52 protein-coding genes and 1 riboswitch (2 of these 53 cut by a window edge) are annotated in these 56,363 nt (G+C 73.9%); of the genes, 20 read left to right on the top strand and 32 right to left on the bottom strand.

Annotated features, from left to right (window positions below):
- Positions 1-351: the beginning of a phosphotransferase family protein gene (locus tag APR03_RS03915; RefSeq protein WP_253832997.1), read on the bottom strand. Its footprint begins 462 nt before the window's first position; the window shows 351 of its 813 coding nt (coding positions 1-351); the start codon lies at positions 349-351; the stop codon falls past the left edge of the window.
- 7 nt (positions 352-358) lie between these two features.
- Positions 359-913, bottom strand: coding sequence for a hypothetical protein (locus APR03_RS03910; protein ID WP_253832995.1), 555 nt, complete (start codon positions 911-913; stop codon positions 359-361).
- 210 nt (positions 914-1,123) lie between these two features.
- On the opposite strand from APR03_RS03910, the gene APR03_RS03905 reads away from it, so the two are divergent.
- The 3 genes from APR03_RS03905 to APR03_RS03895 all read left to right on the top strand — a co-directional run bounded on the left by APR03_RS03905 (position 1,124) and on the right by APR03_RS03895 (position 4,310).
- A complete protein-coding gene (locus tag APR03_RS03905; protein WP_253832993.1) occupies positions 1,124-2,236 on the top strand; it encodes a sensor histidine kinase in 1,113 nt (370 codons plus the stop codon).
- Positions 2,233-2,883, top strand: coding sequence for a response regulator (locus APR03_RS03900; protein WP_253832991.1), 651 nt, complete (start codon positions 2,233-2,235; stop codon positions 2,881-2,883). Before APR03_RS03905 ends, APR03_RS03900 begins: the two co-directional genes overlap by 4 nt.
- A gap of 86 nt (positions 2,884-2,969) precedes the next feature.
- Positions 2,970-4,310: a T6SS immunity protein Tdi1 domain-containing protein gene (locus APR03_RS03895; RefSeq protein WP_253832989.1), complete on the top strand. Its 1,341-nt coding sequence runs from the start codon at positions 2,970-2,972 to the stop codon at positions 4,308-4,310.
- On the opposite strand, the gene APR03_RS03890 is transcribed toward APR03_RS03895, so the two are convergent.
- The gene (locus APR03_RS03890) at positions 4,276-4,917 is read right to left on the bottom strand and encodes a DUF222 domain-containing protein (protein ID WP_253832987.1); all 642 of its coding nucleotides are present in this window, start codon (positions 4,915-4,917) and stop codon (positions 4,276-4,278) included. The genes APR03_RS03895 and APR03_RS03890 overlap by 35 nt on opposite strands.
- A 99-nt stretch (positions 4,918-5,016) precedes the next feature.
- Between APR03_RS03890 and APR03_RS25155 the strand changes: the two genes are divergently transcribed.
- Entirely contained in the window at positions 5,017-5,889 is an 873-nt protein-coding gene (locus APR03_RS25155) for a DUF2599 domain-containing protein (protein WP_253832985.1), read from the top strand.
- 262 nt (positions 5,890-6,151) lie between these two features.
- A complete protein-coding gene (locus APR03_RS03880; RefSeq protein ID WP_253832984.1) occupies positions 6,152-6,463 on the top strand; it encodes a hypothetical protein in 312 nt (103 codons plus the stop codon).
- 9 nt (positions 6,464-6,472) lie between these two features.
- Here the strand turns inward: APR03_RS03880 and APR03_RS03875 are convergent, their stop codons facing one another.
- Positions 6,473-8,587, bottom strand: coding sequence for an acyl-CoA dehydrogenase family protein (locus APR03_RS03875; protein ID WP_253832982.1), 2,115 nt, complete (start codon positions 8,585-8,587; stop codon positions 6,473-6,475).
- Between the two features lie 69 nt (positions 8,588-8,656).
- Positions 8,657-9,391 carry a TetR/AcrR family transcriptional regulator gene (locus tag APR03_RS03870; RefSeq protein ID WP_253832980.1) on the bottom strand — a complete coding sequence of 245 codons (735 nt, stop codon included), beginning with the start codon at positions 9,389-9,391 and terminating at the stop codon, positions 8,657-8,659.
- Between the two features lie 140 nt (positions 9,392-9,531).
- Here APR03_RS03870 and APR03_RS03865 point away from each other — a divergent pair, with 140 nt between their 5' ends.
- From APR03_RS03865 to APR03_RS03855, 3 genes are read left to right on the top strand one after another with little or no spacing between them, the layout of a single operon-like run.
- Positions 9,532-10,866, top strand: coding sequence for an acetyl-CoA C-acetyltransferase (locus APR03_RS03865; protein WP_253832978.1), 1,335 nt, complete (start codon positions 9,532-9,534; stop codon positions 10,864-10,866).
- Between the two features lie 48 nt (positions 10,867-10,914).
- Positions 10,915-12,258: a 3-oxoacyl-ACP reductase gene (locus APR03_RS03860; protein WP_253832976.1), complete on the top strand. Its 1,344-nt coding sequence runs from the start codon at positions 10,915-10,917 to the stop codon at positions 12,256-12,258.
- Positions 12,255-13,181 carry a MaoC family dehydratase gene (locus APR03_RS03855; protein WP_253832974.1) on the top strand — a complete coding sequence of 309 codons (927 nt, stop codon included), beginning with the start codon at positions 12,255-12,257 and terminating at the stop codon, positions 13,179-13,181. Before APR03_RS03860 ends, APR03_RS03855 begins: the two co-directional genes overlap by 4 nt.
- A 59-nt stretch (positions 13,182-13,240) precedes the next feature.
- On the opposite strand, the gene APR03_RS03850 is transcribed toward APR03_RS03855, so the two are convergent.
- A complete protein-coding gene (locus tag APR03_RS03850) occupies positions 13,241-14,107 on the bottom strand; it encodes an alpha/beta hydrolase family protein (RefSeq protein WP_253832972.1) in 867 nt (288 codons plus the stop codon).
- Positions 14,108-14,174: 67 nt separating this feature from the next.
- Here APR03_RS03850 and APR03_RS03845 point away from each other — a divergent pair, with 67 nt between their 5' ends.
- Both APR03_RS03845 and APR03_RS03840 read left to right on the top strand, forming a co-directional pair.
- Positions 14,175-15,176, top strand: a complete 1,002-nt coding sequence (locus tag APR03_RS03845) for a helix-turn-helix domain-containing protein (protein WP_253832970.1) — start codon at positions 14,175-14,177, stop codon at positions 15,174-15,176.
- A 52-nt stretch (positions 15,177-15,228) separates the two neighbouring features.
- Positions 15,229-16,122, top strand: a complete 894-nt coding sequence (locus APR03_RS03840; RefSeq protein ID WP_253832968.1) for an LLM class flavin-dependent oxidoreductase — start codon at positions 15,229-15,231, stop codon at positions 16,120-16,122.
- Between the two features lie 63 nt (positions 16,123-16,185).
- On the opposite strand, the gene APR03_RS03835 is transcribed toward APR03_RS03840, so the two are convergent.
- On the bottom strand, positions 16,186-16,989 hold the full coding sequence (locus APR03_RS03835) for a mechanosensitive ion channel family protein (protein ID WP_253832966.1): 804 nt from the start codon (positions 16,987-16,989) through the stop codon (positions 16,186-16,188).
- Positions 16,990-17,167: 178 nt separating this feature from the next.
- On the opposite strand from APR03_RS03835, the gene APR03_RS03830 reads away from it, so the two are divergent.
- Together APR03_RS03830 and APR03_RS03825 are read left to right on the top strand one after the other, a co-directional pair.
- Positions 17,168-18,646, top strand: coding sequence for an amidase (locus tag APR03_RS03830; RefSeq protein WP_253832964.1), 1,479 nt, complete (start codon positions 17,168-17,170; stop codon positions 18,644-18,646).
- A 108-nt stretch (positions 18,647-18,754) separates the two neighbouring features.
- Positions 18,755-19,357 (top strand): hypothetical protein, encoded by a 603-nt coding sequence (locus APR03_RS03825; protein WP_253832962.1) that lies wholly within the window; start codon positions 18,755-18,757, stop codon positions 19,355-19,357.
- 15 nt (positions 19,358-19,372) lie between these two features.
- On the opposite strand, the gene APR03_RS03820 is transcribed toward APR03_RS03825, so the two are convergent.
- The 3 genes from APR03_RS03820 to APR03_RS03810 form a co-directional block, all read right to left on the bottom strand.
- On the bottom strand, positions 19,373-20,803 hold the full coding sequence (locus APR03_RS03820) for an aminotransferase class V-fold PLP-dependent enzyme (RefSeq protein ID WP_253832959.1): 1,431 nt from the start codon (positions 20,801-20,803) through the stop codon (positions 19,373-19,375).
- Between the two features lie 31 nt (positions 20,804-20,834).
- Positions 20,835-20,949: riboswitch (SAM riboswitch) on the bottom strand.
- A gap of 99 nt (positions 20,950-21,048) precedes the next feature.
- Positions 21,049-21,804: a phosphotransferase enzyme family protein gene (locus APR03_RS03815; protein ID WP_253832957.1), complete on the bottom strand. Its 756-nt coding sequence runs from the start codon at positions 21,802-21,804 to the stop codon at positions 21,049-21,051.
- A complete protein-coding gene (locus tag APR03_RS03810; RefSeq protein WP_253832955.1) occupies positions 21,801-23,072 on the bottom strand; it encodes an ATP-binding protein in 1,272 nt (423 codons plus the stop codon). Before APR03_RS03810 ends, APR03_RS03815 begins: the two co-directional genes overlap by 4 nt.
- 253 nt (positions 23,073-23,325) lie before the next feature.
- Between APR03_RS03810 and APR03_RS03805 the strand changes: the two genes are divergently transcribed.
- Positions 23,326-23,793, top strand: a complete 468-nt coding sequence (locus APR03_RS03805) for a rhodanese-like domain-containing protein (protein ID WP_253832954.1) — start codon at positions 23,326-23,328, stop codon at positions 23,791-23,793.
- Positions 23,794-23,849: 56 nt separating this feature from the next.
- A complete protein-coding gene (locus APR03_RS03800; RefSeq protein ID WP_275977114.1) occupies positions 23,850-25,058 on the top strand; it encodes an O-succinylhomoserine sulfhydrylase in 1,209 nt (402 codons plus the stop codon).
- Here APR03_RS03800 and APR03_RS03795 read toward each other — a convergent pair.
- Positions 25,048-27,510, bottom strand: a complete 2,463-nt coding sequence (locus APR03_RS03795) for a glycoside hydrolase family 3 protein (protein WP_253832950.1) — start codon at positions 27,508-27,510, stop codon at positions 25,048-25,050. The genes APR03_RS03800 and APR03_RS03795 overlap by 11 nt on opposite strands.
- Before the next feature lie 151 nt (positions 27,511-27,661).
- Between APR03_RS03795 and APR03_RS03790 the strand changes: the two genes are divergently transcribed.
- A complete protein-coding gene (locus APR03_RS03790; protein WP_253833450.1) occupies positions 27,662-28,456 on the top strand; it encodes an MBL fold metallo-hydrolase in 795 nt (264 codons plus the stop codon).
- A 19-nt stretch (positions 28,457-28,475) separates the two neighbouring features.
- Here the strand turns inward: APR03_RS03790 and APR03_RS03785 are convergent, their stop codons facing one another.
- The 6 genes from APR03_RS03785 to APR03_RS03760 all read right to left on the bottom strand — a co-directional run bounded on the left by APR03_RS03785 (position 28,476) and on the right by APR03_RS03760 (position 33,903).
- The gene (locus APR03_RS03785; protein WP_253832948.1) at positions 28,476-29,618 is read right to left on the bottom strand and encodes a GNAT family N-acetyltransferase; all 1,143 of its coding nucleotides are present in this window, start codon (positions 29,616-29,618) and stop codon (positions 28,476-28,478) included.
- Positions 29,619-29,645: 27 nt separating this feature from the next.
- Positions 29,646-30,386 (bottom strand): phosphoribosylformylglycinamidine synthase subunit PurQ, encoded by a 741-nt coding sequence (gene purQ / locus APR03_RS03780; RefSeq protein WP_253832946.1) that lies wholly within the window; start codon positions 30,384-30,386, stop codon positions 29,646-29,648.
- The gene (gene purS, locus APR03_RS03775) at positions 30,386-30,658 is read right to left on the bottom strand and encodes a phosphoribosylformylglycinamidine synthase subunit PurS (RefSeq protein ID WP_253832944.1); all 273 of its coding nucleotides are present in this window, start codon (positions 30,656-30,658) and stop codon (positions 30,386-30,388) included. The genes purQ and purS overlap by 1 nt, the downstream gene beginning before the upstream one ends.
- A gap of 88 nt (positions 30,659-30,746) precedes the next feature.
- Complete coding sequence (gene purD, locus APR03_RS03770; RefSeq protein ID WP_253832941.1) at positions 30,747-32,036, bottom strand: phosphoribosylamine--glycine ligase; 1,290 nt, start codon at positions 32,034-32,036, stop codon at positions 30,747-30,749.
- A gap of 56 nt (positions 32,037-32,092) precedes the next feature.
- Positions 32,093-33,385, bottom strand: coding sequence for an adenylosuccinate synthase (locus APR03_RS03765; RefSeq protein WP_253832939.1), 1,293 nt, complete (start codon positions 33,383-33,385; stop codon positions 32,093-32,095).
- 74 nt (positions 33,386-33,459) lie between these two features.
- Positions 33,460-33,903, bottom strand: coding sequence for a DUF3151 domain-containing protein (locus tag APR03_RS03760; protein WP_253832937.1), 444 nt, complete (start codon positions 33,901-33,903; stop codon positions 33,460-33,462).
- Positions 33,904-34,034: 131 nt separating this feature from the next.
- Between APR03_RS03760 and APR03_RS03755 the strand changes: the two genes are divergently transcribed.
- A complete protein-coding gene (locus APR03_RS03755; RefSeq protein ID WP_253832936.1) occupies positions 34,035-34,439 on the top strand; it encodes an STAS domain-containing protein in 405 nt (134 codons plus the stop codon).
- Positions 34,440-34,635: 196 nt separating this feature from the next.
- On the opposite strand, the gene APR03_RS03750 is transcribed toward APR03_RS03755, so the two are convergent.
- Entirely contained in the window at positions 34,636-36,849 is a 2,214-nt protein-coding gene (locus tag APR03_RS03750) for a SpoIIE family protein phosphatase (RefSeq protein ID WP_253833448.1), read from the bottom strand.
- A 438-nt stretch (positions 36,850-37,287) separates the two neighbouring features.
- On the opposite strand from APR03_RS03750, the gene APR03_RS03745 reads away from it, so the two are divergent.
- Positions 37,288-37,767: an STAS domain-containing protein gene (locus APR03_RS03745; protein WP_253832935.1), complete on the top strand. Its 480-nt coding sequence runs from the start codon at positions 37,288-37,290 to the stop codon at positions 37,765-37,767.
- A 106-nt stretch (positions 37,768-37,873) separates the two neighbouring features.
- Here APR03_RS03745 and fbaA read toward each other — a convergent pair whose 3' ends face one another.
- The 3 genes from fbaA to APR03_RS03730 all read right to left on the bottom strand — a co-directional run bounded on the left by fbaA (position 37,874) and on the right by APR03_RS03730 (position 40,463).
- Positions 37,874-38,893, bottom strand: a complete 1,020-nt coding sequence (gene fbaA / locus APR03_RS03740) for a class II fructose-bisphosphate aldolase (RefSeq protein ID WP_253832934.1) — start codon at positions 38,891-38,893, stop codon at positions 37,874-37,876.
- Between the two features lie 159 nt (positions 38,894-39,052).
- Positions 39,053-39,715, bottom strand: a complete 663-nt coding sequence (locus APR03_RS03735) for a hypothetical protein (protein WP_253832933.1) — start codon at positions 39,713-39,715, stop codon at positions 39,053-39,055.
- Between the two features lie 88 nt (positions 39,716-39,803).
- Positions 39,804-40,463 carry a TrmH family RNA methyltransferase gene (locus tag APR03_RS03730; RefSeq protein ID WP_372494753.1) on the bottom strand — a complete coding sequence of 220 codons (660 nt, stop codon included), beginning with the start codon at positions 40,461-40,463 and terminating at the stop codon, positions 39,804-39,806.
- A 33-nt stretch (positions 40,464-40,496) separates the two neighbouring features.
- Here APR03_RS03730 and APR03_RS03725 point away from each other — a divergent pair, with 33 nt between their 5' ends.
- Positions 40,497-41,270 (top strand): HAD-IIA family hydrolase, encoded by a 774-nt coding sequence (locus APR03_RS03725; protein ID WP_253832931.1) that lies wholly within the window; start codon positions 40,497-40,499, stop codon positions 41,268-41,270.
- Positions 41,271-41,282: 12 nt separating this feature from the next.
- On the opposite strand, the gene APR03_RS03720 is transcribed toward APR03_RS03725, so the two are convergent.
- The 6 genes from APR03_RS03720 to APR03_RS03695 form a co-directional block, all read right to left on the bottom strand.
- Positions 41,283-42,011, bottom strand: a complete 729-nt coding sequence (locus APR03_RS03720) for a type III secretion system chaperone family protein (protein ID WP_253832930.1) — start codon at positions 42,009-42,011, stop codon at positions 41,283-41,285.
- 91 nt (positions 42,012-42,102) lie between these two features.
- On the bottom strand, positions 42,103-42,678 hold the full coding sequence (pyrE, locus tag APR03_RS03715; protein WP_253832928.1) for an orotate phosphoribosyltransferase: 576 nt from the start codon (positions 42,676-42,678) through the stop codon (positions 42,103-42,105).
- 39 nt (positions 42,679-42,717) lie between these two features.
- Positions 42,718-43,497 carry an SDR family NAD(P)-dependent oxidoreductase gene (locus APR03_RS03710; RefSeq protein WP_253832926.1) on the bottom strand — a complete coding sequence of 260 codons (780 nt, stop codon included), beginning with the start codon at positions 43,495-43,497 and terminating at the stop codon, positions 42,718-42,720.
- 23 nt (positions 43,498-43,520) lie between these two features.
- On the bottom strand, positions 43,521-45,032 hold the full coding sequence (locus APR03_RS03705) for a tripartite tricarboxylate transporter permease (RefSeq protein ID WP_253832924.1): 1,512 nt from the start codon (positions 45,030-45,032) through the stop codon (positions 43,521-43,523).
- Complete coding sequence (locus APR03_RS03700) at positions 45,025-45,564, bottom strand: tripartite tricarboxylate transporter TctB family protein (protein ID WP_253832922.1); 540 nt, start codon at positions 45,562-45,564, stop codon at positions 45,025-45,027. Before APR03_RS03700 ends, APR03_RS03705 begins: the two co-directional genes overlap by 8 nt.
- Positions 45,561-46,562 carry a Bug family tripartite tricarboxylate transporter substrate binding protein gene (locus APR03_RS03695; RefSeq protein ID WP_253832920.1) on the bottom strand — a complete coding sequence of 334 codons (1,002 nt, stop codon included), beginning with the start codon at positions 46,560-46,562 and terminating at the stop codon, positions 45,561-45,563. The genes APR03_RS03700 and APR03_RS03695 overlap by 4 nt, the downstream gene beginning before the upstream one ends.
- Before the next feature lie 180 nt (positions 46,563-46,742).
- Here APR03_RS03695 and APR03_RS03690 point away from each other — a divergent pair, with 180 nt between their 5' ends.
- Together APR03_RS03690 and APR03_RS03685 are read left to right on the top strand one after the other, a co-directional pair.
- Positions 46,743-48,125 (top strand): sensor histidine kinase, encoded by a 1,383-nt coding sequence (locus APR03_RS03690; RefSeq protein ID WP_253832918.1) that lies wholly within the window; start codon positions 46,743-46,745, stop codon positions 48,123-48,125.
- Positions 48,122-48,835, top strand: a complete 714-nt coding sequence (locus APR03_RS03685; protein WP_308216433.1) for a response regulator — start codon at positions 48,122-48,124, stop codon at positions 48,833-48,835. The genes APR03_RS03690 and APR03_RS03685 overlap by 4 nt, the downstream gene beginning before the upstream one ends.
- A gap of 97 nt (positions 48,836-48,932) precedes the next feature.
- Here APR03_RS03685 and APR03_RS03680 read toward each other — a convergent pair whose 3' ends face one another.
- The 5 genes from APR03_RS03680 to APR03_RS03655 form a co-directional block, all read right to left on the bottom strand.
- On the bottom strand, positions 48,933-49,361 hold the full coding sequence (locus APR03_RS03680; protein WP_253832916.1) for a rhodanese-like domain-containing protein: 429 nt from the start codon (positions 49,359-49,361) through the stop codon (positions 48,933-48,935).
- Between the two features lie 77 nt (positions 49,362-49,438).
- Positions 49,439-50,185 carry an alpha/beta hydrolase family protein gene (locus APR03_RS03675; RefSeq protein ID WP_253832914.1) on the bottom strand — a complete coding sequence of 249 codons (747 nt, stop codon included), beginning with the start codon at positions 50,183-50,185 and terminating at the stop codon, positions 49,439-49,441.
- 134 nt (positions 50,186-50,319) lie between these two features.
- Positions 50,320-53,664 (bottom strand): S8 family serine peptidase, encoded by a 3,345-nt coding sequence (locus APR03_RS03670; RefSeq protein WP_253832912.1) that lies wholly within the window; start codon positions 53,662-53,664, stop codon positions 50,320-50,322.
- Positions 53,665-53,762: 98 nt separating this feature from the next.
- Positions 53,763-56,321 (bottom strand): dipeptide ABC transporter ATP-binding protein, encoded by a 2,559-nt coding sequence (locus APR03_RS25150; RefSeq protein WP_308216432.1) that lies wholly within the window; start codon positions 56,319-56,321, stop codon positions 53,763-53,765.
- Positions 56,318-56,363, bottom strand: partial view of an ABC transporter permease gene (locus APR03_RS03655; protein WP_253832911.1) — the 3' portion only. 902 nt of this gene lie beyond the right edge of the window; only the last 46 of its 948 coding nucleotides appear in the window; its start codon lies off the right edge, out of view; the stop codon is at positions 56,318-56,320. The genes APR03_RS25150 and APR03_RS03655 overlap by 4 nt, the downstream gene beginning before the upstream one ends.

Below are 56,363 nucleotides of genomic sequence, written 5' to 3'. Positions count from 1 at the left end.
GTCGTGCAGCCTGCGGGCCGCCGCCCCCGCGGCCGCCCACGCCGCGGACGACGCGGCGGACGGCTCGCCGAGCCGGCCGAGCGCCGTGCCGCGCACGGCCGCCAGCGCCAGCACCGGCGGCGTGCGCCACAGGATCTCGGGGGTGGGCACGGGCACCCGGGCCATCGCCCGCACCTCGACGTCGGTGCGCGCCTGGTCGCCGTCGACCTTCAGGTACACGTCGCCCACCCGCAGCGTCGCGCAGGCCCGGTGGGCCACGACGACCTCGACGTCCGTCGTCCCGGCAGCGGCCCCGGCCGCCGTCCCGTCTGCCGTCCCGTCAACGAACCCGTCAGCGATCCCGTCTGTCATCGCGTCATCATCGGCGCGCCGGTACCGGCACCGCACGGCTTTTCCCGCGCGCCGTCCCGGCCGGCGCGGCCCGGCCCGGGCGCACCCGGCCCCACGGCTTGTACACCGAGAGCACCGTGGCCACCGCGAGCGCCGTGAGCGACACCGCCGGCGGGTACGCGAGGAACGAGACGTCGGCGGCGGGCACCTGCCCGGCCTCGACGGCGGTGCCGGCCGCGCCGACGTCGGCCATGCCGGGCCGGAGCAGCACCACGATCAGCGTGCACAGCACCAGGGTCGTGACGAGCTTGACCGCGACCCACCAGTAGCGCACCAGCCCCCACCTGGTCGCGAGCCCGAGCAGCACGCCCGTGGCCAGGCAGACGAGCGCCGCGGTCAGCATGGGGGGCACCACGAACGCGGCGAGCGCGCGCAGCGCGAGGCCGCGGACGGCGTCCGGCCCGTCGCCGAGCGCCAGGGCCGCCAGCACGGCGACGAGCACGTCGATGCCGATCCACGCGCCCGCCGACACGACGTGCACGGTCAGGACGGCCTTCCGCAGGGGCGGGGGCAGGTTCGCCATGGTGGGTCCCTTCTCCCGGCGCCACGGTCCGGCGCCTCGTGCTCTCCAGCGTCGCGGGGGCGGCCCGCCCGGGGATCGGCCGGGCGGCGGCTCCGTGCGTGCGTCGCCGGACGTCGGCGGCCGGCTCCGGCCTGCGCAGCGGTGCGTACTCCGCCCTACGGCACGCAGGGGGTGACGGGCGGTGCGCCGTCGGCCAGAGTGGAGCCGGAGGTGAGGGAGATCGCGAAGCTGCGCCTGGTCGACGTCGGCGTGACCGCCGTGCTGACCGCACTCGTGCTGCTGACGCTGCCGTTCCTGGACGGGTCCACGGCGGTGGACCCGCGGGGGTACGCCCTCGCGGCCGCGGCCGCGCTGGGCACGCTGGTGCGCACCCGCCGGCCGGTGGCCGCCCTGGTCGTGGTGGTGGCCGCCACGGCGGCCTACCTGCTGCTCGCCTACCCGTACGGGCCGGTCATGCTGTGCCTCGCGGTGGCCGTGTACTCCCTGGCCCGACGGCGTCCGCTGCGCCCGGCCCTGTTGTACGCGACGGCGACCCTCGGGCTGCTGGTACCGCACGTGTTCACGCACCCCGACGGCGTCGGCATGCCCGGGGGCCTGGTCGTGGCGAGCGCCTTCGTCGCGGTGCCGTTCAGTGCCGGCGTCGCGCGCCGGGTCTGGCACGAAGCGCGGGAGGCGGAGCGGCGTGCGGAGCGGCAGCAGGCCCGCGACGACGAGCGGCTGCAGCTCGCGCACGAGGTGCACGACGTGGTGGGCCACGGGCTGTCCGCCATCCAGATGCAGGCGGACATCGCGCTCCACCTGGGCCGGCCGGACGACGCGACGGCCGCGCTGGAGGCCATCTCGCGGGCTGCGGACGAGGGTCTGACCGAGCTGCGGACGACGCTCGCGGCGATCCGGCCGGGCGCCACGTCGGGTAGCGCGTCGGGCCCTGCCCGTGCGCCGACCGCCGGTCTGGCCAACCTGCCGGTGCTGGTGGAGCGGGTGCGCTCGGCGGGCGTCGCGGTGGACCTCACGGTGCGCGGCACACCCCGGCACCTGCCGGACGCCGTCGACCTCGCCGCCTACCGCGTGCTCCAGGAGTGCCTGACGAACGTGGTGCGGCACGGTTCGGGGGCCGCGGCCGTCGTCGAGGTGGCGTACGAGCCGGACCGCGTGCGGCTGGCCGTGCGCAACCCCCGCGCGGCGGACGAGGCGGTCGTGGCAGGCTTCGGCATCACGGGGATGCGGCGCCGTGCCGAGTCCCTGGGCGGGCACCTGGAGGCAGGTCCCGCCGACGAGTCCTTCGAGGTGCGGGCGGTGCTGCCCGCCGGAGGTGGCGCATGATCTCGGTGCTGCTCGTGGACGACCAGGACCTGGTGCGGATGGGCCTGCGGGCCCTCATCGCCGGCGAGGAGACGATGCGGGTGGCCGGCGAGGCCGCCGACGGTCTCGCCGCCGTGGCCGAGGCGCGCCGGCTGCGGCCGGACGTGGTGCTCATGGACGTCCGCATGCCCGGGATCGACGGGGTCGAGGCCACGCGCCGGATCGCCGCGGACCCGGACCTGGCGGCGACCCGGGTGGTGGTGCTCACGACGTTCGAGCACGACGAGTACGTCGTGGACGGGCTGCGCGCCGGGGCCAGCGGATTCCTGCTGAAGAACACCCCGCCGGCCGACCTCCTGACCGCGATCCGCACGGTGCACGACGGCGGTGCGCTGCTCGCACCGTCGGCCACACGGACCCTGATCCGAGAGTTCACCGCGGCGTCGCCCCGGCCCCTCGACCCGCATCCGCGGATCGGCGACCTGACGGACCGCGAGCGCGAGGTGGTGGGCCTCGTGGCACAGGGCATGAGCAACCAGGAGATCGCCGAGCACCTGGTGCTCAGCCCCGCGACAGCCCGGACCCACGTGTCGCGGGCGATGATCAAGCTGTCGGCCCGGGACCGCGCCCAGCTGGTCGTGTTCGCCTACCGGTCGGGCCTCGCCTGAGCCGCCTCGGACCTCCTGGGAACTCGCGTAACAAAGATGTCACCGGGGGGTTCCCGGCGTTTACCCGAAAGTGGTTTCATTCGGACATGAAGCTGCTCCGAACTTTTCCGAAGGATGCCTTCGAGTTCGGGCTCGCCTCATGGCAGTGGCTGGGGCTTCGCGAGCAGACTCCACGCTTCGCGACCTGTTTCGGCGACATCTTCCTCGAGTCGCTGGACGGATGGTGGTTCCTGGACACCGTCGAAGGCACGCTCGAGCTCCGCTGGACCTCTGCCGTGACCATGTACGCCGAGCTGGAGTCACCGGAGGGCCGCGCCACCTATCTCATGGACGACCTGGTCCGGGAGGCGCGCGGCCGCGGTCTGCACCTCGGCGAGGAGGACGTCTACACGTTCAACCCGCACCCGGCGCTGGGCGGCGAGCTGGGCGTCGACAGCCTCGTCGCCATGCGGTTCGAGCTCGCGGTGAACTGGGTGGGGCAGATGCACGACCAGGTGCTCCACGGCTCGGGCGAGATCGACCTGCCCCCGCTGCCCGACGGCGGGCGCGGCGGCACCCCGGCCGGGGCGGCCTGGGACTCGGCCTGGTCGCACGACGAGACGTTCGACGTGCCGTTCGAGCAGTACCTCGCCACCACGACGTTCGCGGCGGTGGCGCGGCCCCGGCACGGCGGGGGACGGCACGTGCCCGCGGCGCAGAATCATGTACCGGTTCCCGAGGCGCCCGCCGCCCTGCCGGGAGGCGCCGCCTGGCCGGAACAGACGCAGCCCTGGGCGAGCGGCCCGGTGCCCACGGCGGGGACCCCCGGGCGGTACGACCCCCCGTACGACCCGGCTCCCCCGGCGGGCTCGTACGAGTCCGCCACGGGTGGTGCGCCGTACGTGGAGCAGGGCTGGCACGCGGGCGAGGCCGCCCCTGCCTACGACCCGGGGACCGGCCACGGCTACGAGCCCGCCACCGACGGCTCCGGCCCGTGGCCGACCGCACCGGCCGACGGCGGCCGCTCGGGCTGGAGCCCGGGCGCCCTCGCATCCGGCGCCCACGACCACCTCCCCGGCGTCGGTTCGCCCGGCGCCGGCTGGGCCGAACCGGCGGACCCGTGGTCCGGACCCGTCCCGACCGACCCCGGCCCGCCGAGCTCCGCGTGGCCGGAACCGGCCCGCACCCAACCCGCCCGCACCCACCCCAGCCGCGCCGAACCCAGCCGGAGCGACTCAGCCGGACCCGAACCCGGCTGGTCCGACGCTGGCTGGTCCGAACCCGCGTGGTCCGAACCCGCATGGTCCGAACCTGCCCGGCCCGCGCCCGGATGGAGCGACGGCGGTTGGGGCGCCCAGGCACCGGCCGTCGCCGCGGGCGGCGGCGCACCGCAGGCCGCGGCCGGCGACCCGTTCACCGCGTGGGACGACCTGTGGGGGAAGCGCTGACCCGCTGACGCCTGGTGCGTGCGGCCGCGACGACCCGCGGCTCCGCCCGGTTCTCGGGCCGGAGCCTGCGCTCGCGCTCGGTCAGCGCCACCAGGCTCAGCTCGCCGGGCGTGGTGGTCCGCGCGTGCTTGAGCAGCCGAGTCTCCAGCGCCACGCGGTTGGCCCGGCGCAGACCGTCGGTGTAGCCGAGGATCGTCTGCGCGTGGGCGTGGCTGATGTGCCCCCCGCGCAGGGCCGCCAGCGTGCGCGGGTGCTCGTGCACCAGCGCGCGGGACTCCTCGATGAGCGCGACGGCCGAGCCCTCCGGGACGCGCAGCGCCCGGGCGAGCTGCTCCACGAGCTCGGGTGCCAGCCCTGCCACGTCGTCCGCCTCCGGTTCCGGCGCGCCGAACTGCTCGGGCCGGTCCGCCACCCACTCCCGCACCGACTCCATCAGCACGGCGCGCGAGGCGGCGAGGGAGGCCAGCAGCGCATCGACCGCCGCCACGGCGTCGACCGCCTCCGTGAGGTTCGCGAACCCCGACCCGCGCGGTGCCACGGCACCGCGCGCAGACCGGTCCGGCACGTCGGCCAGACCCCGAGTCACCAGCACCTTGTTCGAACGCATGTTCTAAACATAGGGGGTGCCACCCGTACGCGCCACCCGCACACGGAACCTGCACGGCTTTCGGTGCACCGGCCCGCGGCACTGCCGCACAATGGGTGCGTGCCGTTCCGACCAGCCGCAGCCCGGCCCCTCGCCGCGTGCGCCGCGCTGGCCGTCCTCCTGACCGTCAGCGGCTGCGACCTGGTCGAGGAGGTGCGTCGTGAGCGCGAGGCCGCCGCGACCCCATCCGCACCGCCGGCAGCGCAGCAGTCGTCGGCACCCGGCGCCACGGCGCCCGCGGCCGACGGCCCCCGGGCCGAACGACACACCACGACCCTGACGACGGGAGGCGCCTCGCTGGAGATCGCCGCACCCGCGGCCGCCGTCGTCACCGCCGACGGCGCGGCGGGCCTGCAGACCGTGACCCTCGACCTCGCGCCGGGCGACGTCGCCGACCTCACGCTGACGTCGCCGGGCGCGCTCGACGTCGACAGCGACGGCAGCGTCACCGTGCTCGACGGCGCGGGAACGCCCGTCGCGGCGTTCGCGCCGCCCGCCGCGCCGCCGGGCACCGCGGCCACGGCCCCACGCCTCGAGGTCACCGACGTCGACGCGACGCACGCCCGCCTGGAGGTCGACGACCGGGTCCGGCCGGGTCAGGGGAACGGCGGCGGGTCGGGCACCGGGCCCGTGCGGTACACGGTCGCCGTCGGCGACCAGGCGATCGAGGGGATGTCCTGGGGCAACCAGGAGGGCGGCCGGTCGCTCGCCCTCGACCCGGCCGACTGGGCCCGCGTCGCGGGCGAGGCGGGCCTCGACCTCATCCGCACCCAGCTCCTGGCCGCGGAGCCCGAGGCGGACAGCGCCACCATGGACCACCAGCTCGTGTGCCACGCCGTCGGCGCCGTCGACAAGGCCACCTGGAACCTCGAGCCATGGCGCCCCGACGTCGGCCTGATCCTCACCGCGACCGCCCACTGCAACCCCGTGTAGGCGTTCGATCCCGATCCGTGACCGAGTCGTGACCCCGGGCGGTGCGGTTCGAGGTGCGAGCCCGGGGCACGTGGGGTTTCCTGGAAGGGACGGCGAGGCAGGCTCGCCACACACAATCTGATGAGCCCCAGCCCAGCCGGGTCCGGTCCGTGCGTCGTGCGTCCCCAGGCGTCGCGACGGTACGAGCGGGTTCCGGCGCTCGACGGCATCCCCCTGGGGTCAGGCAATGCTCCTCGGAGACACCTTGGCAGGGAGGCTCCTGATGACCCGTGTACTCGTGCTGGGTTCGATCGTCGCGGTGGGTTGCGGCGCGCTGCTCGGCGTCGCCCTGGCGTACCAGCTCGTCCCGTTCACCGTGCTCGCCGTCCTGCTCGGACTCGTGGGCACGGTCGTCGTGGCTCGCGCCACACCTGAGCCGGCGCCGGTGCTCCGTGCGCCGGTCACGCTGGGCGGGCCGCTCGCGCGCCCGTCCGAGGACGAGCACGAGGACGAGGAGACCGCCGCGGAGCCCGTCCAGGCTCCCGTGCAGCAGCTCCCCGTCCCCGTCGTGGCGGCGGTACCCGACGCCGCGTGACCGCAGGCGTCAGGCCCGCGCGGCCTGGCGCTTGCGCAGCTCCTTCTCGCTGATGGGCGCCGTGCCGCTGGCCCGCAGCTCGCGGTAGTACGCACGCGCCTCGTCCTGCCGCTCCTTCTCGGAACCGTCGGCGATCGGGGCACGCAGGTGCTCCTGCGAGAAGCCCCAGGCATCGATGACGTCCAGCACGTGCGGCCGCAGCTGCTTGAGCAGGCGGTCGACGGTGGCGGTGACAGCCCGCGCCCGCCCCGCGGAGACCCGACCGTTGGTGAGGTGCCAGTCGAGGTGCCGCTCGATCACCGTGAGCCCGTAGATGTCGCGCAGCAGGGTCAGCACCGCTCGGGTGCCCGCGTCGGACACCGTGCCGATCGCCTTGGTGAACGCGTCCCAGCGCACCAGCTCGGCCCAGGCGGCGGCCGAGCCGAGGAGCTGCACCTGGTTGTCGTCGAAGATCTCCTGGGCCTTGACCGAGTCGGCCTTGAGCGCCGGGCGCATGCCCATCGCCGTGGCCGCGACCATGCCCTCGAAGCGGCCGGCGATCAGCCCGCGCTGCACCTGGGGGTCCAGCAGGCGGCCGGCCGTGCGGGCAGGGCCGCCGTCCGCCACGGACTGGCCGAGGCGCTTGAGGGGGAGCTTGTGCAGCACGGCGTCCTTGGCCTGGCCGGCCACGATGCCCGCCATGCCGGCGGGAGTCTTCGCCGCCTTGGCCAGGCGCTTGCCGTGGTCGCCGACGAGGCGCTTGGCCGCGAGCTGCAGGAGCACGTGGTTGTCGCCCTCGAAGGTCGCGTAGATGTCGAGGTCGGCGCGCAGGCCCGTGAACCGGTTCTCCGACAGGAAGCCCGCACCGCCGCACGCCTCGCGGCACTCCTGCAGGGTGTCGAGGGCGTACCAGGTGGACGTGGCCTTGAGGGCGGCCGCCGTCGTCTCCAGGTCCTCGCGCTTGGCGGGGGTGTCCTCGCGGCCCGAGAAGACGTCGTCGAACAGGTCGAGCAGCTCGTCGTGCGCGAAGTGCATCGCGTACGCCTCGGCGATGCGCGGGAACAGGCGGCGGCGGTGGGTCGCGTAGTCGAGCAGCGTCAGCTCGTCGGCGCCCGTGGCCGGCGAGAACTGCCGGCGCTGCTCGGCGTACTTCGTGGCGATCGCGAGCCCGATCTTCGACGCGGTGATCGCGGCGCCGTCGAGCGAGACGCGGCCCTGGACCAGCGCCCCGAGCATCGTGAAGAAGCGGCGGCCCGGGCTGTCGATCGACGAGGTGTAGGTGCCGTCGGCGGCCACCTGGCCGTAGCGCGCGAGCAGGTCACGGCGCGGCACCCGCACGTTCGTGAAGTGCAGCTTGCCGTTGTCGATGCCGTTCAGGCCGCCCTTCTGGCCGTCGTCCTCGCCGCCGACGCCCGGCAGGAACTCCATGGTCTCGGGGTCCCGGATCGGCACGTAGAAGCAGTGCACGCCGTGGTCCACGCCGTTGGTGATCAGCTGCGCGAAGACCGTGGCCGCGACTCCGTGCTTCGCGGCGTTGCCCAGGTACTGCTTCCACGCCCCGCGGAACGGGGTGTTGATGACGAACTCCTCGGTCTCCGGGTCGTAGGTGGCCGTGGTGCCGATCGAGGCGACGTCCGAACCGTGGCCCGTCTCCGTCATCGCGAAGGCGCCGGGGACGCTCAGGTCCATCGCGCCCGGCAGCAGCCGGTCGTGCTGCTCGGGGGTGCCGAGGTGCAGGATCGCGGCGGCGAACAGCCCCCACTGCACACCGGACTTGATCTGCAGCGACGGGTCGGCCGCGACGAGCTCCTCGAACCCGACGAGGTTGGCGCCCGCCTGGTCCCGCCCGCCGAGCCGCTCCGGGAACGCCCGCAGCACCTGCCGGTACGGCACCATCTGCCGCATCTGCTCGAGGGTGATCTCCCGGTGCTCCTCCTTGGTGATCCCCTCCTTCTTCCACAGCTCGGGGTGCTCGGCCACCATCCGCCGCGCCTCCGCGCGCTCCTCGGGCCAGCGGCCCAGCAGCATGTGCTGCAGGGCGGGCACGTCCACGCGGGGTCCCGACGTCGGACGGGGCGCCGCCGGGACGGGCGTCGCGGCCTCGGTCGCCGCCGGGGTGGTCACGGGCTCGGAGGTGGTCGTCATCGGTTCTCCTCGGTGTTCGGCCGCAGGGCCAGGATCTGGTTCTCGGGAGGGTGGGTCGGGGACAGGTGGTCAGGAGGTCACGGACGTGGAGCCGGGACGGTCGTGGTGCAGCACGCCCACGGGGCCGGTCCAGAGCCACAGCGTCACGCGCTCCGTCAGCTCCTCCCGGCTCAGCGGGCTCGCCTCGACGTGGCGGTGGCCGAGCCACCACTCGCCGGAGCCGCGCACGAACCCGACGGCACCCGCGGCCCACGCGGCGGCGTCGGCGTGCGTGACGTCGGTGGCCCGGGCGAACGGCTCGGCCACCAGCTCGATCACCGAGTCGAGGTAGGCACCCAGCGGGTGCAGGTCCACCGCGGTGGTGGGGACGGCGGCGTCCGCCACCTCGGCGGGGGCGCGGCGGCCGCGGCGGCCGCTCTCCACCGGCGCGGGCTCGTTGCCGCCGATGGCGGTGCGGGTCACGAACCAGTAGACGTTGGGCGAGCTCTCGATCATCTCGAGGTAGACCCGCACCATCTCGCGCAGCGCCATCTCGGGGCTGTCCGCGCCCTGGGCGGCGGCACGCAGCGCGTCGTGCATCTGCATCACCACGGTCTCGGCGACGGCGAGCCGCAGGCCCGCCTTGTCGTCGAAGTACCGGTAGACGATGGACTTGGACGTGCCGGCGGCTGCCGCGATCTCGTCCATGGAGACCGCGGGCCCCAGGCGGTGCACGGCCTTGCGCGCCGCCCGCACGAGCTCTGCCCGGCGGGCCGTGCGGTGGTCGTCCCAGCGGGTCGAACGACCGTCGACTCCGATGCTCATCGGTCCGCCTCCTCACCCAGACTCGCTAGAGGTCTTGTGATTCGTCTCACGGGACTGAGAGTATCAGGTACTGTGAGTCCTGGGCACCACCGGGTGCGAACCAGACGACCGTGTGAGACCGAGTGAGAAGGAACAGCGACGTGTCCACTACCCCCTCCCCCGTCCCGTCCACGCGCGAGGCCGTGATCATCGGCGGCAACCGCATCCCGTTCTCCCGCGCCGGCAAGAAGTACGTCCGGACCAGCAACCAGGACATGTTCACCGCGGCGCTGGAGGGCCTCGTCGCCCGGTTCGGCCTGCAGGGTGAGCGCCTGGGCGAGGTCGCCGGCGGCGCGGTGCTCAAGCACAGCAAGAACTTCAACCTGATCCGCGAGTCGGTGCTCGGCTCCTCACTGGCGCCGACCACCCCCGCCTACGACGTGCAGCAGGCGTGCGCGACCGGTCTGGAGGCCGCCATCGCGGTGACGAACAAGATCAAGCTGGGCCAGATCGAGTCCGCCGTCGCGGGCGGCACGGACACCGTGTCCGACGCGCCGATCGTCGTCAGCGACCGCCTCCGTGCGGCCCTGCTCGACGCGAACCACGCCAAGACCACGAGCGCGAAGATCAAGGCCCTGCTCCAGATCCGGCCCAAGGACCTGGCCCCGGTGAGCCCCAGCACGGGCGAGCCGCGCACCCACCTCTCGATGGGCGAGCACCAGGCGATCACGACGGCCGCGTGGGGCATCACCCGCGAGGCGCAGGACGAGATCGCGCTCGCGTCCCACCAGAACCTGGCCCGAGCCTGGGAGGCCGGCTTCTTCGACGACCTGGTCACCCCGTTCAAGGGCCTGACCCGCGATGACAACCTGCGCGCCGACACGTCGCTCGAGAAGCTCGCGAAGCTCCGGCCCGTCTTCGGCGCGTCGCTCGACGCCCCCGCGACGATGACGGCCGGCAACTCGACGCCGCTGACCGACGGCGCCTCGACGGTGCTGTTCTCCTCGCGCGAGTGGGCGGAGGAGCGCGAGCTGCCGATCCTGGCGAAGTTCGTCGACGCCGAGACCGCCGCCGTCGACTTCGTGCACGGCCACGAGGGCCTGCTCATGGCGCCCGCCGCCGCGGTGCCGCGCCTGCTGGCCCGCAACGGCCTGACCCTCGAGGACATCGACTTCTTCGAGATCCACGAGGCGTTCGCCTCCACCGTGCTGACCACGCTCGCCGCGTGGGAGGACGAGGAGTACTGCCGCACCGAGCTCGGCCTGGACGGCGCGTTCGGCAAGGTCGACCGCAGCCGCCTGAACGTGAACGGCTCCTCGCTCGCCGCGGGTCACCCGTTCGCCGCGACGGGCGGCCGCATCATCGCCACGGCCGCCAAGCTGGTGTCCGCGAAGGCGAAGGAGACCGGGCAGCCCGCGCGGGCGCTGATCTCGGTCTGCGCCGCCGGCGGACTGGGCGCCGTCGCGCTCGTCGAGTCGACGGACAATGCTGCCTGAGCAGCCCGCCCGCGCTCGCACCGTCGCCCCGCAACCGAAGAGGACATCGTGACCGACAGCTATCTCAACCTGGCCAACGGGACGCTCAAGCCCGTCTTCAAGAAGCTGGGGCTGCCCCAGCCGGCCATCCTCCGGCGGTACCGGCCGGGCGGCCCGCTGACCGTGGGGCCGGTCCTGGTGGTCTCCGACGACGCCTCGGCCGCCGACGCCGACGCCGTGGCGAAGACGCTCGCCGGGTGGGACGTCGACGTGCGGCGCACGCCGGAGGCCGCTGACGGAGAGCGCTTCGGCGCCGTCGTGCTGGTGCTGACCGGGGCGCAGACGCCTGACGCGATCTCGGCGCCCGTGCTCACCGTCGCCGGGACGCTGCGGCGGCTGGCGGGCAACGGCCGGGTCGTGGCGATCTCCCGTGCCGTGGCGGACGGCGACGCGCCCGTCCTCGCAGCGACGCGCGGCGGCGTCGAGGGCCTGGTCCGCTCGCTCGGCAAGGAGCTGCGCGGCGGCTCCACGGCCAACGGCATCCAGCTCACGGGCGACGCGGCCGTCGACTCGGCGTCCGCGCTCGCCACGCTGCGCTTCTTCCTGTCCGCCAAGTCGGCCTACGTGGACGGCCAGCTCCTGCCGGTCGGCCCGGCCGAGTCCTCCGGGCCGGTGGACTGGGAGCGCCCGCTGGCCGGCAAGGTCGGCGTCGTCACCGGGGCCGCGCGCGGCATCGGTGCGGCGATCGCCCGGACCATGGCGCGCGACGGCGCCAAGGTGGTCGTGATCGACGTGCCGCCGGCCGGCGAGGCGCTGGCGGCCGTGGCGAACGAGATCGGCGGCGTCGCGCTCCAGCTCGACATCACCGCCGACGACGCGGCCGACAAGATCCTGGCCGCGTCCAAGCCGCTCGGCGGCCTGGACGTCCTCGTGCACAACGCGGGCATCACGCGTGACAAGCTGCTCGCCAACATGACGGCCGACAAGTGGGACCCGGTCATCGCCGTCAACCTCACGGCGCAGCTCCGGATCAACGAGCGGCTGCTCGCGGCGGGCGTCGAGGGTCTGCGGATCGTCTCCCTGGCCTCGACCACCGGCCTCGCGGGCAACCGGGGCCAGACCAACTACGGCTACACGAAGGCCGGCGTGATCGCGAACGCCGCGGCGGGGGCTCCTGTGCTCGCGGCCGTCGGCGGCACCACCAACGCCGTGGCACCGGGCTGGATCGAGACCGAGATGACCGCGAAGGTGCCCGCGCTGACGCGTACGGTCGCGCGCCGGATGCCGTCGCTCGGCCAGGGCGGCCTGCCGGTCGACATCGCCGAGGCCATCTGCTTCCTGGCGTCCGACCCGGCCGCCGGGATCAACGGCCAGACCCTCCGCGTCTGCGGCCAGCACATGGTGGGCAAGTGACGGCTGGCGCGGAGCGGTCGGTGGTACCGGCGTCGTACGGGGTGACCGAGCTCGACCGGCTGCCGAGGCTGGGCGGGCTGTTCGCGAAGGGTGCGGCGGGTTCGGTGACCAAGCGCCCGAAGGGTGCGGTGCGGCTGCCCGAGGTGAGCTACCGCGTCGCCGGCGTGGACACGTCCGGCGAGGCGGCCCACCTGGCGGCCTACCAGGACCTGCTGGGTGAGCCCGCGTCGGACGTGCTGCCCGCCGGGTTCCTGCACGTGCTCGCGTTCCCGCTGGCCACTGCGGTCATGGTGCGCCCGGACTTCCCGCTGCCGCTGCTCGGGATGGTGCATCTCCGCAACGTCGCGCGCGTGCTCAGGCCGGTACGCCTGGGCGAGGCGCTGGAGGTCCGGGCGTGGGCGCAGGACGTGCGCGGCCACCGCCGCGGGGTCCAGGTGGACCTGGTCGCCGAGGTGCTGGTGGGCGGTGAGCTCGCCTACCAGGGCGTCTCCACCTACCTCGCCAAGGGCTTCACGGCGCCCGGCGCCGCGGCCCCGGGCGAGCCGGCGGACGACGGCACCCGGCCGGAGTGGACGGCGCCGCTGCCCACCGCGCGCTGGACGCTGGGCGGTGGCACGGGGCGCGCGTACGGCGCGGTGTCGGGCGACCTGAACCCGATCCACACGTCGGCGCTCGGCGCGAAGGCGTTCGGGTTCCCGCGGGCCATCGCGCACGGCATGTACACGGCCGCGCGGGCGCTGGCGGAGGTCGGCCCGGCGCTGCGGGGCGACCGGTACGAGTGGACGGTCGAGTTCTTCCGGCCGGTGCTGCTGCCCAGCACGGTGGACGTGGCGATCCGGCCGGCGGGCGACGGTCTCGTGTACGACGGCTGGCGCTCCGGCAAGGGCACCCGGCACCTCACGGGCACCGTCACGCCCCTCTGACAGGCTGCGGCGGCCGACGGCACTCCTGTCGGCCGTCGGGCGGCGACCGTGCCGCGACCTCACCCGACGGCGAGGCGCGGGAGCAGGAGCTCCTCCCACAGGACGGCCCGCTGGGGACGGAAGAAGCCCGAGTGGCCGATGCGGGTCAGGCCGTGGTCGGCGGCACGCATCTCGACGAGCTCGATCTCGGTGCCGGGGAACTCCGCGCTCCAGTACCGGATCGACTCGGGCGAGATGAGCTCGTCGTCCGCGGTCCAGAGGGCGGTGACCGGCGTGGCGACCTTCGCGAACCGCTCCCGGAGCTCCGGGTGCTCGCTGAACAGGTAGTCGCGGTGCAGGCACCAGCGCCCCCACTGCCGCATGACGCCGGCGGGGAGGTCGTCGAGGATCCGCAGCCGCCGTCCCGGGTAGTAGCCGGTCACGGCGATCGCGGCCGGGGCGACCACCCGCCACAGCAGCGGTGACCACGTCCTGATCGGTGGCGCGGCCAGCCCGCGCCAGCCGGTGCCGGACGCGACCATGACGCAGCGGTCCACGGCGACGTCCGCCAGGAAGCCCAGGCTCTGGCCGCCGAACGAGTGGCCCACCCACGTGAGCGGCACGCCCGCGGCGTCCGCCCGCGCGCGGGCGTGCACGGCGGCCCCCTCCGCGTCGTGGTACCAGTCCAGGGCGGTCGCGGGCGACTCGCGCAACGGACCGTACAGCTCGGGCTCCGAGCCGCGGTAGGAAAAGGTGAGCACCGCGAGGCCGCGGTCGGCGAGCCAGGCGGCGATGTGCCGGTAGAACCGCATCGGCATGGCCATGGCGGGTGCCACCGCCACGACACCCGCCGGGTCGCCGTCCGGCAGGAACCAGCGGCCGGCCACGGGCTCGCCTCCGGCGCCCGGGAAGCGTACGTCCTCGTTGGTCACCTGCTCGATGGTCACCTGCGGGAGGTTAGCAATCCCGTATCCTCAGCCCCGACGCTGCGGAACTCGTCCAGCGGGAGGAAACATGCTCGGCGACGTGCTCGGCCTGACCACGGCGCAGACGCTCGCCTACCACGACCTGGTGGGCTCGCCGTCCCTCGACGCCGCGGAGCTGGCGCGCCGCCTCGGCTGCGAGCCCGGCGACGCGCTCGACGTGCTCCGCGCCCTGGAGGGCCACGGCCTGGCGACGCGGCAGAGCGCCGACGACTCGCGCTTCCAGGCCGCGCCGCCCGAGATCGCGCTCGGCGCCCTGCTGGCCCGCCGCAAGGACGAGATCCACGCCGCGCAGGAGGAGCTGATCGAGCTCGAGGCGGAGTTCCGGCGCTCGTCCGCGCTGCGGCCCGCGACCGACGTCGTCGACGTGGTGCGCGGGGCCGCCGCCGTGCGGCAGCGGATCACGCAGCTCCAGCTCGGCGCGCGCGAGACGGTCGAGTCGTTCACCAAGCCCCCGGTCTTCGTCATGGGGACCGGGGAGAACACCGCGGAGGACCAGGCGGTCGAGCGCGGCGTGCGGTACCGCGTGGTCGTGGACCGCGTGTTCCTCGACTCGGGCATGCTGCGGGTCGACGACGTCGCCGAGGCGATCGAGAAGGGCGAGGACGTCCGGTTCTCGGAGCGTGTGCCGATCAAGCTGTTCATCATCGACCACCGGCTGGCGTTCGTGCCGATCCAGACGGTCCGCGAGGTGGGCACCGACGGCGCCGACGTGACGCCCGACCTGGTCGGTGCCCTGATCATCCACCCGTCCGGCCTCCTGGACGCCCTGATCGCGCTGTTCGAGAGCGTGTGGCGCGACGCCACCCCGTTCCCGGTGCCCGGCGAGGACGTCGAACGCTCGGGCCTCGACAGCCAGGACGCGCGGATCCTCGCACTCATGCTGGCCGGGCTCACCGACCAGTCGGTGGCGAACCAGCTCGGCCTGTCGCTGCGGACGGTGCAGCGGCGCGTGAAGGTGCTGATGGGTGTCGCCGGTGTCTCGACCCGGATCCAGCTCGGCTGGTACGCCGCCCGCAAGGGCTGGATCTGAGGCCGGACCTGAAAGGCTGGATCTGACGGCGGCGCCGTGACAGCGTGAGCGCATGACCACTCTGGCGTGCATCATCCGCCCCTCGGTTCCACCTGCCCGCATCGTCCCGCTCGCCCGCGCCGTCGAGGCCGCGGGGATCGACGAGATCTGGCTCTGGGAGGACTGCTTCCAGACGGGCGGGATCTCCACCGCCGGCGTGATCCTGGCTGCCACCGAGCGGGTCCGCGTCGGCATCGGCGTGCTGCCGACCCCCCTGCGCAACGTCGCCCTGACCGCCATGGAGATCGCGACGATCGAGGGCATGTTCCCCGGGCGCCTGATCCCCGGCATCGGGCACGGCGTGCAGCCGTGGATGGCGCAGGTGGGTGCGAAGGCGGCGTCGCCCCTCACGCTCATGCGCGAGTACTCGACCACGCTGCGCGCCCTGCTCGCCGGGGAGCGGGTGACGACCTCGGGCCGGTACGTGCGGCTGGATGACGTGGCCCTCGACTGGCCGCCCGCCGGCGCCGTGCCGGTACCGGTCGCGGCGACGGGCCCGAAGTCGCTGCGGCTCGCGGGCGAGGTGGGCGACGGCGTCGTGCTGGAGGGTTCCGTGGGGCTGCCGGGGCTGCCCGCCGTGCTCGAGCACCTGGCCGCGGGCCGGGCCGCCGCGGGCCGCGAGGACGACGCCTTCCCGGTGATCCAGTTCGTGTCCGGGGGCACCGGCCCGGATGCGGCTGCCCGGCTCCGGGCCGAGCTCACCGCATGGGGCCGTGACGTGCCGGACGACACCGCGATGGCGGGCTACGCGGTCTGGGGTGACGCGGGCGCGATCGCCGACGGCGTGCGCCGGTTCGGGACCGCGGGCGCCGACACCGTGGCGATCCAGCCCACCGAGGACGACCCGGACCTGGAGCGGCTCGCGGCCGTGCTCGGCGAGGCGCAGGCACTGCTGCGGCAGGCGTGACGACGCCGGGGCCGCACCGTCGCGCGACGGTGCGGCCCCGGCGTGGTCCTGCCGGTCAGGCGATCAGATGTCGCGCGGCGGCGGCGGGGCGAAAGAGCCCGACGCGGGGGCCGCGCCCGGCGCGGTGCCCGGCGCCGGCGTCGTCGTCGCGCCCGGTGCGGGGGCTGCGGTGCCACCGCCCGACGAGAGGTTGCCGAGGAAGTTCTCGACGCGCGACCGCATGGGGCCGATGAGCGCTCCGCCGACGCCGACGATCAGAATTCCGGCCACGGTGGCCAGGAATGCCACGAGCACGGGCATTGTGACGGTGGTGCCGATGCCCACCTGGTTGACCGCGGCGATAACACCCAGCGCAATGATGAGGAACGAGACGGCCTTGGCCACCAGCGGGCCGTAGGAAACGCCGCTCATGGTACCCATGAGAAGGTCCTTCACGGCATTCGCGATGGCACCCGCGATGACCACGATGATGATCGCGACGAGCAGGCTCGGCAGCCAGGCGACGATGTCGTTCACGATGGCGCTCACCGGGTTGGTGGGCCCGAAGGCGCTCAGTGCGAGCTGGAGCGTGATGAGCAGGATGAAGTAGTAGATGATCTTGGTGAGCAGCGAGATCGGCTCGATCCCCGAGCCCGCGAGGAGCCGGTTGGCGCCCGCGCGCTCCAGCACCCTGTTGAAGCCGATACGCGTCAGGATCATCCCGACGAAACGGGCGATCGCCTTGGCGATGAAGTACCCGATGAGGAATACGACCAGGAACACGAGAAGCTTCGGGATGAAGCTCGCGACGGCACCCAGGGCCCGCGTGATCGGTTCCAGCCAGTCCACCGCGTTCGGCACGATGACTCCTGCATTGAGAAATGTCATGGTTCTCTCCCCCTCCGAGACCTTTCTTGGCACCTCTGGCACGCCACGGTGGCGGTCCGAAAAGGTGCCGGCACACCACGAACATATGCCGGAGAAGCGCATTCTGCGCGGCGGAATGACATTTCATTGTTTCAGGTACGGTTCTCGGGCCGTGCGGTACTGCGCATAACCTGGCCGGATGGATGCCCTGCACGAGCGGACCGCCGTCGAGCTCCGCGACCTCCTCGCCGCCGGGGAGCTCCGGCCCACCGAGGTCACCGACTACTTCCTCGACCGGGTGGAGCGACTCGGGCCGCTGGTGGGCGCGTTCGCGACCGTCACCCCGGACCGCGCCCGGGAGCGGGCCGCCGCGCTCGAGGCGGCGGGCCCGGCGCCCGCCGGCCTCTGGGGACTGCCCACCGGTGACAAGGACCTCTGGAACCGCGCCGGGGTGCCGACCGGCTTCGGCTCCCGGGCGTTCGCCGGCGCGCCGCCGGCGGAGCAGAGCGACGAGATCGTCCAGGTGCTCGACGCCGCCGGCGTCGTCAGCCTCGGCAAGACCGCGGCACCCGAGCTCGGCTTCCCCGCGTACACGGAGCCCCTGGGCGCCCCACCGGCCCGCACCCCGTGGGACCTGACGCGCGGTGCGGGCGGGTCGAGCGGCGGTGCCGCGGCCGCCGTCGCGGCAGGCCTGCTGCCGTTCGCCCCCGGGTCCGACGGCGGCGGGTCGATCCGCATCCCGGCCGCCGCGTGCGGCGTGGTGGGCCTCAAGCCGACCCGCGGCCTGCTCCCGGCGGGCAGCGGCGTGGACGCGCTCGGCGGCCTGGTGGTGAACGGTCCGATCGCGCGCACGGTCGCCGACACCGCGCTCCTGCTGGAGGCCATGCTCCCGCGGAGTGCGGGGGGCGGCGTCGCGCACCCGTTCACGCTGCGGGCGCCGTCCGCGCCCGCGGGTGCCTACCTCGCGGCCGCGCAGCGGGGCGCGCTGCCCGCGCCGGAGGACGGCGGGCCGGGACCGGTCGCGCGGATCGGCGTGACCACGTCGTCGGCCTGGGACGGCTTCTACGACATCCGGGTCTCGCCGGAGGCCCGGGCCGCGCTGGACGCGGGCGTGCGCGCCCTGGCGGGCGCCGGCCACGAGGTCGAGGAGACGGTGCTCGCCGAGTCGCCCGAGTACGCGCCGGCCTTCCGCACCCTGTGGATGGGCGGGGCCTCGGCCGTGCCGCTCGACGACCCGGAGACGATCGACAGGCTGGAGCCGCTGACGCGGTGGCTGATCCGGTCGGGCCGGGAGCTGCCGGCCCGGCAGCTCGCCGAGGCCCTGCGCACGCTGAGCGCCTACGAACGGTCGCTGGTCGCGCAGGTCGGCGCGTACGACGCCGTCGTCACGCCCGCCCTCGCGCTCACGCCCCGGCCCGTGGGGTGGTACGACGCCGAGGATCCCGAGCGGAACTTCGAGCAGCAGTGCCTGTACACGCCGTTCACCTCGATGCTCAACGTCGCGGGCCTGCCCGCGATCACGGTGCCGACGCACTGGACCGAGCCGACCGCCGACGCGCCCGCCGGGCTGCCGATGGGGGTGCAGATCATCGGCCGCCCGGGTGGCGAGCGCACCCTTCTGGCCCTGGCGGCCGCGATGGAGGCGGCCCTCCCCCGCCCGACGCCCTTCCCCCTGTGACGCGTGGTTCGGGTGTGGCCGAACAACCTTCCCCGCCGGCCGTCGTCGTGGTTCGATACCCCCTGAGGGTATGTATCGACGACGATGCGAAGCGAAGGAGACGGGACGATGAGCGAGACGTACGAGGCCGCGGCACCCGCGCGGCCCAGCCGGTGGACCGGCACGTGGCCCACCAACACCGCCTGGCTGGTGCTCGGGGCGTTCACCGGCGTCGCGCTCCTGGTGGGCGGCACGGCGACCGCGGGCGGCACCTGGCAGGACGCCGTCGCCGAGGACCCCGCCACCACCGTCGGGGTGGCCGCGCTGTGCTACCTCACCGCGGCGGTGACGGGGGTCCGCTGGACGGCGTGGCTGGTCGCCTTCGCGGCGGCAGCCGTCCCGGTCGCGTCCGAGCTGCTCGACACCCCGCGCTGGATCGGGTTCGCCCTGGTGGGCGCGGTCCTCACCCTGATCGGTCTCGCCCGCGGACGCCGCGCCACCTGGCCGCAGGCCGCCGCGCTGGTCGGCTACCTCGGGGTCGCCACGGTCGCCCTGTACCTCGAGCCGCGGCTCGGCCTGGCCCTCGCGGGCCTCGCCCTGGCCGCGCACGCCGTCTGGGACGTGGTGCACTACCGCCGCGACGTGGTGGTCAACCGCTCGCTCGCCGTGTGGTGCGTCGGCCTGGACCTGACGATGGGCGGCATCTGCGTGGCCCTGGCCCTGGCGGGTTAGCCGTCAGGGGCTGGGTCAGGCGTCGGGGAGGCAGCCGAAGGCCTCGTCGAAGCCCAGGGCCGCGGTCGCGAGCAGGCCGGCCAGGCCGGAGCCCTCGGGCACGGGGCGCGGGTCGTCGGTCACGACCCACAGCCCGTCGACGACGTCGTACCCCGCCCGGGGACCCTCGGCGACCAGGCGGCCGACGGCCGCGACCAGGCGCTCGACCTCCTCGCCCGCCGTGCCGACGCCGACCGACGCGCGCACGGCCCCGGCGTCGAACCCGAGGCGACCGAGCAGCGGGTGCGCGCAGAACCGTCCGTCGCGCACGCCGATGCCGTGCTCGGCGGACAGGTACGCGGCCACGAGGCCCGGGTCGTACCCGGCGACCGTGAAGGTCACGACGCCGACGGGGTCGACAGCGTCCGCCCACACCCGCACGACCTCGACCCGGTCGATGGCCTCCAGGCCCGCGACGAGCCGTTCCCGCAGCGCGTTCTCGTGGGCCACGACGTCGGCGGGGTCGAGCGCCGCGAGCTCCTCGCACGCGGCGGCGAGCGCCACCGCGCCGATCACGTTGGGCGACCCGGCCTCGTGCCGGGCCGGGCCCTCGTGCCAGTCGGTGCCCGCGACGCGCACGCGCCGCACGGCCCCGCCGCCGGCGAGGTAGGGCGTACCGGCGTCGAGCCAGTCGCGGCGCCCCACCAGGGCGCCGGCGCCGAACGGGGCGTAGGTCTTGTGGCCGGAGAAGGCGAGGTAGTCGACGCCGGTGGTCTCCAGCGAGATGCGGCGGTGCGGCACGAGCTGCGCGCCGTCGAGCACCACGCGGGCCCCGTGCTCGTGCGCGACGGCGACGATCCGGTCGATCGGCAGCGACTCGCCGGTGACGTTGGAGGCGCCGGTGAGGGCGAGCAGGGCGTACGGCCGGTCCGCGGCCGCGTCGGCCAGCTCCTCGCGGATCTGGCCGAGCGTCTCGGCCACGGTGGCGCCGCCCGTCAGCACGGTGGCCCCGGTGGAGCGCTGCCAGGGCAGCAGGTTGGCGTGGTGCTCGATGTCGAGCACGAGCACGCGGCCGGGCTCGCCGTCAGGCTGCGCGGGCACGCAGCCGGCCAGCAGGTTGAGGGAGTCGGTGGTGTTGCGGGTGACGATCGTCAGGTCGCCCTCGCGGGCTCCGACGAACGCCCCGATCGTGCGGCGGGCGGTCTCGTACAGCGTGGTGCTCACCTGGGAGAGGTACCCCGCGCCCCGGTGCACGCTCGCGTACAGGGGCAGCACCTGGGTGACGCGGTCGGCGACGGCCTGCAGCGCCGGGGCCGAGGCGGCGACGTCGAGGTTGGCGTAGGCCACCTGGGTGCCGTCCACGAGCGGGACGAGCGTCTCGCCGCCGACGACGGGACGCAGCGGGGCGAGGCCGGCCACCGAGGCGCCGGTGACGGAGGTGCGGCGGTCGAGGGTGGGTGCGGACATGGCATCCTCCAGCAAGGTCCTGGGGGACGGGCCCCCGCGCTTGCCGCACGCGGGCTGCGCGCGGCCTGGTCGTCACCCGGGGCACCCCACCGCGGAGGGAGGGTTGCCGGCCAGCGAGCCGGGGCTTCGCGCTGGCGCTCATGACCTGGGCGCCATCCTGTGTCGCGGGTAAAGCGACTGTCAACGCTTGTCTCAGATGCTGGTCCCACGATCCGGGCGGGTCGCAGGGCCCGGGCCGCACGAGGTCAGGGGGTGGCGAGGCGAGCCACCCGGGTCGCGTCCGCGCGGTACATCCGCGCGTGGTCGCGCAGCTCCGGGGGACCGCCGTCGTCGGCCCGCGCCTCGCTGAAGGCGGCGAGATCCGTGAGGCGGCGAACCATGGTGCCCAGCACCTCCGCACGCAGGTACGGGATGCCATACGCGGCGACGAGCGCGTCCAGCCGGGCGAGGGGGTCCAGGTGCCCGACGGCGTACGAGACGCCGTCGAACGCGTCCGCCGCGAAGGGCGCCAGGCGGTAGGCCGTGTACGCGAGGTCCCAGACCCGGGGCCCGGGGGACGCGGTGTCGAGGTCGATGAGGCCGGCAAGCCGGCCTCCACGGAAGACCATGTTGTACGGCGCCGCGTCGTTGTGGCAGACGACCTCGACGGGCTCGTGCCCTGGGAACTGCCAGACGGCGTCGCGCACGTCGAAGCCGAGCGACGCGTCGTGCAGCCGGCGCAGCAGGCGCCCGGCGTCGTGCAGGTTCTGCCCGGACCAGAGCCACTCGGGTGCCGGCCAGCCGGGCACGTCCCCCGGCAGGTACGAGACGACCTCGCGTCCGCGCTCGTCGAGCCCGCGCGGCTCGGGCACCTCGAGGACGCCGCGGGCTCGCACGTGGTGCAGGTAGGCGTGCACGGTGGGCGTCCACAGCCCCGCGTCGCGACGCACCGTGTCGCCCACGCGGACGACGGAGTTCATGGTGCCGCCGGTCAGGGGCTCCTCGTCGGGCCTGGTTCTCATGGCCCGAGCAGTGCCAGCGGGACCACCGCGATCCCGTCCTGCGGCCGGCGATACGCGAGCGGCCCGGTGGTGACCACCACGGCGTCGAGGAGATCGTCGCCCAACTTCTCCCTCAGCCAGCGCAGGTGCTTCACATCTTTGTCGCCGGGCAAAGGGTTCAGCTTCACCTCGATCGCCAGGACCTTTCCGTCGTCACGCTCCACGACAAGATCGACCTCGTGCTCGCCGCCCTTGGTACGCAGATGCAGGACTCGCGCTCGTTCGACCTCCGCGTGCACCCGGACGCTCAGGGTCACGAGATGCTCGAAGAGAGCCCCGAGCAGGGTCCCGTCACGGGCGACGATCTTGCCTGGTTGCGGCTGGTCGACCAGCGCGCCGGACCCGACACCCAGGAGCCGGGCGGCGAGCGCCGGATCGGCCAGGAAGTGCTTCGACGTCTGAGTGAGGGACGCCAGACGGTTTCGGCTCCCAACCCAGGCCGGCACCTCGTCGAGGATCCACAACCGCTCGAGCGTGTCACGGTATGCCGCCGTAGTCGGGCGGGTCGGCTTGTCACCGATTCCCTGGGTGGCAGCGTCCAGTATCGCCTCGTAGGTGGCGGTCGTCCCCGTCACCGCCGCGTAGGCGGTCATCCACGCCTCGAGCACCTTGGGACGACGCACGACGTGGCCGAGCTCGCTGAAGTCGTGCTCGACGATGCGTGTCAGGTAGCCGTCCAGCGAGTCACGGCGATGCACACCGTCCTGGGCTCGAACAGCGGGAAAACCGGAACGGACGATCTCTTCGGCATAGTCCCCCAGCCCGACCTCGGTGTTCCCGCCGATGTCTGCCCGCCCGTCAGCCAACAGACTCGCGAACGAGACCGTGGGCGTCTCGACTTGCCGCTCGGCGAACGACATCGGCCGCATGCGGACGCGGACGATCCGCCCGGCTCCTGAGTGGATCCGCGCCCGCGGGGTCGCGGAACCGGTCAGGAGGAACGCCCCGGCGCCGGCACCGTCGTCGACCGCTCGACGAACGAGGTCCCAGGATTCGGGCATGAGCTGCCACTCGTCGATGAGGACCGGCGTCGGATCACGCCGTAGCCGGCTCGGGTCGAGGGCGAGGAGCTCAGCCTCCTCGCGACGGTCGAGCCGGATCGTCGTCCGGGCGAGACGCCCGGCTGTCATCGTCTTGCCGACCGCCTTGGCCCCTTCCACCGAGACGGCAGGCAGCCCGCGCAGCATCTCGCGGAGATTCGCGTCGACCGCTCTGGGTGTGTAGTTCACTGTAGCGAGCTCCTTCGGACCTTACATCCGGCAGAAGTCAAACTTTACAGATCGTCGACTCCAAACTTTACAGGCGGTCACGTCGCGCTGCCTGGCGAGACGGCGTTCCACCCAGCGGACACATGTCGTAAGGTTTCCTCGACCATCCCGAGCGGCCGAGTGACGTGGCACGACGACGCCGCAGCAACCCAGCGCCCTCGCCCCGCGCGAGGACGGCCGAGGGTGCTACCGCCACGACCGATGGAGGAGCACCATGAGCGATCCCGCACACCCCGAGGCCCGTCCCGCCGACGGCTACGCCGGCGACCTCACCCCTCAGCAGGCCTGGGACCTGCTCGCCGCCGACCCCGACGCCACGCTCGTGGACGTCCGCACCGACGGCGAGTGGCGCACCATCGGCGTGCCGGACACGTCGCCCCTCGGCAAGAAGCCCGTGTTCAGCGAGTGGGTCCAGGCGGGCGGCCGCCCCAACCCCGGGTTCCTGGCCGAGCTCCAGGGCGCCGGCGTGACCCACGGCCCCGTGGTCTTCCTCTGCCGCTCCGGCCAGCGCTCGATCGGCGCGGCGCGCCTCGCCACGGCGTCGGGCATCTCGCCGTCGTACAACGTGCTGGAGGGCTTCGAGGGCGCGCCCGGGGCCGACGGCGTCCGCGACCAGCAGGGCTGGAAGGTCGCCGGGCTGCCGTGGTCGCAGGGCGGCCCGACGGCGGAGGGCGCCGCGTGACCGTCACGGGTGCGTTCCCGCCCGACGCGAGCCCCGGCGGGTCGGGCCGCAAGCCGCTGCCGCCCACCGTGCGCCCGCAGACTCTCGCCGTGCGCGGCGGTCACCAGCGCAGCGAGTTCCAGGAGACCAGCGAGGCGCTGTACCTGACGCAGGGCTACGTCTACGACTCGGCGGCGGACGCCGAGGCCGCGTTCACGGGCGACCTGGACCGGTTCGTCTACTCGCGGTACGGCAACCCGACCGTGCACACCTTCGAGGAGCGGCTGCGCCTCCTGGAGGGTGCGGAGGCCTGCTACGCGACGGCGACCGGAATGTCCGCGGTGTTCACCTCGCTGGCCGCGCTCGTGAGCTCCGGCTCACGCATCGTGGCCGCCCGCGCGCTGTTCGGCTCCACCGTGGTGATCTTCGAGGAGATCCTCAAGAAGTGGGGCGTGCGCACCGACTACGTGGACGGCCACGTGCTGTCCCAGTGGGAGGAGGCGCTGTCCACGCCCGCGGACGTCGTGTTCTTCGAGACGCCGTCCAACCCCATGCAGGACATCGTGGACGTGCGCGCGGTCGTCGACCTCGCGCACGCCGCGGGGGCCACCGTGGTGCTCGACAACGTGTTCGCCACCCCGCTGCTGCAGAAGCCGCTGGAGCTGGGGGCCGACGTCGTCGTCTACTCGGCCACCAAGCACATCGACGGGCAGGGCCGCGTGCTCGGCGGCGCGATCCTCGGCAGCACCGAGTACATCTCCGGTCCCGTGCAGACGCTCATCCGCAACACCGGCCCGTCGCTCTCACCGTTCAACGCGTGGACCCTGCTCAAGGGCCTGGAGACGCTGCCGGTGCGGGTCGCGGCGCAGGGCGCGGGAGCGCTCGCCGTGGCGCAGGCGCTCGAGGGGCTGCCGGGCGTGGGTGCCGTGCGCTACCCGTTCCTGGACTCCCACCCGCAGGCGGACCTGGCGCGCGCGCAGATGAGCGGCGGTGGCACCGTCGTGACGTTCGACCTCGCCGTACCGGAGGGCGCCGCCGCCGAGGACGCGAAGAAGCGCACGTTCGCGTTCCTCGACGCGCTGCGGGTGATCGACATCTCGAACAACCTCGGCGACGCGAAGTCCCTGATCACACACCCCGCGACCACGACCCACCGCAAGCTCGGCGCACCCGGCCGCGCCGCCGTCGGCATCACGGAGACCACCGTGCGGCTCTCGGTGGGCCTGGAGGACGTGCGGGACATCGTTGACGACGTGGAGCAGGCGCTGGGCGCCACTAGGGGGTGACCTCCGCCTCCAGGCGGGTCACCTCCTGGCTCGCGATCTGCCGGGCCGCCGCCGGCGCGACACCCCGGGCCGGGTCGAGCGCCTCGTCCTGCAGCTCCAGCCGGTGCCGGTCGACCGCGGACCAGCGCCCGCCCGTCGACAAGCCCCAGCCGAACGGGAACAGCGGGTCGTAGCCCCGGTCGCCGACGTTCACCACCGGGTCGTCGGCGGACCGCGGCCACGACACCGGCAGGCGACCCGTGAACCGGCGCTCGCCGAACAGCACGTCCGCGACGCCGGCGCCCTCCGTGCCGGGCAGCCACGAGGCGACCAGGGCGTCGATCTGCCCCAGCTGCTGCGTGACCACCTGCGGCCGGCCCGAGACCACGAGCACCACGCACGTGTCGATCTCGGCGCACACCTTCTCGATCACGTCGACGTCGCCCGGCTGCAGCGCCATCGACTTCTCCTCGCGCGGCACGCCGCCGTCCGCCGGGTCCCAGGCCCACTCGGGGCCGCCCACGTCGCCGAAGCCCTCCGCGTACGGTGTCTCGCCCACGACGACGACGCCGACGTCCGCCCCGTCGGTCGGCGCCGACGCGTCCACGCTGTACGTCACGTCGTCGGCCACCGCCTCGATGCCCTCCAGGATCGTGGTGCCCTCGGTCACCTCGCCCGAGAAGCCCTGCCACGTGCCGGTCCAGCCACCCGACTGGTTGCCCAGGTCGTCGGCGTTGCGGCCGGCCACGTAGATGCTGTCGCGGTCGTCCAGGGGCAGTGCGCGGCCGCTGTTCTTCAGCAGCACCTGCGACGCCGCCACGGCCTTGCGGGCGATCGCCCGGTGCTCGGGCGAGCCGATGGTGTCCGCGTGCGTGCGGTCGGCGAACGGCTCCTCGAACAGCCCCAGCTCGAACTTGGCGGTCAGGATGCGCGCGACGGCGTCGTCGATCCGCTCCTGCGACACCGCGCCGTCCTGCACCGCCGCGACCAGGCGCGTGTGGAACCGTTCGAACTGGATCGGCTCCATGAACATGTCGACGCCCGCGTTGACGCTCGTGACGATCTGGTTCGTGGTCGGGGAGTCGTCCGCGAGCGGCGGGATCTGGTGGATGCCCTGGTAGTCGCTGATGACGAAGCCGTCGAAGCCGTGGTCCTCCTTGAGCCAGCCGGTGATCAGCTCGCCGTGGGCGTGCATCTTCAGGGGGTTGCCCAGGCCGTCGTCGGTCCAGTCCACGCTGGAGAAGCTCGGCATGACGGACCCGACGCCCACCGCCAGCGCGGCCGTGTACGGCGGTAGGTCGGTGCGCGCCACGTGCGCGCGGCTCTGCTGCGTGATGCCCTGGTCGATCGTGTAGTCGCCCTCGCCGGTGCCGAAGGCGGTGTCGCCGTCCGCCACGAAGTGCTTGGCCGTGGCCAGCACGGACCGGTTGCTGTCCAGGCGACTGCCCTGGAACCCCGCGACGGCGGCGGCGCCCAGCACGCTCGCGAGCGCGGGGTGCTCCCCGAAGGACTCGTAGGTGCGACCCCAGCGGTCGTCCCGCGCCACGCACACGCACGGCGCGAACGTCCACGGGATGCCGGTGGCGCGCGTCTCGGTGGCCACCATGCGCTCGGCGCGGGCCACGAGCAGCGGGTCGCGCGTGGCCCCGAGGCCGATGTTGTGCGGCAGGATCGTGGCCCCGGCGAGGTTGCCGTGCCCGTGCACGGAGTCGACGCCGTAGATCAGCGGGATCTGCAGGCGCGTCGCGAGGGCGCGCTCCTGGAAGCCGTCGATCGTGTCGGCCCAGCCCTCCGGGGTGTTGTCGGCGGGCGTGGACCCGCCGCCGCTCAGGATCGAGCCGAGCCCGAGCTCGGTGACCGCGTCCGGGTCGCCCGCGACGTTGGCGCGCTCGGCCTGCGTCATCTGGCCCACCTTCTCGGCCAGGGTCATGCGGCCCAGCAGGTCCGCGACGCGCTTGCGCACCGGCAGGCGCCGGTCGAGGTAGGGCAGGCCGTGCGCCCGGACGACGACGGTGGCGCCCGCCCCGACGTCCGCGTCCCGCGACTCCAGGCGCACCGGGACGGTCTCGGCCGTCTCCCCCGACGCCGACTCCCGGGTACGGATCGCGATGGTGCGCTCGGTGCCCGACGGCGACCCCGGCGCGAACTCGACGGTGCCGGCGCCGGCCGCGTAGTCCGCGTCCGCGGTGGCCGTGCCCGAGCCGGTACGCCAGCGGACGGCGACCGGTGCGGTGAGCGCGCCGCCGTCGGCGGTCTCGACCGTGACGGTGACGCGCGCGGTGTCGCCGTCCTCCACGAGCACGACCGGGGTCGCGGTGACGAGAGCCGCCGGCCCGGCCGCCCCGGCCGCCGGGACGGACTGGACCGTCACGGCGAGGGCCACGGCGGTGAGGACGGCGGGGACCGCCGTGCGGGCGCGACCGTTCCGTGCCCGTCTCCGTGACCTGTGTGACCGGTCGAGAATCGCGGACATCCTGGGGTTCCTCTCGACACTGGGAGGTGGTTTTACCGATCACACACCGGAGTACGCCATAGCACAACCCCTGTTGACCGCCGGATAAGGTGTGCCGGTGAATCCGGTTGCCTCCTTCGCCACGGTGCTGCGTGCCGACAACCCCGGGCCGATGACGCTCGACGGCACCCGGTCGTACGTGCTGCGCGCCCCCGGCGCGACCGGCTGCGTGGTGGTGGACCCCGGCCCTGACCTGGACGTCCACCTCCAGGCCCTGGCGGACGCCGGGCCCGTCGAGCTCGTGCTGGTGACCCACCGGCACGCCGACCACACCGGCGGCCTGGCCCGCTTCCGCGAGCTCACCGGGGCGCCGTCCCGGGCGGTGCTGCCGGAGTTCTGCGCGCCGGGTACCGGCCGGGCCGACGTCGCGTCCGGGCCGCTCGCGGACGGGGAGGTGCTGGAGGTCGCGGGCCTCCGCGTCGAGGTGCTGGCCACGCCGGGGCACACCGCGGACTCCGCGTGCTTCGTGGTCCTGCCCGGCGACGCGGACGCCCCGGTGGTGCTCACGGGCGACACGGTGCTGGGGCAGGGGACGACGGTGCTCGCCGAGCCGGACGGCTCGCTGCGGGACTACCTGGCGTCCCTGGACCGCATCGAGGCGCGCGTGGCAGAGCTCGGGACCGACACGACGCCGGTGGCCGGGCTGCCAGGCCACGGCCCGGTCCGCACCGACCTCGGCGCGGCCGTGCGGGCGTACCGGGCGCACCGCCTGGAGCGCCTGGACCAGGTGCGCGCCGCGCTGTCGGCGACGCTGCCCGCCGGGGCCGGGCTCGCCGTCGAGGGGCCGCTGCCGGACGCGCTCCTGGACGCGGTGACCCGCGCCGTGTACGCCGACGTGGACCCGTCCGTGCTGCTCGCGGCGCGTTCGTCGGTGCGGGCCCAGCTCGACTTCCTCCGGGGCCGCTGACCTCCCCGGAGCTCCCGGCTCAGAGCGGCTTGCCCAGGTACAGCAGCAGCGGGTCGTCCGGGGTCCCGTGCGGCGGGTAGGGCAGCACCGGCCGGTAGCCCAGCCCCACGTAGAGCCGCAGGGCCTCCGGCTGCCGGAAGCCGGTGGCGAGGAACAGCGCGCGGCCACCGCGCCCGCGGGCCTCGTCCTCGAGCCGGCGCACCAGGCTCGTGGCCACCCCGGCGCGGCGCACGTCCGGGTCCACGAACACGCTGCGCATCTCGAAGCCGGGCGCGTCCGGCGTCCCGGCGGACGCGAGCCCGCCGATGCCGCGCACCGGGTCCGCCGTGAGGTGCCGGGGACCGGCCCCGGCGGCGACGAGGGTCGCGCAGCCCACGGGCCGGCCGTCCAGGGTGGCGACGAACGTCGCCAGGGCGGCACGCCCACGCTCGGCGTCGACGGCGTCGTGGCCGCCCCGCGCCTCGACGTCGGGCACCAGCTCGGGGTAGCGCTCCTGGAGGAACGCCCACATCGCGCGGCGCAGCGCGACGGCGTCCGGGTCGCCCCACGGCACCTCGCGGAGCGTCACGGCGGGGCGGGGTGCGGGCGTCCTCCCGAGGTCGGGACCGGTGACGGCGTCCGGCACGAGCCACTTGCCGAAGCAGCGCGACCCGGGCTCGGACGACCAGACCCCGAACGACTCGACCGGGTCGTAGCCCATCCGCAGGTACAGGCCCAGCGACTCGGGCTGCATGAGGCCGGTCTCGAGGATCAGGTGCCGGGCGCCCGCGGCGCGGGCGGCGTCCTCGGCCGCCTCCATGAGGGTGCGGGACAGGCCGCGGCCGCGGAAGCCCGCGGCGACGAAGACCCGCTTGACCTCGGCGGTGGCATCCGGGTGCAGCCCGCCGCGGTAGTCGTCGCGGCCGGAGAGGTCGCGGACGGCGGCGTGCCCGGCCGGGACGCCGTCGACCCGCAGGACGAGCGTGGCGAGCAGCGTGTCCGGGTCCACCTGGTCGCGCGTGTCACGCACGGGGAGCCCGTCGGGGCCCGTCTCCGGCGGCCGGCCGGGCTGGGCGTACCGCAGGTCGATCTCGTGCTGCTGCTCCGCGCGCAGGCGGACGGCGTCGGCGTGGTCCCAGTCCACCGCGTCGACCGTGAGACCGGCCAGCACCTCAGCGGACACGCGGACCTGCCGGGGACGGCCCTGCGGTCACGCGTGGACCAGCGAGGACAGCACCGACGTGAAGAACGTCAGCCCGTCGGTCCCGGCGCGCGGACCCTCCTCGGAGGCCGGGCCGAAGCCGGGCTCGACGGCGTGCTCCGGGTGCGGCATGAGCCCCACCACGTTGCCGCGCTCGTTCGTGATGCCCGCGATGTCGCGGCGGGAACCGTTGGGGTTCCGGCCGTCGTAGCGGAAGACGACGCGACCCTCGCCCTCGAGCTCGTCGAGCGTGCGCTCGTCGGCGACGAACTGCCCGTCCTGGTTCTTCAGCGGGATCGTGATGCGCTGCCCGCGGCGGAACTCGTTGGTCCACGCCGTCCGCGCGTTCTCCACGATCATGGCCTGCTCGCGGCACACGAAGTGCAGGTGGTCGTTCTTGACCATCGAGCCGGGCAGCAGGTGCGCCTCGGTCAGCACCTGGAAGCCGTTGCAGATGCCCAGCACCGGCATCCCGCCCTTGGCGGCGTCCACCACCGCGGCCATCGCCGGGGCGAACCGGCTGATCGCGCCGGCGCGCAGGTAGTCACCGTAGGAGAAGCCGCCGGGCAGCACCACGGCGTCGACGTCGTGCAGCGACTCGTCCGCGTGCCACAGCGAGACGGCCTCGGCGCCCGCCAGGCGCACGGCGCGCGCGGCGTCCCGGTCGTCGAGCGTGCCGGGGAAGGTGATGACGCCGATCCGGGCGCCGGTGATGCCCGTGGCCACGGACGTCGGCGCGGTCGCCGACATCAGGCGTTCACCGCGGCGACCTCGGCCGACGCGTCGGTGACCGACACGACGTCCTCGATGACCGGGTTGGACAGCAGGGTGGTGGCGGCCTCGCGGGCAGCGGCGAGGATCTCCGGCGTCACCTCGCCGTCCACCTCGAGCTCGAACCGCTTGCCCTGACGCACACCGGAGAACTGGGTGAAACCGAGGCGCGGCAGCGCCCCGACCACGGCCTTGCCCTGGGGGTCCAGGATCTCGGGCTTGGGCATGACCTCGACGACGACGCGTCCCACGAAGGCTCCTTGCTGAGGGGAATGACGAGGGGGATTCCGGGGACGAGTCTACCGGCGCGCCGGGGTGCCCCGCCCTGTGATCTCCGCGCTACGGGACGGAGACCTCGCCCCGCTCCGCCGCGCGGGCGATGTCGGTGCGGTGGTGCGACCCCTTGAGCTCGATGCGCGCCACGCCCTCGTAGGCCCGGCGGCGGGCGTCGGCGAGGTCCGAGCCGAGCGCGACCACGGACAGCACGCGGCCGCCCGCGCTGACCAGCTCCCCGGTCTCGGTGAGTCCGGTGCCCGCGTGCAGCACGTGCACCCCGGGCAGGGCCTCGGCGTCCTCGACGCCCGTGACCGGGTCGCCCGAGCGGGCCGAGGCCGGGTAGCCCTCCGACGCGACGACGACCGTGACCGACGCCTCGGACCGCCAGCGCAGCGGCTCCAGCCCGGCGAGCCCACCCCGGGCCGCCGCGAGCATGACCTCGGACAGCGGCGTGGCGAGCCGGGCCAGCACGGACTGCGTCTCCGGGTCGCCGAAGCGGGCGTTGAACTCGACCACGCGGGTACCCCGGCTGGTGAGCGCGAGCCCCACGTACAGCACGCCCGAGAACGGGGTGCCGCGCCGCGCCATCTCGTCCACGGTGGGCTGGGCGATGCGGGACACGACCTCCTGCACCAGGCCCGACGGCGCCCAGTCCAGCGGTGTGTAGGCGCCCATGCCGCCGGTGTTCGGGCCGGCGTCGCCGTCGCCCACGCGCTTGAAGTCCTGCGCCGGCACCAGGGGGACCACCGTCGCGCCGTCGCACACGCAGAACAGGGACACCTCGGGGCCGTCGAGGTACTCCTCGACCACCACGCGGCCGCCCTCGTGCGCCAGGCAGGCCGCACCGTGCGCGAGCGCCTGGGCGCGGTCGTCGGTCACCACGACGCCCTTGCCCGCCGCGAGCCCGTCGTCCTTGACCACGTAGGGCGCGCCGAACGCGTCCAGCGCGGCCTCGAGCTCGTCGACGTCGGTGCACACGTGCGCCATGGCCGTCGGCACGCCGGCGGCGGCCATGACCTCCTTGGCGAACGACTTCGAGCCCTCCAGGCGGGCCGCCTCGCCCGACGGCCCGAACACCGGGATGCCGGCCGCGCGGACCGAGTCGGCCACGCCCGCCACCAGCGGCGCCTCCGGGCCGACGACGACGAGCTCGGCGCCGACCTGCTCGGCGAGCGCCGTCACCGCCGCGCCGTCCAGCGGGTCCACCGTGTGCAGGGTGGCCAGGGCCGCGATGCCGGGGTTGCCCGGGGCCGCGTGCAGCTCGTGCGCCGCGGTCCCGGCCGCGGTCTCCCGGTGCAGGGAGTGGATGATGGCGTGCTCGCGGGCACCGGTACCGATGACGAGGATCTTCACAGTGGCGGAGGGCTTTCTCGGTGGGTACGGACTCAGCGGGTGTGTCAGCGGGTGTGTCAGCGGCTGTGGATGAGGTCGTGGACGGGGATGATCTCGTCACGCTTCGGGCCCACGCCGATGGCGGAGATCCGCGTGCCCGACATCTCCTCGAGCGCCTTGACGTACGCCTGCGCGTTCTTCGGCAGGTCCTCGAAGGAGCGGGCCCGGGAGATGTCCTCCCACCAGCCGTCGAGCTCCTCGTAGACCGGCTTGGCGTGGTGGAACGCCGTCTGGTCGGTGGGCATCTCGTCATGGCGCACGCCGTCGACGTCGTAGGCCACGCAGACCGGGACCTTCTCCAGGCCGGTGAGCACGTCGAGCTTGGTGAGCACGATGTCGGTGAGGCCGTTGATGCGGGTCGCGTACCGGGCGATCACGGAGTCGTACCACCCGGTGCGGCGCGCGCGGCCGGTGGTGACGCCGTACTCGCCGCCGGTCTTGCGCAGGAGCTCGCCCTTGTCGTCGAACAGCTCGGTGGGGAACGGGCCCTCGCCGACGCGCGTCGTGTACGCCTTGATGACGCCGATCACGGAGTCGATGCGGGTGGGGCCGACGCCGGACCCGGTGACCGCACCACCCGCCGTCGCGCTGGACGACGTGACGAACGGGTAGGTGCCGTGGTCGACGTCGAGCATGGTGGCCTGGCCCGCCTCGAACAGGACGTTCTTGCCGGCGTCGAGGGCCTTGTTCAGCTCCACGGCCGTGTCCGTGACCATGGGGCGCAGCCGCTCGGCGTACCGGAGCAGGTCCTCCAGCGTCTCGTCCACGGTGATCGCGCGCCGGTTGTAGACCTTGACCAGCAGGTGGTTCTTCTGGTCGAGCGAGCCCTCGATCTTGGCGCGCAGGATCTTCTCGTCGAAGAGGTCCCACATGCGGATGCCGACACGGTTGATCTTGTCGGCGTACGCCGGGCCGATCCCGCGGCCCGTGGTGCCGATGCGGCGCTTGCCGAGGAACCGCTCGGTCACCTTGTCGATGGTGCGGTGGTAGGGCGCGATGACGTGCGCGCTGCCCGACACGAGCAGGCGCGACACGTCGACACCGCGCTCGATCAGCGCGTCGAGCTCCTCGAACAGCACCTCGATGTCGACCACCACGCCGTTCGCGATGACCGGCACGACGCCCGGCGACAGGATGCCCGACGGCAGCAGGTGCAGCGCGTACTTCTCGTCGTCGATGACGACCGTGTGCCCCGCGTTGTTGCCACCGTTGAACTTGACCACGTAGTCGACGCGGGAGCCCAGGAGGTCCGTCGCCTTTCCCTTGCCCTCATCGCCCCACTGGGCCCCGACGAGCACGACGCCTGGCATGGATCTCCACCTTCTCGGATTGCTTGGTCGCTCCGCGCGTGCGCTCCGTTGGCGCCGGCGAGCCGCGCCCGAGTCTACTTCGTGGCGGCGCGCAGGGCGCGGACCTGCTCGGCCGACGTGCCGGAGTCCGTGAGGAACGTCGCGCAGCGCTGGGCCTCCTGCGCCTCGCCGATGCGGCCGGCCGCCTCCGAGAGCGCGAGCAGGGCGCGCAGGAAGCCCTGGTTCGGCACGTGGCTCGCGGGCACCGGGCCCTGCCCGCGCCAGCCCGCCCGGCGCAGCGCGTCCAGGCCGCGGTGGTAGCCGGTCCGCGCGTAGGCGTACGCCTCGACGTCCCCCGCGGGCGTGCCCGTCGTGAGGGCGCGCTCCGCCAGGACGGCCCAGACCAGGGACGACGCCGGGGCGTCCGCGGCGACCGCCACCGGGTCCTCGCCCGCGGCCAGCCGCTCGCGGGCGTCGGGGAGGTCGTCGGGCAGCAGCGTCGGCGCGGGTCCCTGCAGCAGGTTCTCGTGGGTGCTCATGCGGTGATTCTCACATCCGCGCTCCAGACTCGGACAAAGAGGGACGCACCGGATTGCCCGGGGGCGCCGCGGAGGCGGTGAATTTTGCCTTTCATCCGGTGCGATCGAGCAACAGTCGTTACGCTCGACACATGATCGAGATCGCGACGTCTCCCACGACGACGACGCTCGTGATCGCCGGCGACCTCGACCTCGCCGAACGAGACCAGTTCCCGGAGATCGCGGCGCGCGTGGTCGGCCTGCGCCGGCAGCTGCTCGTCATCGACATGTGCCGGGTCACCTTCATGGACTCGACGGGGGCCGCGTTCCTCATCTCGCTGGCCGACGCCGGCCGCAAGCGCGGCGGCGCCACCGTCATCCGCGGGGCCGACGAGCGAGACCTCTTCGTGCTCGAGGTGTGCGGCGCCATGGAGCTCTTCCGCGTGGACGACGAGCACGCGTGCGAGCCCTCCGCCCCCGACTCGGGCTTCGCGGTGATGACTCCGCGGGACGACGACGTGTCCCCGTTAGCCCACCGCGACGCGTCCACCGCGTAAAACGTTATCCACCCCCTCCTGGCGCCGAAGTAGAACCGTGGCGAGATAGAACTCTGGCGAGATAGAACCGCAGCGAAGTAGAACGGCAGCGCATCCCGTCCGGATGCGCTGCCGTTCTACTTCGCTGTGGTTCTACTTCGCTGTGGTTCTACTTCGCTGCCGTTCTACTTCGCTGCGGTTCTATCTCGCCAGGGTTCTACTTCGGGGGCGTGGGTTGGCGGCGGAGCTTTGCCCACACCAGCTTGCCGCTGCCCGACGGGCGCCAGCCCCACTCCGCGAGCCGGTCGACGATCTGCATGCCGAACCCGCCCAGCCGGTTCGGGTGCCCGTCGGTCGCCACGGGCGGCGCCGGGTTGTTGTCCTCGACCTCGATGCGCAGGCCGTCCCCGGTGTCGTACAGCCGGAGCGCGATGTGCCCCCAGCCGTGCAGCACCCCGTTCGCCACCAGCTCCGAGACCACCAGCTCGGCCTGCGCGGACTCCTCGATGCCCCAGGCCTGACAGGTACGCAGCACGGCGTGCCGCGCCCGGCCGATCGACGACGGCTCGCTCGGCAGCATCCAGCGGCGCCAGCGCGGCGACAGTGCGGTCCCCCCGGCGTCCCCGGTCGGGTCGGGGATGCGGACGACGACGATCGCGACGTCGTCCTCCGGCGCGTCCGCCAGACGGGACAGGAGCTCCTCGCCCACCCCCGCGGCGTCGCGCGCCGTGATCGCGGACGCGGTCTCCAGCAGCGCCTCGAGCCCCAGCCGCAGGGACCGGTCACGCCGCTCGATGAGGCCGTCCGTGTAGAACAGCAGCGTGTCGCCGGCCTGGAGCCGGGCCTGGCCCGTGGTCCGGTCGCGCGAGCCGAAGCCGACCAGCGCGCCTCCGCCCTCGTCGAGCTTGACGACCTCGCCGCCGCGCAGCAGCAGCGGCGGCAGGTGACCCGCGCGCGAGTAGCCGACCGTCCAGGTGTCGGGCTCCTCCTCGCGCGTGAGCGAGGCGTAGACCATGCTCGCGGAGCGCGGGATGCCCATGCCGGCCACGAGCTGGTCGACGCGTTCGAGCACGCGGCTCGGCGTGGACAGCTCGAAGGCGTAGGAGCGCACCACCGACCGGAGCTGACCCATGGTCGCGGCCGCCTCGACGTCGTGCCCCACGACGTCGCCGATCACGATGCCCACCAGCTCCGGCGAGATCTGCAGCACGTCGTACCAGTCGCCGCCCACCTGCGCGTGCTCGGCGTTCGGGGCGTAGTAGGTCCACACGTCCAGGCCCGCGACGTCGGCCTGCTCCGGGAGCATGGCACGCTGCAGGGTCTCGGCCAGGCGGTGCTCGCGCGCGTACATGCGCGCGTTGTCGATGGCGCTGCCCGCGCGGCGGGCCACCACCTCCACGACGGTGCGCAGCGTGTCCGGCTCCTCGGCCTCGACGTACTCGCCGCCCTCGTCCTCGTCCGGGACGATGACGATGAGGCCGAGCACGTCCCGCCGTCCGGCGACGGGGTGCACGACCACCGAGTCGGGGGCCTTGCCCAGCTCGTCCGCGAGGCGCAGGGTCAGGTCGCGCTGCAGCCAGCCGGATGCCGAGTGCGGCGCGTGCGGGATGTCCAGGTGCAGCATGACGGGGCCGTCGATGACGCCGTCGAGCACGTCCTGCACGGAGTCCACGACCTCGAGGATCGGCATCGGGCCCGTGGTCACCGAGTCGCCCAGGGCGTCGGTCTGCGGTCGTCGGCGCAGCGACTTGTCCGCGATGTTGTCGCCCTCGATGTACCGCGCGTGCCGGCGTCCGCGGCCGCTCGGCGGCGAGGAGACGTCGATGCCGGAGGCGTGCTTGAGGCCGTCGTCGTTCACGTAGAAGCCCGCCCAGCGCACCATGGACTGGAGCAGCTCCGCGATGTCGCGCAGCGCGTACGGGTACTCGAGGTCGGTGAGGATCTCGGTGGTCTGCGCGATGAGGTCGAGGTCCTCGCGCTGCTGCCGCTCGACCTCGAGGCTGGCGAGCTGCGCGGCGTGCCGCTCCATGTGCTCGGAGACGTCGACGCTGAAGCCCACCCAGTGCGTGATGCGGTCGCCGTGCCCGGCGCGGGCCGGGGTGAGCGTGAGCTGCGCCCAGCCGTTCGTGCCACCGCGCAGGTGCGAGCGCACCGTCGCGTGCACCTCCTGGCCCGCGTTGACCAGCTCCGTCATCCGCTCCAGGTCCTGCGGCTCGACAAGCATCTCGCCCAGCCGGCGCACCGTGAACCCGGCGAAGTCGCTGAACCGCACGCCCGCGTACCGCTCGAAGGCGCTGTTGGCCCACAGCATCGGCATGCCGTCCTCGGTGGGCCCCGTGAGGAACACCGGGATGCCCACGTTCACGGCGGCGCGCAGCAGCACGTCACCGATCGACGGCGGGAGGGTGCGCGGGATGCCGGTGCCCGCCATGCCCCGGCGCGTCGGCGCGGCGGGTGCGGGGTGCTCGTGCCGGCGCGCGGCCGGGTGCCGCTGCTCGGCGGGCTGGGCACGGTGCGCCCCGGGCGGCGGAACGTCGGGGCGCCCCGACGGCGGCACGCTCTCGGGGGCGGGAACCGGCGTGGTGCCGAAGCGGAAGCCGTTTCCTTCGGGCGATTCGTCCGGTGTCGTGTCGGGGCCGTCCTGGTTCGGGCCGAGGCCGAAGACGGAAAGGCCGGGGTGGCGCGGCTGCGGAGAGGACGGTGTCAGACCGGATGAATCGGTCAAAATGCCCTCCCATCCATGTCTATTGCTCGAGGTGCTGTTCCAGCAGGACATTCAACCGTAGATTGGGACGGTCCGAGATCTGAACCACAACCTCTATCATCGGACCGACACAGCGCCACCACCATTGCTCCCGGAAGGAGAACCGTGCAGGACGGAACATACGACCCCCCGCGCGGTCCGCAGGGCGGGAGCCCCCAGGACCCCGGACAGCAGAACCCCGAGATCGGGGACCCCGCGAGCATCCACGTCATCGTGGGCAAGTCCCGGGCACGGATCGTGCTCTCCGGCGAGATCGACGCCGACATCGGCGGTGACCTGCACGAGGCGACGGCCGCGGCGGAGGAGTCGCGCCTTCCCGTCGAGATCGACGCGCACCACGTGACCTTCATGGACTCGTCCGGTGTCGCGTTCCTCGCGCGCCTCGCGAGCCGCAGCCCGCACCGGGTGCGCGTGCTGCGCGCACCGCCGACGGTGCGCTTCCTGCTGGAGGTCACGCGGATCGGCGACCTGCTGGACATCGTGGACGAGGACCCGGGCTTCGAGCTGGACGACGACGGTCCGGCGGGCCCGCCGTCAGACACCACGCAGGCCCCGGCAGGCGTGGGCGGCCCACCCGCCTCGTGATGCCGAAGTAGAACTGTGGCGAGATAGAACGGGGGCGGAGGTGCTGATCAGCACCTCCGCCCCCGTTCTATCTCGCCACAGTTCTACTTCGGCGGCGCGGGCCGGGTCAGAGCTTCTGGCCCGCCGAGCGGAGCTGCTGGCACGCCTCGACGATGCGGGCGGCCATTCCCGCCTCCGCGCTCTTGCCCCAGGCGCGCGGGTCGTAGGCCTTCTTGTTGCCGACCTCGCCGTCGATCTTCAGCACGCCGTCGTAGTTCTTGAACATGTGCTCGACGACGGGACGCGTGAAGGCGTACTGCGTGTCGGTGTCGATGTTCATCTTGATGACGCCGTTGTCGACGGCCGCGGAGATCTCCTCCGCCGTCGAGCCCGAACCACCGTGGAACACCAGGTCGAACGGCATCTCCTTGCCGATCTCGGCGCCGACGGACTTCTGGATGTCGAGCAGGATCTCCGGGCGGAGCTTCACGGCGCCCGGCTTGTACACGCCGTGCACGTTGCCGAACGTCAGGGCGGTCAGGTAGCGGCCCTTCTCGCCCGCACCGAGCGCGCGGACCGTGGCCAGGCCGTCCTCGGGGGTCGTGTACAGCTTGTCGTTGATCTCGGCGGTGTGGCCGTCCTCCTCGCCCCCGACCACGCCGATCTCGATCTCGAGGATCGTGCGCGCGGCCTGCGAGAGCTCGAGCAGCTCGGCCGCGATCACGAGGTTCTCCTCGATCGGCACGGTGGAACCGTCGAACATGTGCGACTGGAAGGTCGGCAGCCCGCCGTTCTTGACCTGCTCGGCCTCGATCGCGAGCAGCGGCTTGACCCAGGAGTCGAGCTTGTCGGCGGTGCAGTGGTCCGTGTGGATGGCGATGTTGACGCCGTAGCCCTTGGCGACCTCGGTGGCGTAGGCCGCCAGCGCGAGGGAGCCGGAGACGCGGTCCTTCACCGTCGAGCCCGACGCGTACTCGCCGCCGCCCACGGAAACCTGGATGATGCCGTCCGACTCCGCCTCGGCAAAGCCCTGAAGCGCGGCGGTGATCGTCTGCGACGAGGTGATGTTGACCGCGGGGTAGGCGAACTTGCCGGCCTTCGCCCGGTCGATCATCTCGGCGTAGATCTCAGGGGTTGCGATGGGCATCTGGGAAACTCCAAACGAATGGTGAGGTGGGCGGTCGCAAGAGTGTCCAGGGCCGCCCAGGGATGCACCATCGATCTTGCCATGATCCGTCAGCGGTCGTGTGCGCCCGTTCGACAGCCGGGCGGCCGAAACACTGTGGTCGTCATCGACAGGACCCCTTCAGAGCGGCGCGACGCCCGCTGTCCGGAGCCCGGCCACGACCACCGAGCCCAGCACGACGACGACGATCAGCACCCATTCCAGGGCGCTCGGACGCACCCGGCCGACCCGGACCTGCGAGTGGAGCGACCTCGGCGCGCGCATCTCCACCCTGAGCAGCTCGAGGTCCGCTGCGACCTGCGCCATCGGGGTGGCACGACGCTGCAGCCTGGCCCGCACGCTCCGTTCGATGAGCTCGATCGTGCGGGTGCCGCCCTGGTGGTCCGTGATCGTCAGACCGGTCTCCGTGTGCTCGATCAGCGCGATGTCCGACCACGCGAGCTCGTACTGCTTCGACGCGGCACGCGCCACGACGCCGTCAGCCGTGGCACGTAGGAACCGGCCGTCCAGGAGCACCATGAAGACGAACCCGGCGGACACCAGCACGGCGGTGACCCAGGCGTCGGTCACCGAGCCGGTCGTGCTCAGCGGGAACCTGTCGACGGGGTAGTTCGCGAACACGTAGGTGATTCCGACGAACAGCGGGCTGAGCAGGAGGAACAGCCAACCGACGGCCGACCTCCGGCGCGGGTAGGTGTAGGGCAGGCGCGGCGTCCTCGCCCCGCTGCCGCCTGCCGGTGCGGCGCGGTAGCCGCCCGCTCGCGGCGTGTACTCGGTGACCACTGGTTCCTCCTGGACGGCCGAGGTCCCGGTGACCGCGGCGACGGATCCTATCCCGCCGCCGGTTCTCCCGAGCACGCGATCCGGCGGCTCACGCGTGCTGCGTGACCCACGCGTGCATGGCGATCGCCGCCGCCGCACCCGCGTTGATCGACCGGGTGGACCCGTACTGGGTGATGTGCAGGACGACGTCGCACGCGGCCTGCGCCTCGGCGGTGAGGCCGGTGGACTCCTGGCCGAACAGGAGCACGCACTCGCGCGGCAGCGCGTACCCCTCGATCGGCTCCGAGCCGGGCACGTTGTCGATGCCGACCACCGCCAGCCGGCTCCCGTCGGGCCCAGCCGTGGCCGCCCACGCCGCCAGCGCCTCCGCGTCCGGGTGGTGGCTCACGTGCAGGTAGCGGTCGGTGACCATGGCGCCCCGCCGGTTCCAGCGGCGTCGGCCCACGACGTGCACGCCCGCCGTGTTGAAGGCGTTGGCCGTGCGCACCACCGACCCGATGTTGAGGTCGTGCGCCCAGTTCTCGATCGCGACGTGGAACGGGTGCCTGCGGGTGTCCAGGTCGGCGACGATCGCCTCCACGGTCCAGTACCGGTACCCGTCGGTCACGTTGCGGCGGTCGCCGTCGGCGAGCAGACCCGGGTCGTAGCGGGGGTCGTCGGGCAGCGGCCCGGACCAGGGGCCGACGCCCACCTCGCGGGGCGCTTCCTCGGGCAGGTCCTCGGACAGGCGCTCGGGCATGGCCGCCATTGTGCCCCGGGCCGAGACACTAGGCTGACCCGCATGGAGCGGACCACCGAAGCCTGGCTCACGGACATGGACGGCGTGCTGGTGCACGAGGGGACGGCCCTGCCCGGCGGCCCGGAGTTCATCAAGGCGCTGCGCGACAAGGACCTGCCGTTCCTCGTGCTGACGAACAACTCGATCTTCACGCCGCGCGACCTGCGTGCGCGGCTCGCGTACAGCGGCATCGACGTGCCGGAGGAGAACATCTGGACGTCGGCCCTGGCGACCGCGCAGTTCGTCGCGGACCAGATCCCGAACGGCAGCGCGTACGCGATCGGCGAGGCCGGTCTGACGACGGCGCTGCACCAGGCCGGCTTCACGCTCACCGAGTCCGACCCGGACTACGTGGTGCTCGGTGAGACCCGCACGTACTCGTTCGAGGCCATCACCAAGGCCATCCGGCTGATCGTGGGCGGCGCGCGGTTCATCTGCACCAACCCGGACGTCACGGGCCCGTCGCAGGAAGGTCTGCTGCCCGCCGCCGGGTCGGTCGCGGCCATGATCACGGCGGCGACCGGCCGGCAGCCCTACTACGTGGGCAAGCCCAACCCGGTGCTGTTCCGGTCCGCCCTGAACCTGATCGGCGCGCACTCGGAGTCGACGGCGATGGTGGGCGACCGCATGGACACGGACATCCTCGGTGGCATGGAGGCGGGGCTGGAGACGTTCCTCGTGCTCACGGGCTCGACGGCCGTCGAGGAGGTCGAGAAGTACCCGTTCCGGCCGAGCCACGTGGTGAGCTCGATCGCGGACATCGTCGACCGGGTCTGAGCCCGGCGGGGCTCAGGTCAGGCCCGGGATACCGAACCCGTCGATGGTGCCGCCCGACTCGAAGCGCGGGCCGCCCTTCTCCATCGGCAGCACGATGCGGGCGACGTCGGCGACGCGCTTGGCGCGCTCGTGGAGGGTCGTGACGTCGGTGCGGCCCGGCCGCCACAGCAGCACCGACGGGCCCTCGATCCGCAGCCGGGAGCCGTGGAAGTCGGGCAGCATCACGATGTTGGCGAGGCGGGCGTCCAGCGCCCGGCGCGCGAAGAACTCGTCGGACGTGCGCACGAGCCACTGGCCGTCGAAGGCCGGGTTGTCGATCTGCACGTCCTGCGCGCCGAAGAGCTTCTGCCACTTCTCGCGCAGGCCTTCGGGCGACAGGTCCACCACCGGCTCGCCCGGCAGGGCGTCGAGCGCGACGACGTGCGCCGTGCGGCGCAGGCCGAGCCGGCGGCTGTCCCCCTCCGGCGCGCCCGAGCGCCACGTGTAGGTGAACGAGACCATGTCGAACCCGTCGACGTTGCCCCGGACGACGTCGCGGGCCACCCGGTCGATGCCGATGCCGAAGGGCCGGCCGGTCCAGCGCTGGGCCAGCACGGGGTCGGTGCCCACGTACTCCCACCCGTTCGCCTCGGCCCACTGGGCGACGTCCTGCGAACGCCCACGCCGCATGATCCGGGCAGCGCTGACCGTGAAGGTCACGACGCCGGCAACGAGCAGGACTAATGCGACAAAAGGCCCCATGAACGTAAAGATACAGCAGGGCTAGGCAAAAGTCTCCACGAGCAAGTGATATGAGACGGCCACTTTTACGGTATGGCGACCGGCCGCCGGATCAGGCGAGACCGAGGTCCCCGAGGCCGTAGAGGAAGTGGTACGGCACGCCGAGCGCCTCGATCTTCTCGCCCGCGCCCGTGGCCCGGTCGACGATGGTGGCGACGCCGAGCACCTCGGCGCCCGCGGCGCGCGCGGCCTCGATCGCGGTGATCGGCGAGCCCCCGGTCGTGGTGGTGTCCTCGACGACGACGACCTTGCGGCCCGCGATGTCCGGCCCCTCGATCTGGCGCTGCATGCCGTGCGCCTTGGCGGCCTTGCGCACCACGAACGCGTCGAGGTCCTGCCCGCGCGACGCCGCGGCGTGCAGCAGTGCCGTCGCGATCGGGTCGGCCCCCAGGGTCAGCCCGCCCACGGCGTCGACCTCGGCCGTGCCCAGCCCGACCTCCTCCAGGTGGTCGAGGAGCACGTGCCCCACGAGCGGCGCTGCCCGGTGGTGCAGCGTGATGCGGCGCAGGTCGACGTAGTAGTCGGCCTCCTTGCCGGAGGACAGGGTCACGCGGCCGTGCACCACCGCGAGCTCCTTGATGAGCTCGGCGAGCTGCTCGCGCGGGGTCGGGGAGAAGTCAGCGTTCACGGTGCAAGGGTACGTCGCGGCCCGGCCCCGGCCGCGCGGTCAGCGGTAGGAGCCGAGGGCGCGCACGGCCCAGCGCGGCGCCACCCGCAGCAGCGCGGAGGCCGCCTTGTAGCGCGCTGACGGCGTCGACAGCACCACGCCACGGCGCACGTCGGCGAGCGCCGTCCGCACCACGTACTCGGCGTTCAGCCAGCCCCACTCGGGAGCGATCGAGGACTCGGGGACACCGGCCCGCGCGTGGAACTCGGTGTGCGTGAACCCGGGCGAGAGCAGGGTGACGGTGACGCCGGTGCCGCGCAGCTCGGAGGCGAGCGACTCGGTGAACGTGCGCACGTACGCCTTGGCGGCGGCGTACGTGCCGCCGGCGGTGAGGGCGGCGACGGAGCCGACGTTGAGGATCGCGCCGCGGTCGCGCTCGAGCATCTGCCCGACGGCGGCGTGCGTGAGCTCGACCACCGCCTTCACCATGACGTCGATGCTGCGGCGCTCGGTGGTGACGCGGCTCTTCGCGAACCGGGTGCCCGTGGCGAAGCCCGCGTTGTTGACGAGCAGGCCGACGGGCCGCAGGTCGCCCTCCCCCGGCCGGCCGCCGACGACGGCGAGCCGCTGCGCGACCCGCGCGACGTCGTCGGCCACCGAGAGGTCCGCCGGGAGCACCTCGACGGCGACGCCGTGCGCCGGGCCGAGCTCCTCGGCGACCTGACGCAGGCGCTCCGCGTCGCGTGCCACGAGCACCAGGTCGTGCCCTGCGGCGGCCAGCTGTCGGGCGAACTCGAGGCCCAGGCCGGCGGACCCGCCGGTGATCAGTGCGGTGCTCATCCGGCGAGCCTATCGAGCCGGAGTCAGTTCGTCGTGACCTCCTGCGCGCGCTCACGCCGCCGGAGCCAGAGGCCCACGGCCAGCAGGACCGCGATCGCCGCGTACGCCGTCGCGGCGAAGGGGCTGGTCACGAGGTAGGCGAGGTCGCCCTGGCTGATGGCGAGGGAGCGGCGCAGCCGGTCCTCCGCCATGGGGCCGAGGATCATGCCGACCACGAGGGGCGCCACGGGGTACCCGTACCGGCGCATGAAGAACCCGACGAGCCCGACCACCACCAGGAGCAGCACGTCCACGGGCGAGAAGTTCAGCGCGTAGGAGCCGAGCGCGCCGAACAGGAGGATGCCCGCGTAGAGGTAGTGCCGCGGGATGCGCAGCACCTTGACCCACATGCCCACCAGCGGCAGGTTGAGCACGACCAGCATGAGGTTGCCCACGTACAGGCTCGCGACCAGCGCCCACACCAGGGCCGACTGGCTCTGCAGCAGCAGGGGGCCCGGCTGGATGCCGTAGGACTGGAAGGCGACGATGATGATGGCCGCCGTCGCCGTCGTGGGCAGGCCCAGGGTGAGCAGGGGGACCAGCACGCCGGACGCCGCGGCGTTGTTGGCGGCCTCGGGACCGGCGACGCCCTCGATGGCGCCCTTGCCGAACTCCTTGCGCCGCGGGCCGGCGAGCCGCCGCTCGGACGCGTAGGACAGGAAGGTGGCGACGTCGGCGCCGCCCGCCGGGATGGTGCCGACGGGGAAGCCGATCGCGGCGCCGCGCAGCCACGGCTTCCAGGAGCGGCGCCAGTCGTCGCGCCTCATCCAGGTGCGCCAGCCCTTCTCGACCGGGATCACGTGAACCGGACCGTGCCGCATCCGCGACCCCACGTACACGGCCTCCCCGACGGCGAACAGGCCGACGGCGACCACGACCACGTCGATGCCGTCCGCCAGGTTGGGCACGCCGAACGTGAACCGCTGCTGCCCGGTGAGGGTGTCGGTGCCGACCAGGCCGAGGAAGAGGCCGAGCGAGAGCGCCGCGAGGCCGCGCGGCACCGAGCTGCCCAGCAGGGCGCCGACGGTGACGAACGCGACCACCATGAGGGCGAAGTAGTCGGGCTCGCCGAGCTGCACCGCCCAGCGGGCGACCACGGGGGCCAGGAACGTGAGCGCCACGGTGGCGAGCGTGCCGGCGACGAACGAGCCGATCGCGGCGGTGGCGAGCGCCGCCGCCCCACGGCCGGCACGCGCCATCTTGTTGCCCTCGATGGCGGTCACGATCGAGGCGGACTCGCCGGGGGTGTTGAGCAGGATCGACGTCGTCGACCCGCCGTACATGCCGCCGTAGTAGATGCCCGCGAAGACGATGATGGCCGCCGTCGGCTCCAGGGTGTAGGTGAGCGGCAGGAGCAGCGCGATCGCCATGGCCGGGCCGATGCCCGGCAGCACGCCCACGGCGGTGCCGACGAACACGCCGAACAGCGCGTACAGCAGGTACACCGGGTGCAGCACGGTGGTGAAGCCCTCGAGGAGGGCGGCGAGGTTATCCACGGAGGAACGGCACCCCTTCCAGGAGCGGGCCGGGCGGCAGGGACAGCCCCAGCAGGCCGCCGAAGACGACCTGGATCACCAGGCCGAGCACCAGGCCGACCAGGGCGGCACGCCACCAGGGGCGCGCGCCCAGGACGACGGCGGCCGCGGCGAACAGGAGCGCGGCGGCGAACGGCCAGCCGAGCACGTTGATCGTGAACACGTGCACCACGAGGGCGGCCACGAGCAGCCCCACCGTGAGCCAGTCGGTGCGGACGGTCGGGTCGACGTCCTCGCCGCCCTCCTCCTGCCCTGCGCGGCCGGTCAGCACCAGGATCACCAGCACCACGCCCGCCGCGACGAGCATCGCGCCCACGAGGTAGGGGAAGGCGCGCGGGCCGAGCGTGTTCGTCGAGCCGGGCACCACGATGTCGCCGGCGGCCACCAGCACGTACCCGCCGAGCGCCGCCGTGGCGGCGGCGAGCACGAGCTCGCCCCACCGACGGCGGGGCGCGACGACGTCCGCCGCGGGACCGCTGCCGTCCGCGCTCACTGGAGCAGACCGATGTCCCGCAGCACGGACTGCGTCTCCGCGATGTTCTCCTCGAGGTAGGCGTCGAACTCGTCGCCCGCGAGGAACGCGTCGTCCCAGTCCTTCTCCTCGAGCGTCGCCTGCCACGCGTCCGACCCGGCCAGCTCGGTGACCGCGTCGGTCAGCGCCTCCCGCTCCGCGTCGTCGACGGAGCCCGGGGCGACCACACCGCGCCAGTTCGTGAAGACGACGTCGTAGCCCGCCTCGGTGAGCGTCGGCGTGTCCGGCAGGGCGTCCACGCGCTCCTCCCCGGAGACCGCCAGCGCCCGCAGCTCGCCCGCCTCGACCTGCTCGGCGTACTCGCTGACGCCCGAGATGCCCGCGTCGACGTTGTTGCCCAGCAGCGCCGCCAGGGACTCCCCGCCGCCCGAGTAGGCCACGTAGTTGAGGCTCCGCGCGATCTCGTCGGCGGGCAGGCCCGCGGCCTGGAGCAGCATGCCCGCGAGCATGTGGTCGGTGCCGCCCGCCGAGCCGCCCGTCACGGCCACGTCCTTGCCGTTCTTCTCGATGTCGGCCACCAGGTCGTCGACCGTCTCGTACGGCGACTCCGCGGGCACCACGATCACCTCCTGCTCCTCGGTCAGGCGCGCGATCGGCGTCGTGTCCTCGATACGGGCCTGGGACTGGTTGGTCTCCACGGCACCGACCATCACCAGGCCCATCACGAGCAGCGTGTTCGGGTCGGTGGCGTTGGCGATGTTGGCCAGGCCGACGGTGCCGCCGGCGCCGTCGACGTTCGTGACGGTGGCGGTGCCGACGAGCCCCTCCTCCTGGAGGTCGGCCTGCAGGGCGCGGCCCGTCTGGTCCCAGCCGCCGCCCGGCGCCGCCGGGACCACCACGGACAGCTCGTCGATCGCCGCGTCACCACCCCCGGCGTTCGACTCCAGGCTGGAACAGCCCGTGAGGGCCAGGGCCAGGACGACCCCCGCGGGGACGACCCCGGTTCGGACGATACGCATGTCTCCTCCTTGAGCAGTGCGGTGCAGTGCGGTGCAGTGCGGTGCAGTGCGGTGCGGTCGGCGCGAGCGTAGGAGCGCCCGCCGGCGAGGGCCGGGTTGTGGTCGCAACGAACGTTGTGGTCGTTTCGGTCACGGCATTGCGCTACCGCCCCGGCGGCCCGCCGGTGCACACTGGCGTCCGTGAGAAGGGCGATGACGCTCCGGGCGCAGCTGCTGGTGCTGCAGGTCGTCATCGTGCTCGTGCTCGTCTGCACCACCGGCGTGGTCGCTTCCGCGCTGCAGGAACGGCAGCTCCGCGAGGCCTACGTCGACCGCATGACCGGGGTGGCCCAGTCCGTGGCCCGTCTGCCAGTCATCCTCGACGCGTTCGACGACGCCGACCCCTCCGCGACCATCCAGCCCATCGCCGAGGTGATCCGCGAGGCGTCCGAGGTCACCTACGTGGTGGTCACCGACGACCACGGCGTCCGCTACTCCCACCCCGACCCGGAGGAGATCGGCCGCCGCGTCTCCACCGACCCCTCCGTACCCCTGTCGGGCCAGATCTGGACCGGCACCCAGACCGGCACGCTCGGCACGTCGTGGCGGGTCAAGGTGCCCGTCTACGGCGACGCCGCCGACGACGCCTCGCCCGCCCCCGTGATCGGCACCGCGAGCGTCGGCATCCTGGAGTCCGAGCTGCGCGCCGACCTCACCGACGACCGCGGGTGGCTGCTCGCGGCGCTCGCCGCCGCCGCGGTGGTGGGCGTGCTGTGCGCGGCGTGGGTGACCCGCCTGGTGCGGCGGCGCATCTACCTGCTCGAGCCGGAGGACATCGCGGGCCTGCTGGAGACCCGCGGCCTCACCGACGCCCTGCGGTCCCAGTCGCACGAGTTCGCCAACACCGTGCACGTGATCTCGGGGCTGCTGGAGCTGGGCCGCACCCAGGAGGCGGTCGCGTTCATCGAGCGGTCGGGCTACGGCGGGCTGCTCACGGCGTCGTCGGTCGCGCCGGCCGTGCGGTCGCCCGAGCTCGCCGCGCTCCTGCTGGTCAAGACGATCACGGCGCGCGAGCGTGACGTCACACTCGACGTCGACGAGGGCTCCGTCGTGGACGCCCCCGCGACGCCCGAGGCGTCCGCGGTGCACACCGACGCGCTCGTGGTGCTGGGCAACCTCATCGACAACGCCGTCGAGGCCGTGGGTACCGACGGCCGGGTGCGGGTGCTCGTGCACACCGACGCCGGCCACCTGCGCCTGCGCGTGGACGACGACGGCCCGGGCATCCCCGTCGCGCTGCAGCACCAGGTGTTCAAGGCGGGGTTCACGACGAAGGTCACGGGTGAGGCGGGGGCCGGCGGCCCTGGACCGAACCGCTCCGGGCGCCGCGAGCACAACCGGGGCATCGGGCTCGCGCTGGTGCGGCGGGTCGTGGAGCGGCGCGACGGCGAGATCGAGGTCGGCACGGGCGACCTCGGCGGAGCGCGGGTCACGGTCGTGCTGCCGGGTGCCGGGGGCGCCGCGGGCGTGGGTGCCGCGGCTGGTGCGGGTGCGGGTGCCGGGTCCGCCGGGGCGACGTCGTGACCGGGCGGGCCCGCACGCTCGTGGTGGAGGACGACCCGGCGGTCGCCGTCGTGCACCGCGGGTTCGTGGAGAGCCACCCGCGGTTCGTCGTCGTCGGCGAGGCCCGGAACGGCGCGGACGCGCTGCGGCTCGCCGCCGGGCTGCGGCCCGACCTGGTGCTGCTCGACCTGCACCTGCCGGACATCGGCGGGCTCGACGTGCTGCGCCGGCTGCGGCTGCTGCCCGGCCCGCCCGTCGACGTCGTCGCCACGACCGCCGCACGCGAGCTGGACAGCGTGCGCCAGGCGATGGCCGGCGGCGTGGTCGCGTACCTGGTCAAGCCGTTCACCTCGGCCGCGCTGCGGGACCGGCTCGACGAGGTGTGGCAGCGGCGCGAGGACCTGCGCCGCGCCGAGGACACGCTCGACCAGGACGCCGTCGACCAGCTCCTGGCGGGCCCACGGGCGACGGCGCTGCCGCCCAAGGGCCTGTCGGAGCGCAGCCGCGCCCTGGTGCAGGAGGCGCTGGCCCGGCTGTGCGGCTCCCCGGGCGAGGCCGGGAGCGCCGCCGTGCCGCGGGACGCCTCCGCGGCGGAGGTGGCCGGGGCCGTGGGGATGTCGCGCGTCAGTGCCCGCCGCTACCTGGAGCACCTGGTCCGCGAGGGCCTGGCCCAGGTGACGCCCCGCTACGGCGCGACGGGCCGCCCGGAGAACCGCTACCGCCCCACCTGACGCGGGAAGGTCCGCCGCGAGCAGGCGGTGGCGCCAGCGATCCACCCCGGAACCAGGCCTGATCGTCTGATCGGGGCGGACTGTCGACGGGCGGCCGTCAGTGGGTGTGGAGCGGGGCCGAGAGGGGGTCCGGGGCGGGGTGGACCCGGCCGGACGCCGTGTCGTAGGGGAAGCCCTCGCGCACCCAGTACTCGAAGCCGCCGATCATCTCCTTGACCTCGTAGCCGAGCGTCGCGAGCTCGAGGGCCGCCTTGGTGGCCGCGTTGCAGCCCGGTCCCCAGCAGTAGGTGACCACGGGCACGTCGCGGTCGAGGGTCTGCTCGGCCCGCAGCCTGATCTTGCCCTTCGGCAGGTGCACGGCGCCCGGCACGTGGCCCTGGTCCCACGCCTCCTGGGGGCGCACGTCGACCAGCGTGAAGCGGCGCCCGGCGGCGAGGTCGTCGTGCACGTCGGCGACGTCGGTCTCGAAGGCGAGCCGCCCGGCGAAGTGCGCGACGGCGGCGGAGGTGTCCTGGGTGCTCGTCATGACCCGAGTGTGCGGAGCCCGGGCGCCCGCGACAAGGGCCGGGGGCCGCACCGTTCCTGAAGTGTGCGTCAGGCGCGCTACAGCGTGCCCGCGCGCTCCGGCCCGGGCGCAGCGTCGTCCGTCACCGCGTCGCGCAGGAATCGCACGACCCGGCGGGCCTGGAACATCAGCGCGTAGCCGATGGCGAGCACGTGGCCCACCACGCGCATCGTCTCGTTCACCGCGCCCTCCAGCAGGGTGTCCTCGTCGTCCACCACGCCGTCCCGGGCCGACCGCAGGCTGAGGATCCGTGCCCGGTCGTCGGGCCCGAGCTCCTCCAGGAGCTTCGGCACGGTCGCGAGCGACTGCGCGAACGGCGCGTTGCGGTCGAGCACGGGCTTGATGATGTCCTCGGGCTCGAGGAACTTCCCCGCGATGATCACGACGGCCACGATCGAGCGGCGCCGGGTGTAGGCCGCGAGCACGGCGCCCGCCCCGGCGGACGCCCCCATGAGCGCCACGCGCTCACCTCGCTGCTCGTACCGCTCGACCATCTCGTCGAGGCGGTCGAGGCGGTCCTGGAACGAGGCGTCCGAGGACCAGCGCACGCGGAACATCGTGGTCCGCACGCCCAGCGCGCGCCAGGTGCGCAGCGCCTCGCGCTGGAGGTGCACCAGCGGCGGCAGCCGGTCCCCGAGCCCGGGCACGAAGATCACGCGGATGGGCGCCCGGCCGGCGCGGCGCCCCGCGCGCCCGCTGCCCGCCGGGGCGTCGAGGGCACCGGCGCGCAGGGCGTCGTCGGGCACGGCGAACTCGGCGTCGCCGCTGGTCGGGTGCTCGCTCATGTCGCCTCGCTCATGTCGCGCAGGAGGCTACACGCCCGGCCGAGCCCACCGCCGCGCCCGGCAGCTCGCCGGGCGTGTCAGACGTACGGGTCCCCCGAGCGACCCGTACGTCTGACACGTGGTGCGGATCCCCGTCAGCGGACGGCGTACGCGCGGATCACCGTCTGCGTGACGGTGCCGCCCGACGCGTCCCGCGCCTCGACGCGGAGCGAGACGTGCGCGGTGCCGTGCGGCGCGCGCACCGTGCCGGTGAACGTCCCCGGCCGCCCGCCGGCGAGGGGCGCGGCGTGCCACGTGGCGCCGTCGTCCGCGGACCACCACAGGCGGGCCGAGGTGGCCCGGTCCTTGCTCGGGGTTCCGGCCGACAGCGTGACCCGCGTGCTGCGAGGTGCCGCGTGGCGCAGGTCGAGGCCCTGGACGGCGTAGCCGACGTCGAGCACGGCCGGCGCCGCGGCCCCGGGGGCCGCGCGGAAGGTCCACTCGGTGCTCGTCCGCGTCGACCGCTCCCACCAGGAGTCCTGGCGGCTGGCGTCGAGGGCCACGCGGTGGGCCGCTCCGCCCGCCGGGAGCACCACCTCGCCCGTCGGCCGGGTCTGGTCGAGCACGGGGTCGCCGTCCTGCCAGACGCGCAGGCGCGTGGTCTGCCCGCCGAAGGACACGAAGCGGCTCCCGTCGCCGTCGCTCCACGGCGTGAGGGCGAGCCCGAGGGTGTCGTCCGTGACCGTGAACCCGCCGGTCCCGGCCCGCGGGGCCAGGACGGCGCCGCCCACGGTGGCCCACGCCTTCTCGCGCGGTGCGTAGGTGCGCGCCGCGGCGTCGAAGTAGCCCTGCATGGGGTCCTCCGCCGTACCCGCGTACACCTGGTGGCCCCAGGTGACGCCGTTCGCGCTCAGGTACTCGGTGCGGCGTGCGGGGGTGGCCACGGGGCTGCTGATCGCCGAACCCCAGATGTGCCCCGGTGCGGTGCCCACGCGGGCGCTCTCGGCGACGTGGTCGGCGCCGAGGGACGCGTAGCCGGTCGTCACGGCCGCGGTGCTGCGGGCGTCCGCGCGGAAGCGGAACGTGTCCACGACGTCCTGCGTGTACAGCAGGTCGTAGGTGTAGGACGGCGCGCGGCCCTCCGCCACCGGCTGCTCCAGGACGAAGTGGGTCTGCAGGTCCCACGTGCCGACCGTGACCGGCGCGTCCGTGGGGGTCGCGTACGCCTTCGCGTCGGCCCCGACCACGGCACCGAACCCGTAGAAGTCGTCGCCGACGGCGGTCGTCCGGGTGTCGTCGAGCGAGATCCACCGCACCTCGGCGGGGCGGTGGGTCGCCACGGTGAGCTCGCGCGCCTCCCGCGCATCGAGGACGACGGTGGTGTCGTCGGCGACCGTGACCTCCGGCCGGAGCACGGCCGAGACCGCCGAGACCACGAAGCTCTCGTCCGTGGTCCACAGGAAGCCCGTGACCGAGTACCGGCCCGGCGGCACCCGCAGGTCGAGGCCCTCGGGCCCGATCTCGCGGTGCTCGTCGAACAGCATCGGGTCGTCCACGTTCACGATGCGCACGCTCGACGAGCCGGTGTGCGGCTCGCCGCCGCGCCCGACGGTGCGGACGTCCAGGTCGGCGAGGTCCGGCTCGCGGTAGTAACCGAGCGGCGTGCGCACCTCGTGGCCCTCGGCGTCGGTGGCCGTGACCGCGCCGCTGTAGCGGCGCTCGAGCTCCCCGGCCGTGCGGTCGACACCGACCTCGACCGACGCCGTGCCCCCGGCGGGGACGGTCAGCGTGGTGGTGCCGAGCGTGACCACGCCGTCGGGCAGCGGCTCGCCGTCCTGGTCCGACGCCTCGACCGTGAGGTCGAGCGTGACCGCGGCGTCCCCGGGGTTCGCGTAGGTGAGGGTGCGCCTCGCGGTGCCCTCCTGCGGGTACTCGAAGGCGCCGAACGACAGCGAGGCGGGCGACGGCGTGACGGGCAGGTCGAGCGCCGCGGGCACGAAGACGCGGCCCGCGCCCTCCTCGAACGCTCCGCCGCTCGTGTGCTGCGCCGAACCCATGAGGACGGCCTTGAGCTCCGGACCGGTCAGCTCGGGGCGGGCCTGCTTGAGCACCGCCGCCGCGCCCGCCACGTGCGGGGCCGCCATGGAGGTTCCGCTCCAGGCCGTGTACGGGCCGTCGCTCTCCCACTCGTTGGTGCCGTCGGCGCGCGCCGCGACGATCTCCACGCCGGGGGCGGTGACGTCGGGCTTGATGGCGTAGTCACCCGCCCGCGGGCCGCGGCTGGAGAAGTAGGCGACCTGGTCGTCGTCGTCGACCGCGCCGACGGTGAGCGCGGAGCTCGCGGCGCCCGGCGGCACGACGGCGCCGTGCAGGCCCTCGTTGCCGACGGCCACGACGAACAGCGTCCCGTGCCGGGCGCTCAGCGTGTCGACCGCCATCGAGAACGGGTCCGTGCCGTCCGTGTAGCGCTCGCTCTCGCCGAGGCTCATGTTCACCACGTCGGCGCCAGCCTCCGCGATCCACTCCATGCCGTCGATGATCGACGACGACTCGCCGCCGCCGAAGTCGTCGAGCACCTTGCCGACCAGCAGGTCGGCGCCCGGGGCCACGCCGCGGTTGACCGCGTCGGCATCGCCCGAGCCGAGCGCGATCGAGGCCACGTGCGTGCCGTGGCCGTACCGGTCCACGGTGTCGCCCGACCCGGTGAAGTCCCGGGCACCGACCAGCACGTCGTCGAGGTCGGGGTGGGTGGTGTCGAGGCCGGAGTCGAGCACGCCGACGGTCACGCCCTCGCCGGTGAACCCGGCCGCCCAGGCGGCCGGCGCGCCGATCTGCGGGGACGAGTCGACGTCGAGCGCCTCGACGCGCCCGTCGAGCCAGACCTTCACGGCGTGCGTCGCCGAGCGGGCCGCCGGGCCGGCGTCGAGCGACGCGAGCAGGTCGGCCGCCGCGGCCCGGTCCAGGTCCGCCGAGACCGCGCCGACCGACGGCAGCTCCCGCTCCGGTTCGAGGCCGAGCGCGGCCCAGTCGGGCTGCGCGGTCGCCCGGCGCGACGACGCCGCGCCCGGGTCGCCCGCGGCGTCCGCCACCGCGGCGTCCTGCACGATGACGGGGACGGTGTCGCGGTGCGCGTCGTCGTACCCGGCCGCGATCAGGCCCGTGACGTCGAAGAGCGCCGCGTCGAGCCGGTCGGGCACGAGGCGCGCGACGTCGCCCGGGATCACCCGCACGGTGTCGCCCTCGACGAGCTTCTGGAAGGCGATGCCCTCGCGTCCCGCGGCGGGGCGCACCGTGACGGAGCGGCGCCCGTCGGGGTACCGCCCGACGTCGACCTGGTCGCCCGTGATCAGCGTGACGGTCGCGGACGAGACGACCGCCGGCGCACCGCCGTCGTCCTCCCCGCCGGCACCGGCCGCTCCGGACGACCACGCCGGTACCCCTGTCCCCAGCGCGACCGCCACCGCGATCACCGCTGCCGCTGCACCCGTTCTGGCGCGCATCTGCTGTCTCCTTCGTGAGGACGCAGGCGGTCGAGCACCGCCTCCACAAGGGCTGACGCCGGGTGCGCGGGAACCGTTGGGGTGAGAAGAAGTGCAGGTCAGCGCAGCTGCGGCGTCGCCTCGCGCAGCCGCCGCGTGTACGCGTGGCGCGGGTCGTCGTAGACCTGCCCGGTGGGACCCTGCTCGACCACCAGGCCGTCGTGCATCACCGCCACGTGGTCGCACACGTGGCGCACCACGCCGAGGTCGTGCGAGACGAGCAGCAGGGTCAGCGAGTACTCGTCGGTGAGCCGGGCGAGCAGGTCGAGCACCTGCCGGCGCACCGACACGTCGAGCGCGCTGACCGGCTCGTCCGCGACCAGGATGCGCGGCCGGCACACCAGGGCGCGGGCGATCGCGATGCGCTGGCGCTGTCCGCCCGAGAACTGGTGCGGGTACCGCTCGGCGGCGTCGAGCGGCAGGCCCACCGCCGCGAGCATCTCGCGCACCGCCTCCCGGCGGGCGGACGCCGTGGCCGGGCCGCCCTCGCGCACGTTCGCCGGGTTCAGGAGCGGCTCCGCCACGATGTCGCCGACGGTCATGCGCGGGTCGAGCGAGCCGTACGGGTCCTGGAGCACGAGCTGCAGCGCGGAGCGCAGGTCGCCGAGGTCGCGCCGGCCCGGGACGCCGTCCGGGCTCAGGTCGACGCCCGCGCTCACGACGCGGCCGGACGTCGCGCGGTCCAGCCCCGCGACGATGCGCAGCAGCGTCGACTTGCCCGACCCGGACTCCCCCACGATCCCGAACCGCTGCCCCGGCCGCACCGCCAGCGACACGCCCCGCAGGGCCTGCACGGTCTGGCCACGGCCCGGGTAGGTGCAGGTCACGTCCTCGACGCGGATCAGCGGCGCGGCGGGCTCGCCGTCCGCGGCCGGGCCGCCCTCGGTCACCGCGGCCGCCAGCGGTTCGAGGGTCGACGCCGCCAGCAGCCGGCGCGTGTACGGGTGCCGCGGGTGCGCGAACACCTCCGTGACCGGCCCCTCCTCGACCACCACGCCGTCGAGCAGCACCACCACGCGCTCGCACACCTCGGAGACCACGGCGAGGTCGTGCGTGATGAACAGCAGCCCGGCGCCGCGCTCCCGGACCAGCCGCAGCATCAGGTCGAGCACCTGGCGCTGCACGGTGACGTCGAGGGCTGTGGTCGGCTCGTCGGCCACGAGCACCGACGGGTCGTCGGCCAGCGCCATCGCCAGCACCACGCGCTGCCGCTGCCCGCCCGACAGCTCGTGCGGGTACCGCCGCGCGGCGCCGTCGGGCAGGCCCACCTCGGCCAGCAGCGCGGTGGCGCGGGCCCGCGCCGCGCGCCGTCCGGTGCCGTGCAGGGTCATCGTCTCCGCGACCTGGCGGCCCACGCGGACCAGCGGGTTCAGCGCCGTCATCGGCTCCTGGAACACCATCGACACGTCCCGGCCGCGGAGCCGGGCCAGGTCGCGCTCGCCGCGGTCCAGGAGGTTGCCGGGCACCCCGGCGAGGCCGACGTGCCCGGTGGCCGTGACGCCGTCGGGCAGCAGGCCGAGCGCCGCGAGGGCCGTCATCGTCTTGCCGGACCCGGACTCGCCGATGAGGCCCACCCGCTCGCCGGGGGCGACGTCCAGCGAGACGCCGGACAGGAGCTCGCGGCCGCTGCGGGTGCGTACGCCGAGGTCGCGCAGCTCCAGGGCCGGGGCGGTGCCGGTCGCGGTCGCGTCGGCTGCCGGATCGGGTGCCGGGTCGGATGCTGGGTCGGGTGCTGGGTCGGGTGCCGCGCCGCCGGCGGTGGCCTCGGCGCGGTCCGCCGCGACGTCCGCGAGCCGTGGGTCGAGCACGTCGCGCAGGCCGTCGCCGAGCAGGTTGAAGCCCAGCACGGCCACGGCGATCGCGATGCCGGGGACGATCGCGAGGTGGTCGGCGACGCCAAGGAACTGCTGCGACTCCTGCAGCATGCGGCCCCACGACGGCGTCGGGGGCGGCGTGCCCAGGCCGAGGAAGGACAGGCCGGCCTCGGCGAGCACGGCGATCGCGAAGTTGACCGAGCACTGCACGAGCACCGTGCCCGCGATGTTGGGCAGCACGTGCCGGCGGGCGATCGCGAGCTCGCCGCGGTTGGCGGCGCGCGCGGCGAGCACGTAGTCGGACCGCACCACCTGGAGGGTGCCGCTGCGGGCCACGCGCGCGAAGGCCGGGATCGAGCCGATGCCGAGCGCGACCATCGCCGTCGTCGTGCCCGCGCCGTAGACCGCGCCCAGCACGATCGCGAGCAGCAGGCCCGGGAACGCGAGCAGGATGTCGCTGCCGCGCATGAGCACCGTGGCGGGCCGCCGGTGGCCGGTGCCCTGGAGCATGCCGGCGAGCACGCCCACCGGCACCCCGACCACGGCGGCGATGCCGACGGCCACCACGCCCACCAGGAGCGTGATCTGCGCGCCGGCCATGACCTGGGAGAGCACGTCGCGGCCGAACCGGTCGGTGCCGAGCCAGTGCTCCGGGCCGGGCGGCAGCAGCCGCTCGGCGCCGGCGTGCTCCGGGTCGTACGGGGTCCAGACGAGGGACACGAGGGCCGTGACCAGGACCAGCCCCACCAGCACGGCGCCGATGACGAGCTGCGGGTGCACGCGGGAGCGGCGGCGGCGCGTCACGACGCCCTCCGCAGGCGCGGGTCCAGCAGGGTGTAGGCCAGG

Origin of the sequence: Promicromonospora thailandica, assembly GCF_024171955.1 — a bacterium.
GTDB lineage: Bacteria > Actinomycetota > Actinomycetes > Actinomycetales > Cellulomonadaceae > Promicromonospora > Promicromonospora thailandica.
Note: the sequence above shows the minus strand (reverse complement) of the source record. Positions and strands in the feature narration are given on the sequence as shown.

Excerpts from the sequence above, each read along its gene's own strand:
- APR03_RS03760 (WP_253832937.1), bottom strand. The coding sequence starts at position 33,903 with ATGAGCACCCACGAGAACCTGCTGCAGGGACCCGCGCCGACGCTGCTG.
- APR03_RS03825 (WP_253832962.1), top strand. The coding sequence starts at position 18,755 with ATGAGCGAGACGTACGAGGCCGCGGCACCCGCGCGGCCCAGCCGGTGG.
- APR03_RS03680 (WP_253832916.1), bottom strand. The coding sequence starts at position 49,361 with ATGACGAGCACCCAGGACACCTCCGCCGCCGTCGCGCACTTCGCCGGG.
- APR03_RS03670 (WP_253832912.1), bottom strand. The coding sequence starts at position 53,664 with ATGCGCGCCAGAACGGGTGCAGCGGCAGCGGTGATCGCGGTGGCGGTC.
- APR03_RS03880 (WP_253832984.1), top strand. The coding sequence starts at position 6,152 with ATGACCCGTGTACTCGTGCTGGGTTCGATCGTCGCGGTGGGTTGCGGC.
- APR03_RS03835 (WP_253832966.1), bottom strand. The coding sequence starts at position 16,989 with ATGACATTTCTCAATGCAGGAGTCATCGTGCCGAACGCGGTGGACTGG.
- APR03_RS03805 (WP_253832954.1), top strand. The coding sequence starts at position 23,326 with ATGAGCGATCCCGCACACCCCGAGGCCCGTCCCGCCGACGGCTACGCC.
- APR03_RS03720 (WP_253832930.1), bottom strand. The coding sequence starts at position 42,011 with ATGGGGCCTTTTGTCGCATTAGTCCTGCTCGTTGCCGGCGTCGTGACC.
- APR03_RS03750 (WP_253833448.1), bottom strand. The coding sequence starts at position 36,849 with ATGGCGGGCACCGGCATCCCGCGCACCCTCCCGCCGTCGATCGGTGAC.
- APR03_RS03815 (WP_253832957.1), bottom strand. The coding sequence starts at position 21,804 with ATGAGAACCAGGCCCGACGAGGAGCCCCTGACCGGCGGCACCATGAAC.
- APR03_RS03910 (WP_253832995.1), bottom strand. The coding sequence starts at position 913 with ATGGCGAACCTGCCCCCGCCCCTGCGGAAGGCCGTCCTGACCGTGCAC.
- APR03_RS03795 (WP_253832950.1), bottom strand. The coding sequence starts at position 27,510 with ATGTCCGCGATTCTCGACCGGTCACACAGGTCACGGAGACGGGCACGG.
- APR03_RS03675 (WP_253832914.1), bottom strand. The coding sequence starts at position 50,185 with ATGAGCGAGCACCCGACCAGCGGCGACGCCGAGTTCGCCGTGCCCGAC.
- APR03_RS03830 (WP_253832964.1), top strand. The coding sequence starts at position 17,168 with ATGGATGCCCTGCACGAGCGGACCGCCGTCGAGCTCCGCGACCTCCTC.
- APR03_RS03695 (WP_253832920.1), bottom strand. The coding sequence starts at position 46,562 with ATGCGTATCGTCCGAACCGGGGTCGTCCCCGCGGGGGTCGTCCTGGCC.
- APR03_RS03875 (WP_253832982.1), bottom strand. The coding sequence starts at position 8,587 with ATGACGACCACCTCCGAGCCCGTGACCACCCCGGCGGCGACCGAGGCC.
- APR03_RS03900 (WP_253832991.1), top strand. The coding sequence starts at position 2,233 with ATGATCTCGGTGCTGCTCGTGGACGACCAGGACCTGGTGCGGATGGGC.
- APR03_RS03710 (WP_253832926.1), bottom strand. The coding sequence starts at position 43,497 with ATGAGCACCGCACTGATCACCGGCGGGTCCGCCGGCCTGGGCCTCGAG.
- APR03_RS03820 (WP_253832959.1), bottom strand. The coding sequence starts at position 20,803 with ATGTCCGCACCCACCCTCGACCGCCGCACCTCCGTCACCGGCGCCTCG.
- APR03_RS03840 (WP_253832968.1), top strand. The coding sequence starts at position 15,229 with ATGACCACTCTGGCGTGCATCATCCGCCCCTCGGTTCCACCTGCCCGC.
- fbaA (WP_253832934.1), bottom strand. The coding sequence starts at position 38,893 with ATGCCCATCGCAACCCCTGAGATCTACGCCGAGATGATCGACCGGGCG.
- APR03_RS03765 (WP_253832939.1), bottom strand. The coding sequence starts at position 33,385 with ATGCCAGGCGTCGTGCTCGTCGGGGCCCAGTGGGGCGATGAGGGCAAG.
- APR03_RS03895 (WP_253832989.1), top strand. The coding sequence starts at position 2,970 with ATGAAGCTGCTCCGAACTTTTCCGAAGGATGCCTTCGAGTTCGGGCTC.
- APR03_RS03730 (WP_372494753.1), bottom strand. The coding sequence starts at position 40,463 with ATGGCGGCCATGCCCGAGCGCCTGTCCGAGGACCTGCCCGAGGAAGCG.
- APR03_RS03890 (WP_253832987.1), bottom strand. The coding sequence starts at position 4,917 with ATGCGTTCGAACAAGGTGCTGGTGACTCGGGGTCTGGCCGACGTGCCG.
- APR03_RS03870 (WP_253832980.1), bottom strand. The coding sequence starts at position 9,391 with ATGAGCATCGGAGTCGACGGTCGTTCGACCCGCTGGGACGACCACCGC.
- APR03_RS03725 (WP_253832931.1), top strand. The coding sequence starts at position 40,497 with ATGGAGCGGACCACCGAAGCCTGGCTCACGGACATGGACGGCGTGCTG.
- APR03_RS03845 (WP_253832970.1), top strand. The coding sequence starts at position 14,175 with ATGCTCGGCGACGTGCTCGGCCTGACCACGGCGCAGACGCTCGCCTAC.
- purQ (WP_253832946.1), bottom strand. The coding sequence starts at position 30,386 with ATGTCGGCGACCGCGCCGACGTCCGTGGCCACGGGCATCACCGGCGCC.
- APR03_RS03790 (WP_253833450.1), top strand. The coding sequence starts at position 27,662 with ATGACGCTCGACGGCACCCGGTCGTACGTGCTGCGCGCCCCCGGCGCG.
- APR03_RS03755 (WP_253832936.1), top strand. The coding sequence starts at position 34,035 with ATGATCGAGATCGCGACGTCTCCCACGACGACGACGCTCGTGATCGCC.